63 protein-coding genes and 2 pseudogenes are annotated in these 57671 nt (G+C 33.2%); 13 read left to right on the top strand and 52 right to left on the bottom strand.

Going from position 1 to position 57671, the window contains the following annotated elements:
* Positions 1 to 291 precede the first annotated feature (291 nt).
* The 4 genes from MKY37_RS20980 to MKY37_RS20965 all read right to left on the bottom strand — a co-directional run bounded on the left by MKY37_RS20980 (position 292) and on the right by MKY37_RS20965 (position 3130).
* Positions 292 to 741 (bottom strand): GNAT family N-acetyltransferase, encoded by a 450-nt coding sequence (locus tag MKY37_RS20980; RefSeq protein ID WP_340780109.1) that lies wholly within the window; start codon positions 739 to 741, stop codon positions 292 to 294.
* Between the two features lie 304 nt (positions 742 to 1045).
* The gene (locus MKY37_RS20975) at positions 1046 to 1276 is read right to left on the bottom strand and encodes a DUF3953 domain-containing protein (protein WP_340780107.1); all 231 of its coding nucleotides are present in this window, start codon (positions 1274 to 1276) and stop codon (positions 1046 to 1048) included.
* 230 nt (positions 1277 to 1506) lie between these two features.
* Complete coding sequence (locus tag MKY37_RS20970) at positions 1507 to 2388, bottom strand: methyltransferase (protein WP_340780106.1); 882 nt, start codon at positions 2386 to 2388, stop codon at positions 1507 to 1509.
* A gap of 184 nt (positions 2389 to 2572) precedes the next feature.
* Positions 2573 to 3130 carry a GNAT family N-acetyltransferase gene (locus MKY37_RS20965; protein ID WP_340780104.1) on the bottom strand — a complete coding sequence of 186 codons (558 nt, stop codon included), beginning with the start codon at positions 3128 to 3130 and terminating at the stop codon, positions 2573 to 2575.
* A gap of 435 nt (positions 3131 to 3565) precedes the next feature.
* Between MKY37_RS20965 and MKY37_RS20960 the strand changes: the two genes are divergently transcribed.
* The gene (locus MKY37_RS20960) at positions 3566 to 4138 is read left to right on the top strand and encodes an SMI1/KNR4 family protein (protein WP_340780103.1); all 573 of its coding nucleotides are present in this window, start codon (positions 3566 to 3568) and stop codon (positions 4136 to 4138) included.
* Positions 4139 to 4333: 195 nt separating this feature from the next.
* Positions 4334 to 4693 (top strand): hypothetical protein, encoded by a 360-nt coding sequence (locus tag MKY37_RS20955; RefSeq protein ID WP_340780100.1) that lies wholly within the window; start codon positions 4334 to 4336, stop codon positions 4691 to 4693.
* A 99-nt stretch (positions 4694 to 4792) separates the two neighbouring features.
* On the opposite strand, the pseudogene MKY37_RS20950 reads toward MKY37_RS20955, so the two are convergent.
* The 3 genes and pseudogenes from MKY37_RS20950 to MKY37_RS20940 form a co-directional block, all read right to left on the bottom strand.
* Positions 4793 to 5580 (bottom strand): annotated as a pseudogene (locus tag MKY37_RS20950) (IS1595 family transposase); the annotation flags it as partial.
* A gap of 297 nt (positions 5581 to 5877) precedes the next feature.
* Positions 5878 to 6063, bottom strand: coding sequence for a DUF2197 domain-containing protein (locus MKY37_RS20945; RefSeq protein WP_340780099.1), 186 nt, complete (start codon positions 6061 to 6063; stop codon positions 5878 to 5880).
* A 1-nt stretch (position 6064) separates the two neighbouring features.
* Positions 6065 to 6694: a TetR/AcrR family transcriptional regulator gene (locus MKY37_RS20940; protein ID WP_340780097.1), complete on the bottom strand. Its 630-nt coding sequence runs from the start codon at positions 6692 to 6694 to the stop codon at positions 6065 to 6067.
* Positions 6695 to 6810: 116 nt separating this feature from the next.
* Between MKY37_RS20940 and MKY37_RS20935 the strand changes: the two genes are divergently transcribed.
* Positions 6811 to 7305: a GNAT family N-acetyltransferase gene (locus MKY37_RS20935; RefSeq protein ID WP_340780096.1), complete on the top strand. Its 495-nt coding sequence runs from the start codon at positions 6811 to 6813 to the stop codon at positions 7303 to 7305.
* Positions 7306 to 7448: 143 nt separating this feature from the next.
* Here the strand turns inward: MKY37_RS20935 and MKY37_RS20930 are convergent, their stop codons facing one another.
* From MKY37_RS20930 to MKY37_RS20915, 4 genes are all read right to left on the bottom strand, one after another.
* Positions 7449 to 7865 (bottom strand): HIT family protein, encoded by a 417-nt coding sequence (locus MKY37_RS20930; RefSeq protein ID WP_340780093.1) that lies wholly within the window; start codon positions 7863 to 7865, stop codon positions 7449 to 7451.
* A gap of 776 nt (positions 7866 to 8641) precedes the next feature.
* A complete protein-coding gene (locus tag MKY37_RS20925) occupies positions 8642 to 9187 on the bottom strand; it encodes a GNAT family N-acetyltransferase (protein WP_340780090.1) in 546 nt (181 codons plus the stop codon).
* A 543-nt stretch (positions 9188 to 9730) separates the two neighbouring features.
* A complete protein-coding gene (locus MKY37_RS20920) occupies positions 9731 to 9964 on the bottom strand; it encodes a hypothetical protein (protein WP_340780089.1) in 234 nt (77 codons plus the stop codon).
* Positions 9965 to 11090: 1126 nt separating this feature from the next.
* Positions 11091 to 11708, bottom strand: coding sequence for a DUF5643 domain-containing protein (locus MKY37_RS20915; RefSeq protein ID WP_340780088.1), 618 nt, complete (start codon positions 11706 to 11708; stop codon positions 11091 to 11093).
* 279 nt (positions 11709 to 11987) lie between these two features.
* Here MKY37_RS20915 and MKY37_RS20910 point away from each other — a divergent pair, with 279 nt between their 5' ends.
* Entirely contained in the window at positions 11988 to 12164 is a 177-nt protein-coding gene (locus MKY37_RS20910; protein WP_340780087.1) for a hypothetical protein, read from the top strand.
* Positions 12165 to 12308: 144 nt separating this feature from the next.
* Here the strand turns inward: MKY37_RS20910 and MKY37_RS20905 are convergent, their stop codons facing one another.
* From MKY37_RS20905 to MKY37_RS20885, 6 genes are all read right to left on the bottom strand, one after another.
* Complete coding sequence (locus tag MKY37_RS20905; protein WP_340780086.1) at positions 12309 to 13466, bottom strand: oxidoreductase family protein; 1158 nt, start codon at positions 13464 to 13466, stop codon at positions 12309 to 12311.
* Positions 13467 to 13758: 292 nt separating this feature from the next.
* A complete protein-coding gene (locus MKY37_RS20900; RefSeq protein WP_340780085.1) occupies positions 13759 to 14127 on the bottom strand; it encodes a hypothetical protein in 369 nt (122 codons plus the stop codon).
* 364 nt (positions 14128 to 14491) lie between these two features.
* Positions 14492 to 14875 carry a hypothetical protein gene (locus MKY37_RS20895; protein ID WP_340780084.1) on the bottom strand — a complete coding sequence of 128 codons (384 nt, stop codon included), beginning with the start codon at positions 14873 to 14875 and terminating at the stop codon, positions 14492 to 14494.
* 118 nt (positions 14876 to 14993) lie between these two features.
* Positions 14994 to 15521, bottom strand: a complete 528-nt coding sequence (locus MKY37_RS20890) for an AAA family ATPase (RefSeq protein ID WP_340780083.1) — start codon at positions 15519 to 15521, stop codon at positions 14994 to 14996.
* 164 nt (positions 15522 to 15685) lie between these two features.
* Positions 15686 to 15829 (bottom strand): YczI family protein, encoded by a 144-nt coding sequence (locus tag MKY37_RS22430; protein WP_445323077.1) that lies wholly within the window; start codon positions 15827 to 15829, stop codon positions 15686 to 15688.
* A gap of 229 nt (positions 15830 to 16058) precedes the next feature.
* Entirely contained in the window at positions 16059 to 16268 is a 210-nt protein-coding gene (locus MKY37_RS20885) for a hypothetical protein (RefSeq protein ID WP_340780082.1), read from the bottom strand.
* Positions 16269 to 16679: 411 nt separating this feature from the next.
* Here MKY37_RS20885 and MKY37_RS20880 point away from each other — a divergent pair, with 411 nt between their 5' ends.
* On the top strand, positions 16680 to 17903 hold the full coding sequence (locus tag MKY37_RS20880; RefSeq protein ID WP_277587610.1) for an IS110 family transposase: 1224 nt from the start codon (positions 16680 to 16682) through the stop codon (positions 17901 to 17903).
* Between the two features lie 125 nt (positions 17904 to 18028).
* Here MKY37_RS20880 and MKY37_RS20875 read toward each other — a convergent pair whose 3' ends face one another.
* From MKY37_RS20875 to MKY37_RS20860, 4 genes and pseudogenes are all read right to left on the bottom strand, one after another.
* Positions 18029 to 18472 (bottom strand): NUDIX hydrolase, encoded by a 444-nt coding sequence (locus MKY37_RS20875; protein ID WP_340780081.1) that lies wholly within the window; start codon positions 18470 to 18472, stop codon positions 18029 to 18031.
* A gap of 217 nt (positions 18473 to 18689) precedes the next feature.
* Positions 18690 to 19891 (bottom strand): annotated as a pseudogene (locus tag MKY37_RS20870) (IS110 family transposase).
* A gap of 265 nt (positions 19892 to 20156) precedes the next feature.
* Positions 20157 to 20444: a hypothetical protein gene (locus MKY37_RS20865; protein WP_340780080.1), complete on the bottom strand. Its 288-nt coding sequence runs from the start codon at positions 20442 to 20444 to the stop codon at positions 20157 to 20159.
* A gap of 124 nt (positions 20445 to 20568) precedes the next feature.
* Positions 20569 to 20835, bottom strand: coding sequence for a DUF4871 domain-containing protein (locus tag MKY37_RS20860; protein ID WP_340780077.1), 267 nt, complete (start codon positions 20833 to 20835; stop codon positions 20569 to 20571).
* 651 nt (positions 20836 to 21486) lie between these two features.
* On the opposite strand from MKY37_RS20860, the gene MKY37_RS20855 reads away from it, so the two are divergent.
* Both MKY37_RS20855 and MKY37_RS20850 read left to right on the top strand, forming a co-directional pair.
* On the top strand, positions 21487 to 21879 hold the full coding sequence (locus tag MKY37_RS20855; RefSeq protein WP_340780076.1) for a hypothetical protein: 393 nt from the start codon (positions 21487 to 21489) through the stop codon (positions 21877 to 21879).
* A gap of 327 nt (positions 21880 to 22206) precedes the next feature.
* On the top strand, positions 22207 to 22359 hold the full coding sequence (locus MKY37_RS20850) for a hypothetical protein (RefSeq protein ID WP_340780075.1): 153 nt from the start codon (positions 22207 to 22209) through the stop codon (positions 22357 to 22359).
* A gap of 943 nt (positions 22360 to 23302) precedes the next feature.
* Here the strand turns inward: MKY37_RS20850 and MKY37_RS20845 are convergent.
* The 3 genes from MKY37_RS20845 to MKY37_RS20835 all read right to left on the bottom strand — a co-directional run bounded on the left by MKY37_RS20845 (position 23303) and on the right by MKY37_RS20835 (position 24597).
* Positions 23303 to 23767 carry a hypothetical protein gene (locus MKY37_RS20845; RefSeq protein WP_340780074.1) on the bottom strand — a complete coding sequence of 155 codons (465 nt, stop codon included), beginning with the start codon at positions 23765 to 23767 and terminating at the stop codon, positions 23303 to 23305.
* A gap of 149 nt (positions 23768 to 23916) precedes the next feature.
* Entirely contained in the window at positions 23917 to 24063 is a 147-nt protein-coding gene (locus tag MKY37_RS20840; protein ID WP_340780073.1) for a hypothetical protein, read from the bottom strand.
* A 174-nt stretch (positions 24064 to 24237) separates the two neighbouring features.
* The gene (locus tag MKY37_RS20835; RefSeq protein WP_241600760.1) at positions 24238 to 24597 is read right to left on the bottom strand and encodes a winged helix-turn-helix transcriptional regulator; all 360 of its coding nucleotides are present in this window, start codon (positions 24595 to 24597) and stop codon (positions 24238 to 24240) included.
* Between the two features lie 231 nt (positions 24598 to 24828).
* Between MKY37_RS20835 and MKY37_RS20830 the strand changes: the two genes are divergently transcribed.
* Together MKY37_RS20830 and MKY37_RS20825 are read left to right on the top strand one after the other, a co-directional pair.
* Entirely contained in the window at positions 24829 to 25575 is a 747-nt protein-coding gene (locus MKY37_RS20830) for an NADPH-dependent F420 reductase (RefSeq protein ID WP_340780070.1), read from the top strand.
* A gap of 824 nt (positions 25576 to 26399) precedes the next feature.
* Positions 26400 to 27569, top strand: coding sequence for an MFS transporter (locus MKY37_RS20825; protein ID WP_340780069.1), 1170 nt, complete (start codon positions 26400 to 26402; stop codon positions 27567 to 27569).
* A 320-nt stretch (positions 27570 to 27889) separates the two neighbouring features.
* Here MKY37_RS20825 and MKY37_RS20820 read toward each other — a convergent pair whose 3' ends face one another.
* The gene (locus MKY37_RS20820; protein WP_340780068.1) at positions 27890 to 28408 is read right to left on the bottom strand and encodes a GNAT family N-acetyltransferase; all 519 of its coding nucleotides are present in this window, start codon (positions 28406 to 28408) and stop codon (positions 27890 to 27892) included.
* A 1075-nt stretch (positions 28409 to 29483) separates the two neighbouring features.
* On the opposite strand from MKY37_RS20820, the gene abc-f reads away from it, so the two are divergent.
* Together abc-f and MKY37_RS20810 are read left to right on the top strand one after the other, a co-directional pair.
* Positions 29484 to 30947, top strand: coding sequence for a ribosomal protection-like ABC-F family protein (gene abc-f / locus MKY37_RS20815; protein WP_445323080.1), 1464 nt, complete (start codon positions 29484 to 29486; stop codon positions 30945 to 30947).
* Between the two features lie 429 nt (positions 30948 to 31376).
* On the top strand, positions 31377 to 32225 hold the full coding sequence (locus MKY37_RS20810) for an MBL fold metallo-hydrolase (protein WP_340780067.1): 849 nt from the start codon (positions 31377 to 31379) through the stop codon (positions 32223 to 32225).
* A 339-nt stretch (positions 32226 to 32564) separates the two neighbouring features.
* On the opposite strand, the gene MKY37_RS20805 is transcribed toward MKY37_RS20810, so the two are convergent.
* Complete coding sequence (locus MKY37_RS20805) at positions 32565 to 33563, bottom strand: NADP-dependent oxidoreductase (RefSeq protein ID WP_340780065.1); 999 nt, start codon at positions 33561 to 33563, stop codon at positions 32565 to 32567.
* Positions 33564 to 33604: 41 nt separating this feature from the next.
* Positions 33605 to 33940, bottom strand: a complete 336-nt coding sequence (locus MKY37_RS20800) for an ArsR/SmtB family transcription factor (protein ID WP_340780063.1) — start codon at positions 33938 to 33940, stop codon at positions 33605 to 33607.
* A 478-nt stretch (positions 33941 to 34418) separates the two neighbouring features.
* Here MKY37_RS20800 and MKY37_RS20795 point away from each other — a divergent pair, with 478 nt between their 5' ends.
* On the top strand, positions 34419 to 35051 hold the full coding sequence (locus MKY37_RS20795; protein WP_340780061.1) for a flavodoxin family protein: 633 nt from the start codon (positions 34419 to 34421) through the stop codon (positions 35049 to 35051).
* 294 nt (positions 35052 to 35345) lie between these two features.
* On the opposite strand, the gene MKY37_RS20790 is transcribed toward MKY37_RS20795, so the two are convergent.
* From MKY37_RS20790 to MKY37_RS20725, 14 genes are all read right to left on the bottom strand, one after another.
* Positions 35346 to 35921, bottom strand: coding sequence for a hypothetical protein (locus tag MKY37_RS20790; RefSeq protein ID WP_340780059.1), 576 nt, complete (start codon positions 35919 to 35921; stop codon positions 35346 to 35348).
* Positions 35922 to 36097: 176 nt separating this feature from the next.
* The gene (locus MKY37_RS20785; RefSeq protein WP_340780057.1) at positions 36098 to 37327 is read right to left on the bottom strand and encodes a UDPGP type 1 family protein; all 1230 of its coding nucleotides are present in this window, start codon (positions 37325 to 37327) and stop codon (positions 36098 to 36100) included.
* A gap of 153 nt (positions 37328 to 37480) precedes the next feature.
* The gene (locus tag MKY37_RS20780) at positions 37481 to 37981 is read right to left on the bottom strand and encodes a phosphoribosylanthranilate isomerase (RefSeq protein WP_340780056.1); all 501 of its coding nucleotides are present in this window, start codon (positions 37979 to 37981) and stop codon (positions 37481 to 37483) included.
* 263 nt (positions 37982 to 38244) lie between these two features.
* Positions 38245 to 38781 carry a DUF3267 domain-containing protein gene (locus MKY37_RS20775; RefSeq protein ID WP_340780054.1) on the bottom strand — a complete coding sequence of 179 codons (537 nt, stop codon included), beginning with the start codon at positions 38779 to 38781 and terminating at the stop codon, positions 38245 to 38247.
* Between the two features lie 190 nt (positions 38782 to 38971).
* Positions 38972 to 39655 carry a DNA alkylation repair protein gene (locus MKY37_RS20770; protein WP_340780052.1) on the bottom strand — a complete coding sequence of 228 codons (684 nt, stop codon included), beginning with the start codon at positions 39653 to 39655 and terminating at the stop codon, positions 38972 to 38974.
* Positions 39656 to 40193: 538 nt separating this feature from the next.
* Entirely contained in the window at positions 40194 to 40631 is a 438-nt protein-coding gene (locus tag MKY37_RS20765) for an NUDIX hydrolase (protein ID WP_445323076.1), read from the bottom strand.
* A gap of 303 nt (positions 40632 to 40934) precedes the next feature.
* Positions 40935 to 41162, bottom strand: a complete 228-nt coding sequence (locus MKY37_RS20760; protein WP_340780051.1) for a hypothetical protein — start codon at positions 41160 to 41162, stop codon at positions 40935 to 40937.
* A gap of 450 nt (positions 41163 to 41612) precedes the next feature.
* A complete protein-coding gene (locus tag MKY37_RS20755) occupies positions 41613 to 42605 on the bottom strand; it encodes a S66 family peptidase (protein ID WP_340780049.1) in 993 nt (330 codons plus the stop codon).
* 349 nt (positions 42606 to 42954) lie between these two features.
* Positions 42955 to 43830, bottom strand: a complete 876-nt coding sequence (locus MKY37_RS20750) for a hypothetical protein (protein WP_340780048.1) — start codon at positions 43828 to 43830, stop codon at positions 42955 to 42957.
* Between the two features lie 441 nt (positions 43831 to 44271).
* The gene (locus MKY37_RS20745; protein WP_340780046.1) at positions 44272 to 45102 is read right to left on the bottom strand and encodes a GNAT family N-acetyltransferase; all 831 of its coding nucleotides are present in this window, start codon (positions 45100 to 45102) and stop codon (positions 44272 to 44274) included.
* Between the two features lie 128 nt (positions 45103 to 45230).
* Positions 45231 to 45764 (bottom strand): ATP-binding protein, encoded by a 534-nt coding sequence (locus MKY37_RS20740; RefSeq protein WP_340780208.1) that lies wholly within the window; start codon positions 45762 to 45764, stop codon positions 45231 to 45233.
* Between the two features lie 197 nt (positions 45765 to 45961).
* Entirely contained in the window at positions 45962 to 46528 is a 567-nt protein-coding gene (locus tag MKY37_RS20735) for a hypothetical protein (RefSeq protein WP_340780045.1), read from the bottom strand.
* Between the two features lie 145 nt (positions 46529 to 46673).
* Positions 46674 to 47657 carry a phosphotransferase gene (locus MKY37_RS20730; RefSeq protein WP_340780044.1) on the bottom strand — a complete coding sequence of 328 codons (984 nt, stop codon included), beginning with the start codon at positions 47655 to 47657 and terminating at the stop codon, positions 46674 to 46676.
* 196 nt (positions 47658 to 47853) lie between these two features.
* Complete coding sequence (locus MKY37_RS20725; protein ID WP_340780043.1) at positions 47854 to 48714, bottom strand: alpha/beta fold hydrolase; 861 nt, start codon at positions 48712 to 48714, stop codon at positions 47854 to 47856.
* 502 nt (positions 48715 to 49216) lie between these two features.
* Here MKY37_RS20725 and MKY37_RS20720 point away from each other — a divergent pair.
* Positions 49217 to 49873: a DUF1796 family putative cysteine peptidase gene (locus MKY37_RS20720; RefSeq protein WP_340780042.1), complete on the top strand. Its 657-nt coding sequence runs from the start codon at positions 49217 to 49219 to the stop codon at positions 49871 to 49873.
* A 687-nt stretch (positions 49874 to 50560) separates the two neighbouring features.
* Here the strand turns inward: MKY37_RS20720 and MKY37_RS20715 are convergent.
* From MKY37_RS20715 to MKY37_RS20665, 11 genes are all read right to left on the bottom strand, one after another.
* The gene (locus MKY37_RS20715; protein WP_340780041.1) at positions 50561 to 51094 is read right to left on the bottom strand and encodes a GNAT family N-acetyltransferase; all 534 of its coding nucleotides are present in this window, start codon (positions 51092 to 51094) and stop codon (positions 50561 to 50563) included.
* 287 nt (positions 51095 to 51381) lie between these two features.
* Positions 51382 to 51648: a CD3324 family protein gene (locus MKY37_RS20710; RefSeq protein ID WP_340780040.1), complete on the bottom strand. Its 267-nt coding sequence runs from the start codon at positions 51646 to 51648 to the stop codon at positions 51382 to 51384.
* A 445-nt stretch (positions 51649 to 52093) separates the two neighbouring features.
* A complete protein-coding gene (locus MKY37_RS20705; protein ID WP_340780038.1) occupies positions 52094 to 52528 on the bottom strand; it encodes a lipoprotein in 435 nt (144 codons plus the stop codon).
* Positions 52529 to 52637: 109 nt separating this feature from the next.
* Positions 52638 to 52931: a hypothetical protein gene (locus MKY37_RS20700; RefSeq protein ID WP_340780037.1), complete on the bottom strand. Its 294-nt coding sequence runs from the start codon at positions 52929 to 52931 to the stop codon at positions 52638 to 52640.
* Positions 52932 to 53582: 651 nt separating this feature from the next.
* Complete coding sequence (locus MKY37_RS20695; RefSeq protein ID WP_340780034.1) at positions 53583 to 53807, bottom strand: hypothetical protein; 225 nt, start codon at positions 53805 to 53807, stop codon at positions 53583 to 53585.
* 201 nt (positions 53808 to 54008) lie between these two features.
* Positions 54009 to 54446 carry a DUF4279 domain-containing protein gene (locus tag MKY37_RS20690; RefSeq protein ID WP_340780032.1) on the bottom strand — a complete coding sequence of 146 codons (438 nt, stop codon included), beginning with the start codon at positions 54444 to 54446 and terminating at the stop codon, positions 54009 to 54011.
* A gap of 510 nt (positions 54447 to 54956) precedes the next feature.
* Positions 54957 to 55088, bottom strand: coding sequence for a hypothetical protein (locus MKY37_RS20685; protein ID WP_340780031.1), 132 nt, complete (start codon positions 55086 to 55088; stop codon positions 54957 to 54959).
* A gap of 91 nt (positions 55089 to 55179) precedes the next feature.
* On the bottom strand, positions 55180 to 55683 hold the full coding sequence (locus tag MKY37_RS20680) for a ClbS/DfsB family four-helix bundle protein (protein WP_340780030.1): 504 nt from the start codon (positions 55681 to 55683) through the stop codon (positions 55180 to 55182).
* 118 nt (positions 55684 to 55801) lie between these two features.
* The gene (locus MKY37_RS20675; protein WP_340780028.1) at positions 55802 to 56158 is read right to left on the bottom strand and encodes a cupin domain-containing protein; all 357 of its coding nucleotides are present in this window, start codon (positions 56156 to 56158) and stop codon (positions 55802 to 55804) included.
* A 139-nt stretch (positions 56159 to 56297) separates the two neighbouring features.
* Positions 56298 to 56816 carry a GNAT family N-acetyltransferase gene (locus tag MKY37_RS20670; protein ID WP_340780026.1) on the bottom strand — a complete coding sequence of 173 codons (519 nt, stop codon included), beginning with the start codon at positions 56814 to 56816 and terminating at the stop codon, positions 56298 to 56300.
* A 26-nt stretch (positions 56817 to 56842) separates the two neighbouring features.
* Positions 56843 to 57295, bottom strand: a complete 453-nt coding sequence (locus tag MKY37_RS20665) for a MarR family winged helix-turn-helix transcriptional regulator (protein ID WP_340780025.1) — start codon at positions 57293 to 57295, stop codon at positions 56843 to 56845.
* Between the last annotated feature and the right edge of the window lie 376 nt (positions 57296 to 57671).

Here is a 57671-nt window from a genome sequence, read left to right as displayed (position 1 = left end):
AATTTCCAATTCTGAAAGGTGTCCTTGTTACTGAAAAAGCATTTTAATTTACACTTGAAGGTTAATCAAGTGACTGTGATACACCACTTTTTGAAATGGATTTCGAGATGCGGAATCCATTAATTTTTTGACCTTATCCAATGCCCATAGACTAGACCGTCTTGGACAAAACTCCATCACACATTCCGCTAGTTTACTTTCCCCAGCCGCTAGTACATCTTCTGAAGCAAATACTTTTAAATATAAATGAGCAACGTCATAATGACGTTGCTCATTTGACTAACGCACCTGTTAGTTCAACAACTTCATAAAATCAATTCTTGTATAGGTATTATCATAAGTCGTACCATCATCATTATAAAAAGTTGCTTTTTTAATATATGTGTCTGAAATAGCTTCATAACCGTGTTTGTTAATTAACTTTATCATTTTAGGATTTTCGACTGGGTCAATACTAACAAATATCTCAGAAAAACCTAAATCCTTTGCAATATTTTCTCTAAACCTTATTAAATCTGAACCTATACCATTACCACGGTAATCCACTTTTACATAAAGGTCGCTTAATTTGGGAAGTAAAGTCCCACTTAATTTAAGAACTCCAAAACCAAATATATGTGCATTTTGTTCAGCGATTATCAAATATACTTCCTTTCTTGCAAATTGCTTTAAATATTGCTTGAATAAATCTTTGTTATTTCTAATTTTGCATAAATCCGATAAGTCGTTTTCATTTGCCAATCTTAAAATATATTTGATTTTAACTCTCCTTTTTTAGCCGGACTTGTTCAACTAACCTGCCGCGTTAGTTCAATAAGAAAAAGCACCCTTTCAGGCAGCCACTTGTTTGCTAAAGCACTCGTTAGCTTAAAAAATAAATACAGTAATTGCAACAAGAAACAAAATTATATCATCAGGAGAAAAGACACAAATGCGTGTCTTATTTTTTCTTCACCTTCTGCTTTTTCAAACTTTCTCCTATAATCTTTCCAAGCAGAAAATACGCTAAAAAGTCATTAAACCTTCTTGGTTCAATACAACACAGTTATGTAAATAATTTAATTAAAGCAACCAAAATTAGAATTATAGAAATAGTTATGAATATATAACCATATTTTGCTTTTTTGTCTTTTTTAAATTCATCTAATCCTGACAGAAACATCGAAGTACCTAATGACAACATCATAAATGGTATAAACTCAAGCGGAGTTATTAAATCTAAAAACCCAAAAACTACAGCACATATTAATAACGGTATTCTTAATCTGTTTAGCATTATTCGCCTCTTTTTTTAACGTTATTGTTAGATTCAAAATGGTGGGATAAGAATCTATACTTTTCGTAATTTAGTATATAAATAACTCTTTACTAGTACCATTCTTCATTATTTCCTTCTTAAAATTACCTGCTACGTTTGATCAATAAGAAAAAAGGATGACTAAGCAACTCGTAATCTTTAACTAGTGCACCCATTAGTTGAAGAAGAACAAAAGGTGTTGTGATTAATTAACACTTTTTTATATCTCCAAAAGTAATCTTCATGCTGGGTGCGTATATTAAAGAGGAATCCATGTTAAATACTTGTGAAAACAGTAGTTCAGCCTCAAATTGTTCCTGCGCTTCCTTAAATGTAACACCTCGTTTCGTCAAACTTTCAATAAACTGATCCTTATTTATAGGTTCTCCACCTACTCCATCTTCTTTAAGCGAATAAAACAATGTTTTCTTATCTTGTTGATTATCATCTGGGTAGAGGAAGTTAACTTTATCACTTACTCTGCACTCAATGTTCTTCACTCCCAATTCAGATAGATATTTAGGTACTTTTGCTCCAATATTCCCATCATTTCCAGTTTTATTTTTGCTCTCTTCGAATAATTTCTGCAGAATACCAAGTGGAACAATATGTGATTGTTCATATCCTCCAAGTTCATATGATGACATACCTGAAATCCAATGTGGTTCAAAACAAATTATTTTTCCATTGTTAACAATAGAATTTACCATTCTTTGAAGCATTTTTTGGGGTTCGGACATGTGTAATAAAAACGCATGGCAAACAGCAATGTCGTACTTACTCTCTAATACAATCTCATTGGTATCTGCTACAAAGAATTCGGATTCATACGGAAGACCACGAAAATATTCTATCGCCTTATTAATAAGTTGTTGGCCTTTATCTATCCCTGTATATTTAGAGCCTTTCGGTAATAGAGGTAATAATTTAAGTCCTAAATACCCATATCCACAACCAAAATCAATAATATGTACTGGTTTGGAAAACTTCCAAACACTATTCACTAAAAACTCTAAATAGTCATCGTTATAATATAAATCTCTCGTTCTTTTGAGGTATTCCAGTTGGGTATCCCAATAATACTCCTCCATTTAAGTCCCCCCTATCTTTCTTATAAAAAAATACTCTATACAAATCCTACAATTTCTTCCTCGACTATATTGCCGCGTTAGTTCAATAAGAAAAGCTCCCCTTACCGGTAGCAACTTGTTTAACTAAAGCATCTGTTAATTGAAAAAGAAATTTTGTCTTTAAGTTCAAATTTCATTGAAATAATTAAAACTCTTCTTTTAAGATAGAGTACATTTTTAAATCTCGATGTTTCCCTTTCACCAATATACCTTTTCTAATTATCCCTTCAAAAGCCATTCCGGCTTTTTCCATTACTCTTGCTGAACCAGTATTTTCTACATCACACCTTGCTTGAATACGAACTAAATCCATTTCTTCAAAACCGAATTTTATGATTTCCTTTGCTACTTCAGTAGTTAAACCTTTTCCCCAGTAGTCTTTAGAAAGAACATATCCGATTTCAGCGGTTCTATGATTTGGATCCCACCAAACAAAATCGATAGTTCCGATAAATTTTCCATTTTCCTTGCATTCAATTCCCCAAGGTGAAACCTGCTTGTTTTTATATTTGCTCAATACAAATTCAACAAAATCTTTTGTATCAGATATCGTTTCATGGGTATTCCAAGTTACATACTTAGATACTTCTTCATCTGAACCGTATAGATGCATATCTTCAATATCTTCTAAAGTGACTTTTCTAAGAATAAGGCGTTCTGTTTCTAAGATAGGTAGATCACCATATATTTTTTCAACCTTCATTTAAACCCCTCCACTAATTACTTGCTGAGAAATACTACTTCTATAAAGAGGTTGTCTATTCCTCCTTCTTCTTGTTGAATTAAACTGCTAAGTTGGTTCAACAAGAAAAGGCTATGTTAAAGGTAAGGGTTGATTTATAGTGAAATGGTATGGTGACACATACATCTGTTTAAAGTAAATTCACTTTAACTGGATATATATGTTAAAATGTGAACAAGTTTGCGAAGGTTTACACTTAAACTAACGCGGCAGTTTAGTTGAAGAAGGACTTTGTTTGATTAAATAATTATAAACAAAGAATTATTGAGTGGTTGAGGCGTTTTTTAAAAAAAGACCATTAGCTTCTGAAAAATAGAAAACAATTTTAGGATTTATGACCGACTTTATCGCAATGGTCAATATGCACCACGAAATAAATGCGGAAAGAGTGGGAAAATGAAAATAAATGAATTTATTCAGCAATTTTATGAAAGACGTCCTAATGATGATAGGTATGATGTTGCTACAGATGAAATGATTGCAACATATGAACAAACAATTGGATTTCGTCTGCCAGTCTCATTTGTGGAATTTCTAAAGAAATTCTCAAACGGTGTATTTTTATTGGATTGTGAACCCATTGGAGGTGTTAATAAAGACTCGCCTAATTATATTCGTAAAGTCAATAGAATTATCCCTGACATTCCGGATGAAGTTCTAATTGTAGAAACTAATGAGTTGATAGAATCTAATCGCCTTATATCCTTCACTATGTTTGATGCTGGAGATCATTCGAACAATCACTGGGTATTCATATGCGAAGATAACGGTCCTAATCATGAATATAGGGTTGGGTTTGTTAGTCAGATAGAACCGAGGATTGTAAAGGTTTTAGACAATTTCGAAGAATGGTTAACTATATTTTGGAAACATAATGGTGAAGAGGTTGATAGGACATATCCTGTGTTCTACATACTCATCCCATCGTATGATGAGCGAATGGAGACACTATATGACTGGTTTGATTGAACGCCATTTCATTTATCGAAATACTAGTAGTTTGGGCGATTTATTTTAATATCGCTTATTCACTAACAGGTGCTTTACTTCAAGAAGGAGTAAAGCCTTTTTTTCTTATTGAACTAAAGCAGCAGTTTAGTTTAAAAACCATAAGTGAAAATTTAATTAGAAATTAACGATTTACTATGAAAAGGGGGAATTCCTGTGAGATTAAAATACTTTTTCTGTTCTTTAATAGCTATTGCTTTTTTATCGGGTTGCTCCAACGATTCATCAGCTAATATTAACAATTCATCCGCAGAATGGGCTTTTAAGTTTGTTGTTTGGGATGGTTATATTTATCGATTAAGTGACGAATATGTAGATGATATAGTTGAAGAAATCGGTGAAGTAACAAACCATTCAGTTATAGAGGACACGTACTCTGGAAACTTCTCGAATGTGTATGAAAAAGGTACAAAATATTACGCTATGCAAGGAATAAGCACAGAAGAAGCAATTGCTATTGAAGAAGAAGGTAAGTATAGAAAAGCGATTAGGGATGGAAAGTATGGAGAAAAATAACTTTTATTTTTTACTAACGGGTGCTTTAGTAAAAAGTGGACCTTAAACAATGGGCTTGGAGATACATTTTCCTTGCTCATTTTTATGTGCACTTTTTATTTAGAATGCATAGTCTCTCTGCCTTAACTTGTCTGCGGTTTCCCATGTTCCATGAACACTTGCCAAGATAAGCATTTGCTTTTTATTTACTCAAATCGCTTTCCATTTTTCTATTGTCTAGGAATTGAAACCACACTAAATAAAAGGTAAATACTTCGTAGAAACACCATTAAAACGACTTTTCCATTTCTTTAAACAGGAGTGGTAATTATTAATATTATTGAGGTGGTAGATGCCTTTCTTTACATATTCTTTCTTACCTCCGTTTATGATGATGTGCCCCACATCGTTAGTAGATGTGTAAGATTTGTGAGCATCGGAAATAAGCACCCTATCATTCTTAAAATGCGATGTAAGGCAATTTGTTCCATTAGAATCCTACCTGAACCTACCAATTTTGAAAAGGGTGTTTTGTTTCGGTCTCTAGCTACTAATACACAGACTTGTTCATTGGAAATACCTCTTTTGGAAGCAGAACCGCCACGTTTTCTTGGTTTGCGATTCAGAATAACTCTTCGTCCTTTATGGCTTTCTAAGAAGTATGTTTCATCTACTTCTACGAGTCCTTCAAATATACCGATGCTTTCTTTAGTGAGAACAGACAGCACTTTATGCCTCCAGTAAAAAGCGGTTACTTGAGTAATGCCAATTTGCGAAGCTGTTTCACGAAGCGATAGACCATTCAACATACACTCTATAAACGGAATCCATTTATCTGCCTTTTTCAAACGATACATAGGGGAAATGGTCAAATCACTGCTTAATTTATGACAATTTTTGCACTTATAAGTGGTAAATCAAAACAACCAATTGTAATTAAACTCACTCTTCGTAGAACCATATATAATCCTCCTCTTCGTTAGTTCAAGAAAAAAGTGCCACCCCAAAACTTCTAGAAAAGCACACCTTCTGTACAACAATTTGCATATATTAACTTATTTGACACAATCACAAAAAAAACTTCTTCTTCAATTAAACTATCCCTTTAGTTCAATAAAAAAAAAAGGCTTTACTCTTTCTTGAAGTAAAGCACACGTTAGTTTAAATACATTATTTCACAATCTATTAGGCTACTCTCCAAAAAACTATCTAAAGAAATTTTTAATTGCATCAATTCTTATCTTATGACTACAATCGTCGCAGCAAAAAATCTTACTCTTTCTTTCCTTAAATTGTTTATATTTTAGTGAACCTTCGTATTCTTTGAATGTTCTTTTACAACTATAACAAAGTATCTCATAGTAAATCACTGTTATCCTCCTTAACAACATATTACTTTTTAGTTGATTTATCGAAGAGTGTAACCAGTTCTCTAGTGTATTCCTGAACATCTAAATGAGACTTTTTCATTAATTCAAGGGTGAATCCGTCAATGGCATTTCTTATTGTTAACGCCATCACTCTTGATGATGATCTTGTAAATTTTCGGAAAATTCCTTCTTGCATCCCTAGAGTAAGAATATTTTCAATTGGAAGTAAAATAGTTTCATCATGGTCTGAAGCAAATCGAAATTTACCATCAGAAGTTCTCTTATTAGAAACCACTTCTATAACAGCGATAACATGTTTCCGATTTTCTTCTATGAAAGTTAGATTGGATTCAATATAAACCCGAAGCATTTCTTTAGGAGATTTTTGAGCTTCTATTAGTGGAGCAATATAAGATTGCCAAGCCATATAGTATTCGATAGCTATTTGATCCAATAAATCCTCTTTATTTGCAAAGTGATAAGAAATAACTCCCTTACTGATATTTGCACGTTTTGAAATTTGTCCTAAAGATGCTTGAGCGTAACCTATTTCAGCAATAGTTTCAATTGCACATTCCACAATTTGAGTTCTACGGGCTTTTTCAATGAAAGACATTTCTTTTTGGTTAGTTGGTTTATTTTTTTTACTCATGTTTTTCTTTTAGAACAGTCGTACAACTGCACACAAGAATATACGTTCTATTTTCCTTGTTCACTATCGATTAATAGACTATACTTAAATCATTACATATAATGGGGGTAAATATAATGCTTTCTAACAACTTAAAATCTTCAGTTGTACTGGTTGAGTACACCGATACTTACGATGAACACCTATCCAACTATCATTTACCTGAAGATCAACTACAATTTACCAGTATGCCTTTGGATAGAATTAATATTCCTAATGCTTCCAACAGTGCTAAACATGTATTAATTCTTGAAAACAGTGTTCCCGTAGGTTATTTTGCTTTAGAAGATGGCGAAAAGCTTTTAAAGTACAGCGATAACACTGATGCACGTTTGCTGACAGCTTTCTCAGTTGATTCGAGAAATCAAGGAAAGGGATTAGCAAAGAACGGGCTCCAGCTATTACCTGAGTTTGTTAAGAATAATTTTCCCGGAACTAACGAAATTGTCCTCGGTGTCAATAAGAGAAATACGCCTGCTTATAATCTTTATTTAAAAACAGGATTTGTAGACGAGAACGAATTTTATGAAGGCCCAAATGGTCCTCAACACATTTTGCATTTGACGGTCTAAAAGGAGAGCTATAAGGCTCTTCTTTTGTTTCTAAGACGAATTATTGGTCAGATGCTCTTATTCAACTAACCCTGTCGCTTTAGTTCAATAAGAAAAAAGGATTTACCCCATCTTGAAGTAAAGCACCCGTTAGCACAATAAGATTATGTTTGTATCTTTAACTTTACCCTTTTATTATCAGGCTGCTTTAACCAATAACGAACACCCTTACCTGCTAATGGCTCATCATTGTATCTTGGTATAACGTGAAAATGACTATGGAATATCTCTTGGTTTGAGACCTTTCCAACATTCCAACCAAGTGTATATCCATCAGGAGAGTATTTACTATCCAGTATTTCTTTTGCTTTTTGTAGTAAATCGTATGTATCGTTCCATTCTTCTTTTGTTAATTCAAAGGCATTTGCCTGATGTTTTTTAGGAACTATTAATCCGCAACCTTCTAGAACATCTTGCTGTTTATTGTGTTGTAAGAAATAGCAAGTTTCATTTTCAAGAACTATGTTTTGGTCTTCATCCCTGTTAGGATTACAAAAAGTACAACTTGAATCGTAATTCATACATACCTCCAAATATTAGAATAATTAAATTTTAACATAGAAGTTTACTTGTTTCTTGTTCTACAAAACTGCCGCTTCAGTTCAATAAAAAAAGAGTTACCTTAGCAACCCATGATCTTTACTAAAGCACCCGTTAGCCACCCATGCAGCAAAAAAAAAAACGCTGCACCACAGAAGATGAAAATTGTTACAGAACGGGTATAGTTCAGTATGGCTGGCGAAGAAGGTCGATGAACTATGGTGCCTTAGAGCCCTTCCGTTAGTCTGACTCCAACGACCACGGTGCATCACAGACTGTCGCACTCTATACGAGTAGCACTCATGGGAGATTAATCCTACTCTGGTTATTGCACCAGCCTGCCTTTATTCTAAGATGAATGGAGTTGGTATCTGATTTACTATTTAACTCCATATAAACGTTCTGAAGGCTCAGCCTTTTTTTAAAAAAAACTTATTCTGAGTCTCTTTTGTTATGCAATTTTATAGATTTTGAGCATTTTTTAATTTTCATGGGAGACTAGTTGATATGATGATGTGAAGTTGTAATTGTTAGTTTTTGTGTAAACATAATAACACTCCTTATTTATAAGAATAATAATAAAAATATTCAAACCATTTGTCAAGTTATTTAGAGAGTAGGTTATAAATTCTCTTTTGAGGGGACTATTTCAAGAACCCTTTTTAAAAGTCATCCTTGTTCAACTAAACTGCTGCGTTAGTTCAACAAGTAAGAAGAGCTGCCTAAGCAGCCACATGATCCTTCACTAAAGCACCCGTTACTTGAATAACTTATACCAATACAAAGTGGTTTCAATATTTGGATTATATGACATCTTTAATGTGTCAACCCCACCTAGTATGAAACCTTGTTTCACATAAAATCTGCACGCTCCAAGATTATCATCTTGAGCTTCCAGGGACATTCCTATAAGTTTTCTTTGCTTTGCCCACTCTTCCGCTTTATTTAAGAGTAACTTTCCAATTCCGTTTCCTCGATATTCTTTTTTAGTAGCAATGTTTTCAATATAACAGAAGCGATTCCAATCCTTTATTATTCTAATTTGTCCTATGCAAGTATTATTCATATAAGCTAAAAACAAAGATTTATCCTCACGGTTTATATATTGGCTCCAATCAAGTTTGTCATCTGGAAAACGTATTTCTCTAGTTTCATCAATAAGAACTACTTTATAAGACCATTTTCCTGATTGTAAACTGGGGACAACCCTACCATACACTTTAAAATAATCATTTGACTGAATGATATCCTCAATTAACTCATTTTTTAATGAAGAAATAATGATTTTACTTTCTTTATCCATTTTACAACCTCCCTTCCTATTTCTATTTTTTAGAAAAATTTAGTTAGCACAAACTATAGTTAAACCCTATCCTATTAAACTAACCCTACTTCTTTAGTTCAATAAGAAAAAAGGCTTTACTCCTTCTTAAAGTAAAGCACCCGTTAGCCATCCATGAAGCGCAAAATCAGCGCTTCACCACAGAGAATGAAAATGTGAAAAACGGGTATAGGATACTACGGCTGGCGAAGAAGGTCGATCAACTATGGTGCCATTGAGCCCATCCGTTAGTCTGACTCCGACGACCACGGTGCATCACAGACTGTCGCACTCTATACGAGTAGCACTCATGGGAGATTAATCCTACTCTGGTTATTGCACCAGCCTGCCTTTATTCTTACTAGAATGGAGTTGATTCTTGATTTACCTTTCAACTTAATATAACCACTCTAAAGGCTCAGCCTTTTTTTAAAAAAGCTATTTCTGAGTCTCTTTTGTTATGCAATTTTGTTGATTTTGAGCATTTTTTAATTTTCATGGGAGTTGAAGAGGTAAGGAGCTTATTCAACAATCGTCCCGACTGTTGATTAAATCACTATCTTTTCTAAGCATCTTGTAAAAACCTTCAATAATCGGCAAACCCGTTAATAATGGAAAAAGAATATTAAACCATAAAGGTGGTTTGAAAGTTATAGTACTATAAATAACTATAAGAGCTATAATCCTAAAAGTAATGTCAGCAATTAAATTGTGTTTTTCAGATTTAAACATTGGAACCTCTTCTGTAAATTCTATCACTCACAGTATCACCCTTTCCATCTCCCGAAACATTGTTCAACAAAATGTCCCACTTGTTGAACACAAGTTAAACAACACTCTTCAACTAACCTGTTGCGTTAATTCAAGAAAAAAGTGCCATCCCCAGACTTGAAGTAAAGCATGCGTTAGCTTAATAAGAACTTTAATATCGAGTCATTTGGAATTTGTTCATAATTGTGTAGCTTGCAAAATACAATGCGGAAGTTCTTCGCCTTTTTTGAAAAATTGTTAGTCTAATGACTTATAGCCTTTATCAAAGAGCCAATGTGCGAAAGTTGCATAATAATTATTACAGTAGAGAAGGCGATTACAATTAAACAAATCGCTTTTATTAAATTATAAATTTTATCACTCAACTTATATCCCAACCTTTCTTTTTTACTATTCCTATATGATGATAGACGGAATTAAATATTAGTTGTTCCTTATTTATCCACCATCTTATTGAGCTAACCTGTGGTGTTACGTCAATAGGCAAAAGGCTTTAATACTTCTTAAAATAAAGCACAAGTTCTCTATTCATGGAACACACCTTACCTTTAAGTATTGTTTTCACCTCAAATTCACGACCACCGATAGAATACCTAAATTTCATAGTGTTCTAAGTCATTTTTAGACAACTTGGCTTTTAAGTATGTTTCAACTTCGGGTATATCATTTTTATCATATACATCTATCGATATAACAGGGTCAGTAATCCCGATTTGTCTACTTTGTACTTCATACTTATCAAACAAAGTATTTACAACCAGCTCTGTACTATATGGCTCCTGTTACGAGTACCAAAATACTCCAGACATTACAATAATACTCGTTAAAATTAGTGTTCCAAGTTTTCTTTTAACACCCATTTTTTTCTCCTCCGTAATTTGTTTATTTGCAAATTCACTATAATATAAAAAACTTCAATACAGATAAATAGTTTATAAATCAATCATACGATCTTACGCTTGAAATGCTATCGTAATATTCAAAGAATATTGATTGTTTCGGAAATCGAATCTTCAACTAAACGGCGGCTTTAGTTCAATTCGAAAAAAAGCTTTACTCCTTCGTGAAGTAAAACACCTTTTAGTTTAAGAAAGAGCAAAAATTCCTCTTGAGTTTATTCACTTTCTTTAAGGGGAATCTCCATTCTTAATTCGTCAATATTTTCACTTGTACTACTAATGTACGGCTCAATAATTAAGTAATCTGGAATATGCTTTAATGGTTCATACTGGACACTCGTATCCAGTGTTATTTTTCCATCTATATTTTCACAATCACTACAACCACCGCCACCAGCACTTATTTCTTTTAACATATTCCCTTTATCATCATATAAGTGAAAACGTATAATTTGGTTTAGTTCTTCAGCATTAATTGGTTCGGTTAAATCAAAGTTTATTTCTGTTGTTGCTGATGTAAAAGTTACTTTTTTCATTCTAATTTTATAATCTTTAGAAGTAGCTTCGTCCATAACAAGAAACGATTCTCCCTCAATTTTAGTGATCGGAATGTTCAAATTCCAGTTACCTTTATTTCCATTAAACTCATCGAAAGATATAGAAAAATTAAAAGAATCCCTTTTCAATTGATTAGGAACAATAAAACTCTCCTTGACTGCCTGCCCCACCATAAAAATCCATTTCATCAATTTTAAATGATGCGTTATTACTTCCTCATATTCTTGGAAAATCTTTATAAATGCTTTATCATTCCCTTTCTTAGCTTTTTTCACCAATTGTATTATCTCAATTCACCCTCTCATTTTTTGTCTTACACCTATTAGACAATACAAAGTTCAATTTAGCTTAAACTTTTATAATAAAAATAAAAAATCGCCTAAAAGACGATTTTTAGAAAGTTAAATTATCTATTTCGGTATGCTCTTATTAAACTAAACTGCCGCGTTAGTTCAATAAGAACCTTCTCTTTTATTACTCATTATAAATTGTGATTTACCAAAAACAATCTTGACCAATTATGTTATACTCATCTTAAAAAAGGGGGTTATTAAATGGTTAAAATTATCGCTATTTTGCCTTTACTGAAGTTCTTTTTTTATGTGGTTGTCATTGTTTTTATTATTTGGTTCGTTGTTTGGATTTTTCAATCTCAAAAAGAACGCAATATCTTACTTAAAGAAATTTCAAATAAACTGGACTATCTAGAGAATATTAAAAAGGGAGATTGATTATCTTACTCTATGAAGCGAAATAAGAAGAGAACAATCCTCTCTAATTGTTTCGCCTTTTTGGTCAACGCTCTTATTAAACTAACCTGCCCCTTTAGTTCAATAAGAAAAAAGACTTTTCTCCTTCTTGAAGTAAAGCACCCGTTAGTCAAATAAAGAATATCCCATTGTTCTCAATATTTGCTGTGCTTCTTCAGCAAGTTTCATTTGAATTCTTACGATTTGTAATAGCTTGTGTGTATCTTTGTTCATGGGGGTTGAACTATCTACATTGGTGTTTGCTATAAGTTGGATTAGCTTTGGAACTTCCCAAGAGCTACGGAATGCAACTGAAATGCAAAAACCATACCGTGGCAATGATTCTTCACCATTCCACCCAGCCTTTGTTAAGCCTTCCATATAGCTTTTAAAAATCAGACTTTGATAGTACCAACCATGTTCCGTAGGTATATCTTCTTGACTCAAAGCTACACCGAATAGTTTTCCTAGGTCTTCCCCTATTCCTGAAATGCTTAGGAATTGCCAATCTATTAAAATTAGATTTTTATGCCCTTCTTTATCGGTACTTATGTACATGTTCTGTTTACTTAAATCCTGATGTGACAAAGCCTTAGGGATTCCATTTAAAGCTTTAAAATGAATTTCCCGATTTTGATTCAAATTCAAAAAAGTATCCCAAATTTGATCGATTTCTTGAAGTTCACCTTGAATTTTGGGATAGTCAAGGTATGGATTTCTTGCATATTTCTCGCATCCAGCAATCCAAGATTGTAACCAATGACGGCAAATCCACTCCTCATCAGGAAGTGGCTGTTCCCCTGTGGCATAGGCACCATGGAATAAACCCAATTGTTGTGCAATAAATTTAAACTTGTTCTCTGACCACTTATTCTGATTATCTTCTTTTATCTCCTCCATCCAAAGCCAGATTTCACTCTCAGATTTTTGTTCAACTTTATAACATTCTGGAGTTTGAAAAACATTTGGCAAGTGCGTTAATATCCCTAACTCATTAACAAGAGCTTCACGTTTCCAATAATTATGATGTTGAAAGTGGTTTTTATCTTCTTGTTCAGATCGGATAACTTTTAATATAATTGTCCAAGGTAAATGGCTTTGTCCAGTTCCAGCAATACCATGGACTCTGTATATTCCACCTGTTGTAAAGTTAGTCGATTTGCAATAAATAGGATCAATAATCCAATTTATTATTTGAATATCCGTTGTCTTTAAAGCCTTGGATATACATTCACTAAGAATTCCAATGTCTACACCCATATGTTGAGATTGTGATAGTTTCAATAATTTGTACACCTCATCCACAAATAATTTATAAACTTCATATTAATTGTCGCTACTATTATACTTATTTATTTCTTCGTTCAAATAATAATTTCCTTCATCCTAAACTGCTGCTATAATTGCCTTTTAACGAAAGTGCATAAAACAATGTATAGATAATGTTCACATAAAAAGCAACGAAACGTTGATTTAACAATATTTGTGGCTTTTTTGTGTATTTCCAAACTTTTATTTGGGAACGTTCTTTCAACTGCATATGTATATTTATTCTTCAATTTTTTCAAAGAATAAGCTACTCACCTGTGTGTGAATCGATAAGCTTTCTTGTCTTTAAATCGTAAATTTTATAAGCCATTGTCCACATACGATCTTTGGTCACCGTAACCTCACAGTAATAAGGAATTGATTTGCCATAAGCATCGAGTTCAGGAATCTCATTGAAATTAAATCGTTCGTCTGTTTGAAGCATATTGAAAGTCGAATCAGAAGAACGACCAGATGAAGATATTTCTATCGTGCATTTACCATTAACAACATCAAAGTCTTTCATTATTACATATTTTAAACTTGGAACAGTCATCCATAAAATTAGGAGTCCTATTAAAAAACCGCTCAGCATTTTAATAGTCGACCAAAACTTAATTTCTCTCTTTCTATACATAAGAATTAAAAAAATCGCACTACCTATAACTATTAACACACCTAAACTAAATAAAAAATAATAATAAAAAACAATAACCCCCTCCCTACAATAAGTCATTACTATAATTACGTTAATTCAATTATAAAAGTTTCAAAAGTCATCTTTATAACATTCCCAAAGCCTTTGGTAACATTTCTTAACTTAGCGTTGTAAATCTGACGATAGTCCTTGTTGCACTAAACTGCTTCTTTAGTTCAATAAGAAAAAGGCTTTACCCCTTCTTGAAGTAAAGCACCCGTTAGTTTAAGTGAAACGTTTCACAAATTTGTTTCGTTAATTGTAGATGTGAGTATTTTGTTTACGTATTGTTGTTGAGTAAAGCTTAATCTTTATTTATAACAATTTCTTCACTATTTCCATTCCAATCTACAGAAATAATATAGGTATCTTCATTAGTGGTTGTGGGGCTATTAGAGCTCATGTCATCATTTGTATAAATACCGCTTTTATTTAAGCTAACGTTATTTCCTCCAAAATTAGTTCCTCGATCAGTATTTTCCACATAATAATTAAATGATTCAATTGAACCTAAATCATTCCCCTTGTATGTAAGCTCTAAATCGTTATTTTCAGACCCATTAATAACAGTAATAGTTAGTTGAGCTGACCAGTTTTCACTTATACCATTAAAAACTAAATCATTTTCATCGGCTTGACATGCAGCTAGAAACAATAGTAATAAAGGGAAGACAAGTAACTTTTTCATAATTTACACCACCTATTTATAAAAAATCTATATAAATAACAACTTCTAACTAAAGCACCTCGTTAGTTGAAGTAGAAAAAGTATTTTTGCTTACTTGAAAAGGTTATTGCTTGAAAGACTAATTTTCAATTATAATTTCTCCCTCACCTATTGGTGCTTCGAAACCATTAAGGTAGGAGGTTAAAATTTCTTCTGTAATAGGAAAAGCATTAGCATCAAAACGTTTGTTTCGTATTTTAAGCCGTTCACGCAAATCATCAGGATGAACTTTTAAATAAATAAGTCGCCATTTACCGCCAGACTTTTCAATAAGTTGCTTATATCGGTTCCTTCTCACACGATCCCAAAAACTGAAGTCAATTACCACCTGTTGTTTATCGTGAATTAACTTTATTAAATGATTACACAATTTTCTTTCTGCATCTTTCTTGTATTCTTCAATCTTTTCAATTGGAAAATCAATCCCATACCGACCATTAGTAGCCCATATTTCTTCATCAATAGAAAGACGCACAAAACCTTCTTTTTCTAATTGTTGTGAGAATGTAGTTTTCCCAGAACCAGCTACACCGCACATCATTACCACTAGAGGGGTGAAATTATCTCGTTCACGATAAATTAAGTCAAAATTAAACTTTTCAAACATTTGAATACTCCTCCTCAAACATAATTGTTTTTAAATGCTTCTTCAACTAACCTGCTTCTTTAGTTTAAGTGTAACATTTCACAATGCATATCTAAGATCAATTTAATATTTTGGACATAAAAATAGACCATCAAAATGATGGCCATATTTTGCTAAAGCACTCGTTAGTTAAAAGTATTAAATGTATAGAAGCAAACAAAAAGAGCGAATGCAGATACAAGGAAAGATATTATTGCACTTGTTCTTCGTTCTACCTTGAATTCAGAAATCCCAGTAACTAACCCCATTAGACCTAAGAAAAACAACATATACGGAATTACCTAGTATTTATTAGTTATCAATGCGTACATTGCAAAACAAAAAGCAATCGCTCCAAATATAACCCTCAGAGTCATTAACAAATAATCCACCCTCCAACCTTAAATAAATTAATATTTTTTAAACCATCACCTTATTGAACTAAACTGCCCCGTTACTTCAATAAGAAAAAAGCATTACTCCTTCTTGAAGTAATGCACCTTGTTAGTTTAATAACTTCTAGTCTCTACTGGAAATAACATTTAAAATAATCAAAAATACTTTTTCATTATTAAATTCACCAACATTTACTAATTGGTGAAGTTCGACCGATTCCCCTTCACTTAATCTTGCGTGCTTTATGGCATTATCTAGTGCCTTTGAAAAAGAAAAATCCTCGTAAACTCTCGCAATGGTCCATTCAATAACTAATTGATTACCTATCCTCAATTAAATTCACCTCATTTAATATATTTTGTATAAGTAAGCGAAACATCATTAGGTAACTTATTCTACGATTCCCACTTAAACCCCTTCTTCAAGTAACCTGCTTACTTTAGTTCAATAATAAAAGGCTTTACTCCTTCTTGAAGTAAAGCACCCGTTAGCCACCCATGTAGCGCAAAAACAGCGCTACACCACAGAGAATGAAAATGTGAAAACCCGGGTATAGGATACTACGGCTGGGAGAGGAAGGTCGATGAACTATGGTGCCATAGAGCCCATCCGTTAGTCTGACTCCAACGACCACGGTGCATCACAGACTGTCGCTCCCTTACGGGAAGCACTCATGGGAGATTAATCCTACTCTGGTTATTGCACCAGCCTCCAATACTATTTGCCGTAGAAAGGATGATTACCATGGAAGTAATCATTGAACGTGCTTGTGGGATGGATGTCCATAAGGATTCCATTACTGCTTGTATTATTACGCCAAAAGGAAAGGAGATTCAAACGTTCTCCACTAAAACTGTATTTCTATTACAGTTAATTGACTGGATTAAGGAGCATGGTTGTACTCACGTAGCAATGGAAAGCACAGGTGTATTTTGGAAGCCTATTGTTAACTTGCTTGAAGCCGAGAGCATTGAGTTTTTAGTAGTGAACGCTCAACATATGAAAGCAGTACCAGGTCGCAAGACCGATGTAAAGGATGCAGAATGGATTGCCAAACTTCTTCGTCATGGTCTACTTAAAGCAAGTTTTATTCCAGACCGAAATCAGCGGGAATTGCGAGAGTTAGTTCGTTACCGTCGAAGTATTATTGAAGAGCGTGCGAGACAACATAATCGGATTCAAAAGGTTTTAGAAGGAGCGAATATCAAACTCGGTTCCGTTGTCTCCGACATCATGGGTGTTTCGTCGCTTGATATGCTTCGTGCTATCGCCGATGGCGAAAATGATCCTGAGAAATTAGCCAGCTTTGCCCGCCGATCAATGAAGAAGAAAAAGAGTGAACTAGAACTAGCTCTTCGAGGGTATATCAATCCACATCAACGTCTCATGTTAAAAACCATTCTGGTTCATATAGAATTTCTAACTGAGCAGATTGAGCTATTAAACGAAGAGGTCGCTACAAGGTTATCCTCCCATCAAGAAGATATAGAACGATTGGATTCCATTCCTGGCATCGCCACTCGAATGGCCGAACAAATCTTAGCCGAAGTCGGTACAGATGTGGAGAAGCAATTTCCCAGTTCGGCGCACTTATGTTCCTGGGCAGGATTAGTACCTGGACATAATGAAAGTGCGGGCAAGAGGAAATCAACCAACATGAAAAAAGGAAACAAGTACTTGAAATCGGCATTAATTGAAGCGGCTCATTCTGTTAGAGGATCCAAAACCTACTTGGGAGCCTTGTATAGGCGCACTGCATCAAGAAAGGGTAAAAAGCGTGCCGGGATATCAGTGGCTCATGCCATTTTAAGAATCAGCTATTATCTCCTAACTCGCAAAGAAATGTACGTAGACTTAGGGGAAGATTACTTTGACAAACAAAAAGAACAATCAATTGTACGATATTCTGTCCGAAGACTTGAAAACTTAGGTTACAACGTTACAATCACTGAACCAAATGCCTCCTAATCCACTCACAATTTAATTCTGCTATAGGCGCTGCACTTTTTTAAAAAATTATTGAGCTGCGTCAGATTTCGTATTGCCTTTTTCCCTAAATCGAAGATTTTAATTTTCATGGGAGTGCAGTAAGGTTAGTTAAGAACAAGATTTAAATAATCTCCATGACCTCTTATAAGTTCAACATCATCTATTGATGAAATCCAGAAGTAATGAAATGTTAGACCGTCTTCTTCTCCTCCACCAGTTGGGTGATAGTCCCATTCATCTTCAATGCTTGAAACGGTTATCTTATAAAAAAATCTGTTATGTATTGCACCGTCATCATTCTCCCAAATATCTTCTGCAATTAAATTCTCAACTTTAAAATTTCTAAGTCCAGTTTCTTCCTCAATCTCTCTAATTACTGCATTATAAGTATCTTCTTTTGGCTTTACTGTACCTTTGGGTATCTGAATACCCGCTTCAGCATTTGAATGGCGAAACACTAATACCTGTGTTTTTCCCTCTCTAGTTCTTGTTACATAACCATAAGCTTTTTTTATAGGATTCATGTAAGTATCCTTCCCCCCACTCATGTATATCCTCCAACCTTCTTCAACTAACCTGCGGCGTTAGTTCAATTAGAAAAAGCTAACCTTACAGGCAGCCACTTGTTTAACTAAACCAGCTAATAGGATGTCAATATTTTTCTCTAAAATTCTAATTAACCTTATGTTATACTATTTTGTGCATGACAAATAGCCCTCCAAAAACCTTTTGGAAGGTTTTCTCTTAAAAACTTTTAACCAGTAATTACGCTATATCTTGGAAAGTTTCTTTGCTATTTAATAAAGCATAAATCCAATGAAGTAGTTTGTTAATGCAAGCTACTATCGCCACTTTTGCAGGCTTTCCTTCGGATTTCTTCTTATCATAGAATTCTTTCAGCTTGTTGTTTCTTGAACTTCTGATGCCGCACAATACGGCAAGATACAAAGCATGGCGTAATCTACTTGAACCTCGCTTGGTAATACGATTGGTTGTGGCTGTAAACTTTCCAGATGAGTGAACGCTGGGATCTACTCCTGCAAAGGCAACCAGTTTTTTTGGATGACTAAACCGATCGATTTCACCAATCTCAGAGATGATCGTTGCAGCGATTTTTTCTCCGATTCCTGGAATCGATTGGACAATCTTGTAATCTTCTAATTCATTTACCAAGGTCACTATACGAATTTCCAACTCTGAAAGGTGTCCTTGGTACTGAAAAAGCATTTCAATATACATTTGAAGATTAATCAAATGACTGTGATACACCACTTTTTGAAATGGATTTCGAGCTGCGGAGTCTATTAATTTTTTGGCCTTATCCAACGCCCATGAACTAGATCGTCTTGGGCAAAACTCCATCACACACTCCGCTAGCTTACTTTCTCCAGCCGCTATTACATCTTCTGAAGTCGGGTATTTCTTTAACATCAATAAAGAGACCTTCGAATAAAGATCACCAAAAACCTTGCGGTATTCAGGAAACACTTGGTCTAGAATAGTGTGAAACTGCAGCTTAGCCTCCACATACATATTCGTCACAATCTCCTGTTGTCTCGATAGATTTCTAAGATTTAATAATTGAATTCCTCTGTTTTTATGGGGTTCAAAATCTTCTTTGTAATAAAGTACACACAACTGATACGCATCAATTGCGTCTGTTTTTACTTTTCGTAAACTAGATCTCTTCGCCTGATAAGAAATGATCGGATTAAGCAAAATATATAAAACTTCATGATCCTCCAAGTATTGAATAACAGGAGAATGATAATGACCTGTAGATTCTAAAATGACCAAGGCATTTGCCCAGTCATCCCTTCCATCTCCTTTAAAAAGCCTATAAAACGGTCTAACTCCTCTTTTATATGCTTCATAGAATAACTCTTTCCAAACGGCTTTGATTTATCTAAAAACGCCTGAACTTGGCTCTCTCCTTTAGCCACATCCAGACCAATTACTGGGTTCATTTAGCTTCCTCCTCTGACTTCACTCACCAGTACCCCTATTCCTCCATGTAGTATCATAGCTTCGCTTGTTATACGAGATCTATGTCCCAACCAGCCTCAAACCGTTTCTACAAGTAGGGGGTGGACAGTTTAGTTCACGGGATCCTTGTCCCACGCACCCGTACGTCCTACCCTGGCTACTGATATATTAAATCCTATAAAAATAAGGTCAACCAGTAAAAACTGGTTAACCTTATAATACGAAGCACCCGTTAGTTGAAGAAGATTATCGATTTAGTTTGAAGAGGAATACTTTCAAAGTTTCTCCTTTTACGCCTTCCTCCATTTGCTCGTCATCATCACTAACCTCTTCAAATGGAAAGCCATCGTGATATGGAAATCTTAGAAACTCCTCAATAATAGGCTCAAGTTTATTTGTAATTTCTATTTCACATCCGAATGGTAGGGTAGTGTCATAATCTGATATTAAATTAAACTTTATTTGTGCCGTTTGCCAATCGAACCAAATATAGAAGAGCATTCCATTTCGATTATTTGAACTTCTTATTTCCAATAAACAAAGGGTCAACAACTATTTCTTCAAGGGATTGAAAAAATTCGTTTTTATCCATGATTTCTCCTTCTACAAATAGCATTTTACTCCTTCTGGAAGTAAACACCCGTTAGTTGAAGATGATTTAACTATCTTTGACGTTTATAACTATTTCATCAAATAATTTATCATTAAAATAAATTTCTAATTTACATAATCCACTTGTAGGGAACAACATATTCGATGGGATATGGGAATCGGCACCGTTATGAGGGCTAATGGAAGTATTGGAATATTGCCATACTGTATCATTGCCAGATACCAACACGGGATGTTCTTTCCCTTCATTGTCAGTTCCAACTACTATAAAATCACCACTGATACTATCTTTGTCTCCCCAAAAATGCCACATATACTATTTGCTTTATTAGCAATAATTTTTTCTTCTACTGCCTCACCTTTTTTACCCGATCCAACCAAGAAACCAACTTTCCCTTCTTCACCAATCAACAATTGATAAACCACACACACCTAAAGACGTATGAATACCCTCCCGAATGATAAATAGGCTTCCACTAAAGTGCTGCGTTAGTTCAATAAGAAAAAGTGCTGACTTTGGCAACCCATTGTTCTTTAACTAAAGCACTCCGTTACTTTAAATGGAATCCTTCACAAAGATTGGGTAGCCTTTATTTTTAAACCAGATTTGACCGATTTTTCTTTATCCTCAAGCCTCACGGTTTAAATATGGGAATCACGAATATCAATGCTAGAGAAATGAACTGAATAATAATTCCAATCAAAAACTGAATACTGTTTATAAGAAACACAGGATCATGCAGTGCACTCATCCCTTTTTCCGTTGTTAGGTGACCGCTTTTAATGTCCAAAAATACATTCCAATTAGACACCATTCTAACTCACAACTTTAGGAGGAGCCCTACCATGATGTTAACTTTGCCTAACTCTTACAAGTTTAGTGAGACTAACAGCAAGCTATTTAGCATTTTCTAATTGGTGTATAATAGTGTAAAGAAATTTTATACTAACGGAGGGTAATGAAATGAATATATTGTTTGATGAAACATACACTTCAAATGACGGAAAGTATACAAGCAGGAATATTTGGTATGGATATGCTGATATATCTGTTGATGGTCAGCATGGAAAAACCATTAAGCTTAATGAAGATTTTATGGTTCAAATATGCGAATTAATAAAAAATGACTTATCTAAGAATGCAGCAAATGTGCCTACTCAAACTAACTGGTATTTCTATGGAAGTGCTGTAACTAAGGACGCTATTGGAGACAATATCCGCCCGACAATTATGGTTCGTGAGAAGTCTGACGAGTTTACAACTAATTTTAATATCAGTGACCACGATTTTGCTGTAAATATTGATGCTATTCTGTTGTTTAAGGCGGATTTTGAAAAACGTTTAGCAAGTCATTGATGAATGATATCAGTATAAGCATATTCAAACTATTTGAGGGGATGATTTCATAATGAATTCATTCTCCTTTTCCTGTGGTGGGAGTCTTTTTGTGTGGAGGAAAAGGACATTAATAATACAGATTGTGAATAATAGCACTTAAATTCACCTATTAATTTATGTGTTTATTATGAGCAAAATTAGTCATAAGTATGTAGAACTGCTTTAACTAAACTGTGCGTTAGTTTAAGGAAATATTTCACAATAGAAACTTAAATACCTTTTTACTTTTTCTTTTATGGATGTTCATACTACTAACTAAGACCTAGCTAGAAGGAGAATAAGCCTATGGAACTCTTAACAAAGGAGCTCAACCAATTGGTATTTGACTATGAGAAGTGTCCTAATGAATCAATAAAAAAACAAATTCTTCAAGATATAAATCTCCTTCGTGAAGCACTGGCTCTTTTAACGGATGAGAAGGAAACTAAAAATCTTTAAATACAGGTATCCTATAAGGATAATGACTTTAAAGCAATGAACCATCCTTAATTAAAATTCGCTATAAATAGCAACCGCATAGTTTTCAGGTATTAATTAAATTTCTTCATTCATCAATCCATTAGAGTCATCTTCAATTGGTTTAACTTTTTTGTCAAATGCAAAATTTCATCTCCGCGTCTCTTATTAAACTAACCTGCTACTTTAGTTTAATTGTAACATTTCACAATGGATATCTGAGATCAACTTAAATTTTTTGGACATAAAAATAGACCATCGAAATGATGGCCATATTTTGCGAAAGCACCCGTTAGCCACCCATGCAGCAAAAAAAAAACGCTGCACCACAGAGGATGAAAATTGTTACAGAACGGGTATAGTTCAGTATGGCTGGCGAAGAAGGTCGATGAACTATGGTGCCTTAGAGCCCTTCCGTTAGTCTGACTCCAACGACCACGGTGCATCACAGACTGTCGCACTCTATACGAGTAGCAATCATGAGAGATTAATCCTACTCTGGTTATTGCACCAGCCTGCCTTTATTCTAAGATGAATGGAGTTGGTATCTGATTTACTATTTAACTCCATATAAACGTTCTGAAGGCTCAGCTTTTTTTTAAAAAAAGCTTATTCTGAGTCTCTTTTGTTATGCAATTTTATAGATTATGAGCGTGTTTTAATTTTCATGGGAGTTTAAGTACAATATTTCACAAACGAGTAGCACTCATGGGAGATTAATCCTACTCTGGTTATTGCACCAGCCTGCCTTTATTCTAACAAGAATGGGGTTGATTCTTGATCTACCTTTCAACTTAATATAAACAATCTGAAGGCTCAGCCTTTTTTTAAAAAAGCTATTTCTGAGTCTCTTTTGTTATGCAATTTTGTTGATTTTAAGCATTTTTTAAATATCATGGGAGTTGAAGATGAATTACATGCCATTTTACCCTAACAAGATATTTGTCTCATTTTTAATCCTTGATATTACTCCGTCTATATTAAACTCTGTGGGTGTATCACCATATCGTAATTCATCAATCATTTCACTTATTTCATACCACTCCATCAAATCATCTGGATAATGCAAATCCGAAACAATCCGAAAAATCATATAAGCTAAATCAAATATCATTAAATGGTTATTTGCTTGTATTATTTTATTAGCTAAATGACCTATATAAGCTCTAGAACACACCTCAAAGGTTGGTTTATGTATTTCCAACTCATTTAAAGCTCTATTAAAATAAACTTCCACTTCGAAAATACTGTCTCCAAATGAAAATGAAGAAATTATACTTACGGATGTTGATGACACATCATTTTCTAATAAGTTATGCGACCAATTTACATAGTCCTCAATCGAAACAGTTCCTTCTTGTATCTTATAAAATAATGCATTAGTTTGCACATTATCAACCACCTTATAGGTTCTTTTCCTACAACAAGTCTTAAATCCTTATTAAACTAACCTGCCCCTTTAGTTCAATAAGGAAAAAGGCTTTACTCCTTCTGAAGTAAAGCACCCGTTAGTACAATAAAATTTTTATTATTTTGGTATTATTCTTCTTCTTTTTCTTTAAAAAGCAAATATATTAGCAATCCTGATAAAATCCAATAAGATAAAATTGCAATAAAACTCCCAGTAATAATACTAAGTATTATAGCAACAAGAATGATTAATGCACTCAATAAAAAATTTCCCATTTCATACTTCGCCCCCCATTATTTCAGAAAAACCCTTTACGTTCCTTATTAAACTAAACTGCTTCGTTAGTTCAATAAGAAAAAATGCTTTACCCTTATTGAAGTAAAGCACCCGTTAATTTAAGTACAACACTTCACAATGTCGGCTCAATTAATAAAAAATATCATTCTATTTCACTCAGGTTTCTCACCGAATTTTTTGCCGAAATTCTCCATCATATCAAGTATTGGGATAAATTCACGACCTTTAGTTGTTAATGAATATTCAACACGTGGAGGTACTTCAGGAAAAACCTCTCGTTTAATTAATCCATCTGTTTCTAATTCTCTCAACTGTTTTGTAAGAGAACCTTGTGAAATATCCCATAAAAAAGCTTTAATTTCACTATAACGATGTTCTCTTGTTTTTAAAAACCAAAGAATAAGAGACTTCCAACGTCCTGAAAGCATATTTTGGGTATACGCAATACCATAAACGTCTCTTTGCTCCTTAATAAACTTTTTTTCAAATCCATCCTTGCATATTCTAGCCATACTTACATCCCTTTTCTTTTATAAAGTACAAAAAAGTGTACTATGTCATTTTTTGTTGCCTACTTCAAAAATAAGAGTAATGAGTTTATTATATTATTAAGAAACAAAACACTCAATTATCTAATGATTACAAAAAAAGGGATGTAGACAATTTCGTGTTGGGGAAATTGGAAAATTCCATAACTGATATTAAATCATAATCGAGCAAAGTTATATTTAGGAGGAACAATAATGAGATTTGGAATTATAGGTGCAGGAGCAATAGGATCAATTATTTCTAAAAAATTAGTAAAGAATGGACATGATGTCAAAATTGCAGATGCCCGAGGAATTGAACATTTAGAAGGAAAAGAGCTTGCTGGAACACCTATACGTGTAGAGGATGCGATTACAAATATTGAAGTTCTTATAATCTCTCTCCCTTTAATAGCAATGCCAAGCATTCGGAACATTATCGATCAAATTGGAGAGGAAGTAATCGTTGTAGATACTTCAAATTACTATCCTTTTAGAGATGATAAAATTGAAGAAATTGAGAACGGGATAATTGAAAGCGTTTGGGTTTCGAATCAATTAGGAAGACCTATCATCAAAGCTTTCAACAATTTATTAGCTTATACTTTAGAAAATGAAGGAACTTCCGAAGGTACTAGTGGACGAATTGCTATGGCAATTGCTGGTGATGATCTGTCACAAAAACAAGTAATCATGGACGTAGTAAACGAGCTAGGCTTCGACACGGTAGATAGTGGTTCTTTAAGTGATTCTTGGAGACAACAACCAGGAACTCCTGCTTACTGCACAGAGCTAACAAAAGATGAACTAACGAAAGCATTAAAAAAGGCAAATAAAGAAAAAGCACCCTTACTACGAGATATGGTGATGGAAAGGTTTGCAGAGCTCTTTGCAGAAAAAAAGGAAGTTGAATTTTCACATAAAGATATTGTGAATATGAACAGAGAAATATACAATTCTTAAAACAAGTGGTGCACTCAGTTAGAGTGCACCTTTTTGGTATATCCATATATCGCCATAAAGTTGCGAAGAAATATGTTTTCCTCTTTCCTCTTTCCTTTTTGCCGCCAAACACTCCTGAATATTATTGGTAATTCTGAGTGCTTATAAAAAGTCTTTCCAGGACGATCTCATTTTTTCAAAAACAGAAGCTAAGTAGTATTGTGTTTAAAATCCCTCTTTTACTAAACTGCTGCTTTAGTTCAATAAGAAAAAAGGCTTTACTCCTTCTTGAAGTGAAGCACCCGTTAGTACAGTTTCTTATTTTCTATTTCCATGTCTTTTTGCGAATGTGGAAGGCTTAAATGAAACTTTATATTTTCCTTCAAGTTCCTTCTTTACTTTTTCTGTTAGCTTTAATCCTTGTTTATTATGTACCTCTTCAAGTTCAATCCCATTAGGAACTATTCCATCATTAGCCCAATCAATCCACTCACCATATTTCGATATCCATTCTGCTAATTCTGATTTTTACTTACTTGAAATCGGAACATATGTAATTTCAAAGTTACAAAGACATTTATTGCACCATATAGCATCAGCACCGATGTCTGCTTCTACCCGAATTTAGTCGTTTACCTTATATAGAATAAGGTCCGTTTCAGTTATTCAATTAAAGGGCGCATTTCTTGAATAAGATAAAGAATTATTAGAAAGTGTATCGAAACTCTCAGTTATTCAATAAACGGCAGTAACAAAATAATAAAAAACCTTTAAAACTTACATAAATTCTTTTTTTGCCCCCTAGAGAATATACATGTAGAAATATTTTTTCTATGGAGGAATATATGAAGTTGGAAGGAAAGGTAAGTTTAAGCGTTGGTTGGATAACTTTGTTTCTAATGGGGACTGACTTATTTGTGGTATCACCGTTATTACCGTTCATTTCGGAAGCATTTAAGGTTAGTCCAGCGACGGCTGGATGGATGGTAACTGTTTTTGCGGTTACATATGCTTTTTCGGCTCCTTTATTTGGATGGCTTTCAGATAAAAAGGGACGCAGAACATTTATTACGTTTGGTTTAATACTGTTCGTATTCTCTAACGCACTTACTGCTTATGCTTCTTCATTTTTATTGCTAATTGTTAGTCGTATTTTAGCTGGTTTGTCCGTTGCTTCAATCACTCCTTTGATATACGCAATCATTGGAGATATTGCGCCACCAAATCGAAGAGGAACATGGCTTTCGATTGTCGTCTCAGGACACTTAACGGCTCTTTGGGCAGGTGCTCCAATCGGCACGGCATTAGAGCATTTTCTTGGTTGGCGTTCGGTATTTGTAGTAATGGCAATCATAGGAGCCGTATTGGCGGTAGTGAATTTCAAAACATGGGAGTCTATTCCTAAAAGTGATTTAACAAGAAATCTATTAAAAGGAAATCTTCTAAGAATAATTGGTTCCGTAAGTGTTACTACCATTTGGGCGATTTCAATGTATACCCTTTATGTTTATTTAGGTGCAGCTCTATACTCCGAAAATAGATTCTCGACTTCAGAAATCGCATTAGCTGTTACTTTTTATGGTGTCGGAGCTGTTTTAGGAAGCCTTTCAAGTGGAAAATTAACAGATAAATTCGGAGAAAGGAAAATATCAAAGGCTACGCTAATTTTCTTGACTGTAGTACTCACTTGTTTAGGGATATTCTTCTCATCAGGAGATTGGATCTATTTCTTTCTGTTTATTTGGGCTTTGGTTGGGTATGCAGGATTTACATCATACCAAGCACGATTAACGGTGGAATATCCAAAAGAACGAGGAATTGTTATGGCATGGAATAATACGGCTCTGTATATTGGTATTACCATTGGTTCAATAACTGGAGGTTTTGTCATATCTAATTGGGGATATTCTTTACTTCCATATGTTTGTAGCGTTGCAGCAATCGTAAGTTTTGTGCTTAGTACCCAAAAGGGAAAAGAAGCCAAAAAAGAATCAGCTTTTTCAACAGATACATGACCACAGAACAAGGTCTATTTGGGGTTCAGCCTAGATACAGGTAAATCGGGAAAATTACACGATTTCAAAAATAGTATTAAGAAACGTGGATTTTATACACAAAGCGCAACTTCAAAATAAAAAAGTCAAATTCTCTGTACGTTTTCAAAGGGAACTGACTTTTTTTATGTAATAATAAAGCCGCGATGAGGCTTCAATACTTAGAAAACCCATGCACTTGCACAATAAACTCCATAATAATCCCCCTCTTCTTAAAGTACTCTACGGCTTTAGTTTAATAAAAAAAAGCTTTACTCCCTCTTGAAAAGCACCTCGTTAGTTCAAGAAGACGAAATATTCAAAGCATAATAAACGAAACTTAACCTCTGACCATTCATTTCGAATTCTTCACTACTAGTACCTATTCTCTCAAATCCATTTTTCTCTAAAACTCTTTGGGATGCCATGTTATTAGTTGTTGTTTTAGCTTTAATCATTATTACGTCTTCGTCAGATACTGTTTCTACTAATAATTTCAATGCTTTATTAGCAATTCCTTTACCAGTATGTGCTTGCCCCACCCTGTAACCGAGATAACCAATTTTATCATATTCATCAATATCCACTAAATTTATTCTTCCTAGAATCGAGCTATCTTTATCTTTAATTAAATAGAAACATGAACCTCCAATAACTTGTTCTTCAAGTAAAGCTTCATGTCTTTTTTTAAAAGTCTCAGGGTTATAGTATTCATTTCCACGCGTCGGAACCATTTCCTCGAAAAAAGTTCTGTTTTCCACTTCAAAATTTAACAAATCTTCTGCGTCTGTTATATGTAATTTTTCAATAAATATATCCATTTTACAATTCTCCATTCAATTTTAATAGATTTCTTATTAAACTAACCTGCGCCGTTAGTTTAAGTGTAATATTTCACGAACGATACTAAAAGAACCCTTACCTTTAACATAACCTCTATTAATAGATACATTTTCATAAATGTTCTAGTAAACACACTCTAGTTAATATCTTGATAATATGAACAACAGAATCGTTATCATGAGATACATGAGAAATCGTTCCCCTTTTTTGCCTTTTCGTTCGATTAATACACCAAGACAAAATACAATTACTAAACATATAAAAAGAGGATAGAATATATCGATCAAGACGTGAACCTCCCTACTAGTATTTATTGATCTTTGATTAGTCTCAACAAGCAACTAAAAAAATAAGAAGAAAATCAAAATTATTTTTCTATAAATTATCCGCTTTACAATTTTTCCCTATTAAATTCGCATTAACATACTTCTTGCCATAATGAATTCTACTGTTTTACTCCTAATACGTTATAAATTAACAGAAGTTCCAATTTAAATAAATTTTCCATTTGAAATAATAAAATATTCATTTTGCTTATCAAACTCACTTGCCGCTTTAGTTCAATAAAAAAAAGCTTTATCCCTTCTTGAAGTAAAGCACCCCTTTCGTGAAATAAGTTGCGATTATTTTCTCTTGTTCTGAAGCCTTACAGTTAAATCATTTAACGTTTTACAAATTAAAATATACTATATTCAATATTGCACAAAGTTAACGCACGAAACTAATGATTGAAAATTCTTACAATAAATATTATAATTACTGTAATATATTTGAAAGGATGATGAATGGTCGATGAACAAATAATTCTATTTTACACGTAAAATGTATACTCATTTTCACTTAAAATAGGATTAGTCTGCCCATTTATTATACCTAACTAAGCCTTTTGAAGGCTTAGTTGATAGTAAACTCTAATCCTTCTGAATTTTTTCAGGAGGTTTTTATTTGTCTATGCGTATGCATTCAAGCCAAACGATTGGAATGATAGCATGCAAAATAAGCTTAAAATCATCTCCAATACCTTTGGCAATAAATAAAATTGGAGGCGATCTTATAATGCCAATAGAAATTAAAAATTTGAGTTTCGGATTTGATGCACTTGATCAACCGATATTTCAAAAGGTCAATTTAAATATTGATACAAAGTGGCGACTTGGTTTAATCGGACGAAATGGTCGTGGTAAAACAACACTATTAAACTTACTTATGAAAAATTATGCCTTTGTTGGTGAAATCATTTGTGATGTAGATTTTGTTTATTTTCCCCAACACATACCGAGCAAGGAAAACTTAACGTACTATGCGATTGACGAAATTGTGCCAGTAGAATTGTGGAAACTTGAGCGAGAGTGTCAATTACTTTCGTTAGATAAAGATATTTTATGGCAACCATTTGAACAATTATCTGGTGGTGAACAAACGAAGGTATTATTAGCTGCACTATTTTGTGAAGAATCCCGGTATCCCCTTTTAGACGAACCAACGAATCATTTGGACATCGAAGCGCGAAAAATTGTATCTGAATATTTGAAAAAGAAGAAGGGCTATATTGTTGTAAGCCATGATAGAAATTTTGTCGATGAAGTTGTAGACCACGTTTTAGTTATTGAAAAAAGCCAATTAACAATCTTTAAAGGACATTTTTCTATTTATGAGCAACAAAAAGAATTGCGAGATAAATATGAAGTCGCACAAAACAAATCTATCAAAGAAGAGATCGACAGGTTGAAAAAAACTTCAAGGGAAAAAGCTGATTGGGCAATTCATAAAGAAAACACATCTGGAAATGATGCGTTTGCAAATGCACAAGCTGCTCGTATGATGAAAAGGTCCAAAGCTATTGAAAAACGAACGATAACCAAAATTGAAGAAAAGACAAAGCTCTTAAAAAATATTGAAACGATTAGTAATTTAACATTGAACTGTATATTCAGCCATCGAAATCCCGTTCTTCGTGTTCAAAACTTTACTTTAAGTTATGGTGAAAAGCAGCTATTTCATCCCATTACATTTGATATATATCAAGGAGAACAAGTAGGTCTTGTTGGACCAAATGGCAGTGGTAAAACATCCATTTTAAATTATTTAATCCAGCAACAGTCTGTTGGCATAATTAGTGGAGAAATGATAATACCTCAAGGACTCTCCAAAAGCATTATTCGTCAAAATCATGACGACAATACCGGCTTGTTAAAGGATTTCGCTCATGAAAATAATATTGACTACACACTATTTCTCAATAACCTTAGAATCTTAGGAGTTGAACGTGATCTATTTAATGTTCCGGTTGAATATATGAGTAACGGTCAAAAGAAAAAGGTGGAGTTTGCGAAATCTTTAGGATTATCAGCTGAGTTTTATATTTGGGATGAGCCATTAAATTATTTGGATGTCTTTAACCAAACGCAAATTGAAACAATGATATTGGAGAATAAACCTACTCTATTGTTTGTAGAACACGATCAAACGTTTCTCTCGAACATTGCTTCAAAAACCGTGGAAGTCATTCCGTTTTGAATTTTATGGTTTATTATTATTTATAGAAGGTTTAAATAACTTTACTTTTGTAGCCCATTGTCAGTACATGTGATAGTGGACTCACTTAGTAATATTCAATTAGAAATATGCAACATATAAAAGCTTTAAAAAGATGAGAATTACTAACAGAAAATCATTGAATGAATTCATGCTTTTCTATCTCAATCTTTAATACACCACTGTACCATTCGAACTGCGAACTATAAAAAACTGAAATAAACACAATTAATATTCCAAATTTTCTTAATGAACAGATAGGATTATGTTATACTTTTCTAAATGAAACAAGGAGGTACAAGTCCAATGGTAAAAAAATAATAAGAGAAAATCTTAAATTATTTTAATAACTTTAGAATAAACATGTAGATTTTCTCTTTCATAGAATGAATAGAAAAGAGGAAAAATAACATGTTAAATAAATTAAGTGATACTATTTATTATTTATCTAATCAAGATGATAGAGAACGACCAACAATAGGACTGGTATGTGGTGACCGATATAGTCTAATAATAGATTCTGGTAATTCTCCTCAGCATGCTAAGGACTTTTTACTAGAAATCGAGAAGCTTAATGTACCACCAGTTAAATATGTTGTTATTACCCATGCCCATTGGGATCATTTCCTAGGAATGAATGAATTTGATGCGATTGTTATAGTTAATAGTCAAACAAACGAAATGTTAAAAGAATGGGAAAGTTTTTCCTTTGACGATAGTTCACTACAAAAGTATGTGACTTCTAATCAAATGAGTGCTATGTGTATGAAGATCATACAAACTGATATGCCAAACAGAGACATTTTTAAGTTGAAATCTACTGATGTAATCTTTGAAAAGACATTAACTATTGATTTAGGTAATAAAGTTTGCATTCTCGAAAGTATCAAAAGTACGCACACAGATGACTCTACAATCATTTATATTCCTGATGAAAAAGTTGCTTTTTTAGGCGATTGTGCATATGGTACAACCACAAATTCTTTATTTCATTACAAGCAATCATTGTTATTGCCTATGATTGCAGACATCCAAAAATATGATACGGAAATGTTCCTACTTGGTCATGAATCTATCTGTGATTCAAATGAAATGAATTTATATTGGGAAGAGTTAACAACAGCAAGTCAAGTAGTAAAGTCCACCTCACTAGAAAATGCAATAGAGTCCTTTAAGGCAGAATATAAAAGGGACCCTAATGATAATGAATTATTTTTCATAAAAGCATTTGTTAATGACCATATTATTCAATCACAATAATTCTATATAATACATCAATCAATTATAAAAAGTAGCCATCTCATTAAAAATTGAAATGAGGTGGCTTTTAAGTAGTCGATAATGTATGAACGTTTCTAAGTACAAATAATTCTTTTTATCGTTCAAATGCGATATAAATACTCACCTGCTCTACAGCGTTAGTTAAACAAATACATGTTAAAATCGGTTCGTAGACAATTAATTACGATCGCTTAAAACAAGTGTAGCGAATGCAAAATTATGAGTTTGCTGGAAACCACTTTTCGATGGATTTTCTTGTTCTGCTAAATAATTTTTCAAGGAGCATTATTCAGTACATTTTTTGGCTCGGTTTGATAACTATTTGATTTTTAATATTATTTTCCCTTTAGCCCTACCAGACTCTGCATATTCCATTGCTTTTTGAGCATTTTCAAAAGGAAAAACTCTATCAATTATAGGTTTGATATTACCAGTTTCAATAAAATTTGCGATTATACGTAATTGCTCTCCACTTGGCTTCATAAACAAAAACGTATACTGAACATTATGCTTTTTTTCAAGCGCAGTAAGTTTAAGACTTGCTGCTGAAAACAACAACGTTTTAAAAAATCCGGAACCATATTCTTTGCCAAAACGAGCATTCGGTAATCCCGAAACGGAAACAATTTTCCCTCCGCTTTTTATCACTTCGAATGATTTTTCTAGTATCTCGCCACCAAGTGTATCAAATACGGCATCATAATTTTTCAGTATCTCTTCAAATTTTTCTGTCTTGTAGTTTATAATTTCATCTGCACCAAGAGATTTTACTAAATTCGCACCAGCATCACTGGCAGTCGTTGCAACAGTAGCCCCCATTAATTTGGCCAGTTGAATAGCAAAGGTACCGACACCACCAGCCCCAGCTTGAATTAAAATCTTTTCTCCCTTTTGTAATTGCATAATGTCTGTTAGGGCTTGATAGGAGGTTAACCCAACTAATGGAATCGATGCTGCTTCTTCAAAGCTCAAATTTTTAGGCTTTAAGGCGATGTCATCTTCATGAACAGCGATATATTCAGCAAAAGTACCGATTTTACTCTTACGTGGACGTGCATATATTTCGTCACCAACTTTAAAACGAGTCACCTTTGCGCCAATCTTTGCAACGATACCTGAAAAGTCATTCCCTAAGATAAGAGGCATTTTATATTTTACTAACAATTTCACTTTCCCATCGCGTATCTTAAAATCAACAGGATTAATACTAGCTGCATGAATTTCTGCAAGTATCTCATACTCGCTAATTTCAGGTGTGGGCATTTCTGCCAAACGCATTGGAATTTTCCCATACCTATCAATAACCATTGCTCTCATTGCCTATTCCTCCAAATAATATCTATTTAAATTCCATCATTTCAATAAAAGTTCTGCATGAACTTATCGATATCGAACACAAGCGTTCTTAATAAACCTAATTCTGTACGTACATTAATATAATAATAGTTTTTTGTCCCTTCTTTTCGCATTAAAATAACACCAGCATCCCGTAAAACCTTAAGATGATGAGACACAGCAGGTCGTGAAAGATGTGTTTGTTCAGTGATTTCACCCACACGTAAACCCGTTTGACAATCCGTCCCCATTAGAACTAACAAGATCGATTGACGTGTTTCATCACCAATTGCCAATAGAACTTTTTGACAATTAATAAAATCCTCTTTGATTATTTTTAGTTGGTCCTGTTTATTCATTCAGTAAAATACCTCCAATAATCGGTTTAATCGTTTAAGTTGATGAACCATTAACTGTATACAACAATATACGATTGTTATGTTAGGTGCAATATTGAGAAAGCAAATCGAGACGATTACATAGAGGAGAAGCATCATTAGCTCTTAAGCTGCAGCAACTTTATTATTCCACACTTGCTCGGTTAATTAGAATAAGCACAAGATAAGTAATCTAGAGGTCTTCTAAAAAGTAAAAAGCCCTGAATTGAATAGTAAATTTATTATGATTCAAGTGTTTTTCTTTTCCTGTCTACTTTATTCACAGTCAAGCTCATTATTTGGCCCTATTGTTGAACACAAGTTAAACAACACTTTTCTACTAAACTGTTTCCTTAGATTAATAAGAAAAAAGAGTTACCTAAACGAACCAGATTTCTAGTTTTATATAAAATTCTTAGGGTAAAGAAATATTATTACTATGACCTAAGGAGATGTAGCAATGAGCATTAGAGCGCTAGTTTTAAATTGCAGTTTGAAAGACAGCACGCAGCAATCCAATACCCGTGCGCTGATTAACGAGATTGTAAAGGTTTTTGATGAAAACAGAGCGGAGACAGAAGTGCTCAGGATGGCTGATTATAATATCGGCTTTGGAATTACCCATGAAGCAGTGAACGATAAGGATCAATGGCCAGAGATTTTTGAAAAAGTAAAACAGGCGGATATCCTTTTGCTTGGCTCGCCGATTTGGCTTGGCGAACAGAGCAGCCTGGCCACTTTGGTTGTAGAAAGATTGTATGGTGGAAGCAGCCTAACGAACGAAAAAGGCCAGTACATCTACTATAACAAAGTAGGCGGAGTGGTTGTTACCGGGAATGAAGACGGTGCGAAAAACGTCTCAAGCTACCTGATTTACGCATTGTCGCATATTGGGTTTACGATTCCTCCAAATGTGGATACCTATTGGGTGGGGGAAGCGGGCCCTGGTCCATCCTTTATTGAGGCAAACGGGATAGAGAACGATTTTACGATGCAACACGCTAAAATAACTGCATACAATTTACTTCATTTTGCCCGCTTGCTGAAAGAATATCCGATTCCGGCAGAAGGAAATGTGAATGAAAGTCGATAGTAAGGTGGTTAGAAAAGTTTAAATTAAAAATTCAAATAACATGCTAAACTAGCAGTCCGATTGAAATAGTGTTGGATTGCTTCTTTTTTGAAAAAATCCGACCCTATTATTAGTTTCATAAAGTTATTAATAGTTATTTCCAAAAAAAAAATATAATAAAACATTCTTAATCTAACTGTCCCTTTGGCTTAAAAAGAAAAAAGGCTTTACTCCTTCTTGAAGTAAAGCACCTTAGTTGAATAAGATATATTTCACGTTACCACTTCACTGAAGTCCAGAACGCTTTAATAATCATTAATTATCGATTTTATACCACTTTAAATCTTCGGGAATATTAACTTGATTTACGTTTTTGGGAAGGCCGTAATAATAAAGTGCTTTTCCCTCTTTATCCAATGCGGTAGGATTTAGAAAGTCTATTTGTTCACTAAACAGAAATAAGAATGATATACGTTCACCCTTATGTATTTCTTTTCTTTCTCTATTAGGCTCTACACCAGCCTCTATATAAGCAACTTTTTCATCATTTGATACTACACTTAATAGAGTTGCTGCATCTTTTTCAGTTGTAAAGCTGAACCCACCAACCGTTTGAAGTTCATCTGAACTATAAGGAATATTTGTTGATGAACTACTTCTAAAGAACAACCCAGACTTTTCGGATAATACGGATTGGTATAACTTTTCTTCATCACTCTTAAATAAAAAAATAACAGATGAGCCTGTATTATATTCCTCAATCATAACTGCATCTTTTAGAAGAAATGCATTAGCTTTGGCAGCACTGATTGATGTAAACCTGTATCCACTAACAAAAAATATTAATATGATTCCAATTAATATTGATATAGTTATCTTCCATTTTTTCACAACTAATCCCCACTTTAAGCTTTCGCCCCTTTAATTTGTTATGCAATTTTATAGATTTTAAACGTTTTTTAATTTTTATGGGAGTTGAATAAGATTTTTATATTGTCATTATTATCGTAAGTCAACTGATTCTCTTGGAATGTGGTCTTTAGCGAATCTATCTTGTAAATAGAATCTTAGAATATGTCTCTTTTATCATTTTCCAAAATCATCTTTCTTGCACTCTCCAGACTATCTAGTCCAATTCTGTTTTTTACTGGTGCAAATTCGTTCTCCCTTATTACTTGTAATACTGACATATTCTCAGCATATCGAAATATATCGAAATAAAACTTTTCGAGTTTATATCCATTTGGGTTAGTATTTTTGAATGTGTGACCAATTTCATTAACTGAAGGGATAACTTTATGAGCAAAGTGATAAGGGAGTTTGACATCCATAGTTTTCTCAAGGAATGAAAGTTGAAAAAGATGAATACCTATGTTTGCATTTGTATATTTTTCCCCCAGACTCTCTTCTTTACTCATTTCAGAGTATTCAATAACTGAAGGCTTACCTTCAGATAAGCAAAAAACCCCTACTTTCTCACCTGGTTCTCTCTTTTTTACAGATTTACTGGATACTTCTGCACCTTTTATATCAGCAAAACCAATAAACAATGGGTCTGCAACTTGAACAAGAACATTATCAATATTATTAAAAAATACCCACTTAATACCCTTCCTTTTTAGGTCCTCAAGTATCCCACTTGACTTCATTGAAGCAAATACACCCCCATTTCCATTAGGAGACATAGAGATTTTTGACTTACTCTCAAGAATGATTTTCCCATTTGGAGTTAACGTTGGAATAAGGTCCTGCTTAAAGAAAAAAATTTGTTTCCGATTACAATTGAAATAATCGTTGTCTTTGAAAAACTTCTTCGTTTCCAATTCATTGATAGGGCTGGTCATAATATACCAGGGAATAATAGATTTTGTTTTTTCTTCAATCTTTTGCAGTCTCTTAGCCTGTAAACCGAAAAGCGATTGATTGGAACCAACGCCAATGCTAACGGTTCCTTTAGGTCCATCATGTCCGAGTCGAGTTCCCTGACCTCCTGCGATAAGTACCACCGCTACTTTCTTTTCTTTTAGAAGATTAAGTCCGTGTTCTTCATACATCTTTCTTTTTGAGTCACTGAGGCTTAAGACAGATTCATATTCGATAGGAAGAATTTCTCGTTTACTATTGTTTGGTGGAATAGAAAGTTGATTGGATGCAACTTCAATATCTTCAAAATCAATTTCATTTATTTGATTTATTAAAGCTTCTTTCTCTTTTGTCTTTAATACATTATAAAAGGAAAGAAGATGCCCTTGTCCAAAACGATTTATTTTTTCTTTTATATATTCAAATCTTTCCATGTCACTGCTCCTTAGATTATTTTTCATATAAATGCCTTATCTGTATATTCGTAACACATATGCTGAAATCCTTCTTGTTCTAACTTGCCAGTACAAAAAAAGGCTTTACTCCTTATTGAAGTAAAGCACACGTTAACACAATAATATGTTTAGTCATTGTAATATCATGCTTTTTAAGAAATCAATTTTTTTAAGATCTTTATCATTATTTTTATCTGCTCGGTAACTATCCTTAGACGAAGACTCGTAAACTGATAGATATTGCTCTGGATTTAGTAAATAATATTTTACTTCCCCCTTTTGATGTAATTCTAATTCCTCTAATTTTACTCCTGCGAAATCTGGTAACGTATCAATAATGCCAAATTCAACGGATAACCCTTTTTTAGAAAACTCATGCTCATGCAAATCAATTAGGGTATACTCCATTGAAATCATGATTTTCATAATATCATCCCAATTAAATATAGATATTTCAGGCGGTACTTCCCATCCTCTTTTATCGCCAGGTACATGAATATCTAAGTCTTGGGTATTCCACCCTTGTCCCGTAACGATTTCTAAACCAACTGAACCCATTAACAAAGGAATAATTTCAATTTTATTTAGTTTTTTTGTAATTTTAATAAACTCATTAAACTTGTTATTCTCCATTTGTTCCTCCCCCTTTTCTAATTGCACCTTTACCATGTTCAACAAGCCTGCAGCTTTAGTTGAACAAGAGAAGAAAACTTTATTATCAACTCTACATTTCACTAAAGCACCATAATGTATGCCACTGCATGGGGTATGATTTCTTCAGCCAAACTGTTACGGTAAATTCACATGCCTATTAACCGAGCTTAAAACAAGTCGTTAGTTCAATAAGAAAAAGGCTTTACTCCTACTTGAAGTAAAGCTTAGTGCAATAGAAGTTATCACGATTCTACTCGGTAGTAGCCTCTGTAAAATACAGATTTATTTGGTTTAAGTAGGATTAATAATGAATTAACAATATCGGAAGAAGAGATTATTAAATTGAAACAACTGATAAATAAAATGAGGGCTTTGCTATCACCAGATACAAAGAACGAAGTAATAGCTGGGATTACCGATAATACGATAAAAGGTAAACTCATAAAGACCAAAAATCTTTTCTTAGAAAGAATTGCATTTGTATTAAGCCAAAAATATATTCCTCTGAAAGTTAAGCTAATATCACCTTTATTGTTTATTACAAGAATATGAAGGGCCTCGTGTATTAAAAAAACCAAAACAATGATTAAGATAAGGGGAAATTTTGTTATATGATTGAAGTTTTCCCCGAAGAACCAATAAGGTACAAGAAAAAAAGTAACCATTAATAGATAAACGAACTTCATATAATGCTTTCGAAACCAAATATTTTTAATGAAAGGTTTCCATTCTGACAAATCCAGACTTATCTTCGGCAAATTTTGAAACCACAATATCATAACTGTTCCTGCCTTTTCTATAATCTAGTTCCGAACGATTAATAACATATAATGCTTAGAAACTTTTTCCATCCATACCATCTTATCCTTCTGAAACTCTTCTTCCGCATTAGTTCAATAAGAAAAAGCTACCCTTACAGGCAGTCACTTGTTTAACTAAAGCACCAGTTAGCTAGTGGCAAGACTACTTTTAATCTAACGGTGTTTTTGAATTACGCCGTTTGTTAACTTCAATCGTAATGAACTCCGGCAAATAGCTAGGAGTACATCCTTTTGCTACTATTTCATCTTTGTAAAGACCCGTTTTCTCACCAAGTTTAATACAACGTGCACGATTCTTTTCATCATAAACGCCTATCCAGCCTGCTGTGAAATTCATAGCCCATTGAACTTCCGGTTCTTCCTGCGTAATATTAGCTTCTAATGCAGATAGCAAGTCTGTAGTGTTATCAGGCGGTGTTTGTCCAGTCCATCTCAATCGTCCTTGATAATACCAGAAAGCTCTCCTTTGAAGAGCTGAAGGACTATTTTCCCATGACTCCATCAATGCAATTTTCTTTTTGTCTTTGGTGAGTTGATTAGCCATTAACCAATCCATTAAGTTATTTCGCTCATCAAAAGTGTGAGTCTGCATGTCCTTATCAAGCTTATTTAGCACATCTTGTGAAAGAAGTTTTTTGTCCATAATTAAGATTGCTAATAGTCTGGGCAAAAACTCTTCTGTTGACCAAAGTTCCATAGCTAGTTCGTGATCTTTTTTAATGTCCTTCGCGATTTTTCGTAAGTCGCCTAGCTTAGTTTTACTATTGATCTGAGGTAGAATGTTTTCTGCTTTTGAAGATCGTTTTATTTCTGTATCTGTTTTTTCATCCATTTTATACAACTCCTTTATTAATGCACTGTTTCATATTATGTTCTTGACGGGATTTATCAAGAACTTAATTTCTTTATATGTCTTTTTGCATCCCATTTATAGTATTCATCAAAAACCAATTCTTTACAGAACCGAGATTTAAGTGAAGAAAAAAGAATATATCAATAAAACAACAATACCTATTATTCCTGCAACAATAAATGGTATTCCAGAAACTGGTCTTCTTTTAATTCGTATGTAATATCATATAAAAAAGGCATGACTACTCCCAGGACAAACAATGGAGATGGTTCTTGATTGACCTCTTAACTCAATTTAACATTCTGAAGGCTCAACCTTTTATAAAAAAAGTTTTTTCTGAGTCTCTTTTGTTATGTAGTTTTATATATTTTGAGGGTTTTACATTTTCAAGAGAGTTTAATAAGAACAGAGACGTTTAATAAACAATCGGTCCCGGTTGTGGATAGTAATCTCATATTCAACTAACCCCCCTCGGTGGATTGAATAACAATACTAATATTACTAATTTCCAGAGCACTTAAAATTCCACACAAAATGGTTGTTTGCTGCTATCAAGACAGTACTCTATTCTTTGTCTAAAATTATCTATAGTTATCATTTTCAAAGCCTGCTCAATAGGGAAAAAACCCACTTCTAAACTTTCTGGAGAAGTTGTTAATTTGCCACCAATTGGCTTAGCTAAAAAGAGAGTATTAAAAATTGACTTGTTCACATTTTGAAATACCCCGCAGAATTTAAGAACTTCAATATCAATACCTGACTCCTCTTTAGTTTCCCTTATTGCAGCATCTTTCAGAGACTCACCTTCCTCTACAATTCCACCTGGCATTTCCCAACCTCTCATAGGACCTTTTATAAGCAGAATTTCTTTTTGGTCATTGAGTACAATAGTTGCAGCTGAAACAAAGTGTTTAGAAGGTGTGTAAATTTGTGATGTGCTTTGTCCCAAGGTCATTTCCCCCCCCTTTTTGGTGTAAAGCTAAATTACTTTATTAATGGTGCGATTGTTGAACAAAAGTTTAAAAAAACACACTTGTTGCATTAGTTTGAGAAAAGAGTGTACCTCCAGACTTGAAGTAAAACCCTCCCTTTTTGCTTAATAATTTACATATACTAACTTATTCTACACAATCGCAAAAAAACCTTCTTCTTCAACTTACGGAGACTTTGGTTGAAGAAGAAAGTGTTTGGAAATACAACTCAATGAACTTTCATTAAAGCACTACGGAAACCAATTATTCTCCAAAATCAAATTCTACTATTTGTTTCGGACTTTAACTATACGTTTCACAATAAAACCAACTACTAACCCGATAGCAATTGGAAGTAGAGCAACTTTTGCATCTAAAATTGAACCATCCTTTTGTGGCTCATTTTGAAAAATTCCAAATTCAAATATAGATAAATCAAATATAAAGCCAATCAAATAAAGTAAAGCCATTGTCCCGAAAGATGATAATACTGGAAACCATAAAGATTTTCTCATAAAATACCTCTTTAATTTATATTTTTAAACAGTAAAATAATCTTTCCTTAAAAACAATAATCTTTACGAAAGTAGCGTTTCTTTTAAATGGATTATATCGGTACCTTTCATTTCATCAAGTTCTTCAAATGAAGTATATTCACGGCTGCTTTCACAGGGGCATACACCCGTTAGTTTAAGTTCAACATATCACAATAGATTACCGAAATCAGCTAGTTGTTTTGAAGGTGAAAATAGAATAGTGAAATGCTGACCATATTGAATTAAAACAGCTGTTATCTTAAGAAGAATTACGATTGGATAGTATCCATTTGACAGCAACAAGTAGATTATCTGGACACCTTTAGCCAGCCATATACCCCAAAATCAATTGTTAGACTATGGGAAATGAAGAGATATTAGGTTATTCAGGGGTACAAAGTATGGACTATTACTTTATAAGCGTACTGCCTATATCCAGTTTTCTATACATATTACCTTTTTAGCATGCGCATCTAGTTTCACTTTTTTGCCGATTGCTAATGGATGCATCGGATGGGTGTGACATGTATCAAACTCAGCTAGAATTGGAATGTCCAGTCCATCTAATTGTTCAATCAATAAATCTAATGGTCGTTTTCCTGTTTCCAAATCATCATAAAGTTCATGCTTTCCTAAAATTATGCCGGCGACTTTTTCAAAAACACCATGTAACTTAAGCATAGCGAAGTTTTTCTCCACAATTGAAGCATTTTTCATACAGTCCTCAATTAGTAATATGTCCCCCTGTTCAATTGTTGGAAAATATGGCGAACCAATAAAGCCGTACATTGCATTAACATTACCACCTATTAATCGACCCTCTGCTGCTCCACTTTGCCCCGTGATCCACTCATTACGATAGAGAATTTTTTCAGTTGTTTTTTCAAGCCAATTCACTGGCTCATCAGACCAAAATGGTGGCATCGGCACTTCGTATGGAAGCTTGTTTTCTTCCATGAAATATTGTTCAAAATAACGATATGTATTATTTACAAGAGGCTCAAATTCACCAAAAGAGGGAATAAGAGAAGGACCATAATATGTTGTAATTCCCGTTTTTGCATAAAGAGAAAGTAAAACAGCGGTGGCATCAGAATATCCAACGACTAACTTTGGATTTTCCTTAAATGCTTCATAATCAATATATGGCAACAAACTATTTGAATTTGTGCCACCAATTGTAGACATAATCATCTTAATATCTGGATTTCTTAATAATTTGTTTAGTTCTTCTGCACGTGATTTAGGTGATCCAGAACGATACACATCTGATTGCCCTGTCAATTCTCCTTCTACTATCACTAAACCTTTTTCTTCTATAAAAGCTTTAGCACGTTGAAAACGTTGATAAGCTGTAACTGTTGCAGGAGAAGACGGGGTGAATATTCCGACTTTATCTCCTTTTTTTAATCTTTGAACCATATTATGAACCTACTTTCTAATAATTTATAGATTACAATACATACACTTACTACGATTTTAACAAATATAAGGACTTAAACTAACATTCCTGTTAGTTCAAAAAGGAAAAGTGCTATCTTGGGGGCCATTTTCATCTAAAAAAAGGATATAACCAAGAAACAGTATATACTTTGAATATCAAGATGAATCTTGATATAGAAAACTTAGGAAATTATAATTCTAAAGAAGTACATACATGAAATTTTTAGTAGAAGAAAAGAAAATATATAAATAATTGCCTACTATTAGCGGGTTTTTTAAATTCCCTTGTTTGCTAATCCACACCAATGGTACAACATGAAATCATTACCTAATTACTTTGTCGGTACTTCACAAGTGACAGATGTTCCCACTCCCTATAAAGTTGCTCTTTCGAAAGTATCTTCCAAGGATTAAACATCGTTTGCCCATGTTTATTAAAATATAATTCTTCTCCAATATAATAAGCTGCATGTTGAATAGTAGCATTTTCATCTTTCCATATTACAATGTCTCCTTGGTGTAGTCCTTCATCTAAAAACTCCTCATAGTGATACTGTTTCAATTTTTCAAGAAATGTTTTTTGATGTATCCATTCGTAAATAAACCAATCTTGTTTCCCTTTTGAAATAGCAAATAAAACTGCCGCTAAGCAATTTGCACCTTGAAGATGACCAAAAGTATTGGCAAATGGTTTTAGAAAACTAGGTAAAGACTTTGGTGATTCCTCACACTCTCCTTTATCCCACCATTCATAAACCATTGTTGTAAGTAACTGTTCTTTAAGTGACTCGTCAAGCTTTTCCCACATGGAGCGCTGAATGACAACGTAACCATTCACCACATAACTTGAAGGTATTTTTTCTATCTCCTGTATAAATGTAACGGGGAGTACAAGCCCTCTCTCACTTTGCACTTGTGAATTTATTATTAACTGTTTTTCCTCTTCAGATATGCTTTCAATCCATTCTTTTTCAGCTATGATTACATATTGAGCGTTCTTTATATTCCAGTACTCATAACCATTTACATAATTTAATTGCCCATATGTGCTGTGATCATAAAACTCATCTATTGGCATTAATAATACATCTGTAAAGTCAATTTCATTATTAAGATCTTCTTTCGATAAGAAAAATAAATCTTTTTCTGGTACATAACTATCCATCCATGAAAGTAAGACTTTTTTTGTCGGTTTTATTTTCACTATGTATTCCTCCATGTTAATTTAACTGCTCATTGTTTGAAAAACTCAACTCATTAAAACTTATTAATCTGCTAGTCTAATTAACAGCTACTTTTGATAACCGTTTTTCATCCTCACCAACAAAAATCAGGATACCCAAAAATATAGTTGCTAAAGTTAACTTTTGGATTGAAAGCACCGGTTAGTTAATGTACACCGAGGAAGTATGATAGCACTGTTCCCAATTTTTAATTCCATTTAGTATCGCCCTCCATTTTTATAGTGTATCATCATTTATGGTAAAATTCAGAATACTATTTTTTGAAGTTGTAAATTCCCCAAAAACATCATTTAAAGATATTCCTTACTCAACTAACCTGTACCTTTAGTTGAATAAGAAAAAAGAGCTGTTTAATCAGCTCAATGGTCCTCAAGTAAAGCATACGTTAGATGAAGTTAAAATTACATAAACTGAAACTCATATCCTATATAGGTAAATACATTTTTGAATCCTATTTTTTCTGCAACTGCAATTGACGGTTTGTTTGATTCCATACAATCCCAATACGGAACAATATTATTATCCAAACAATCTTTTACAAAAGATTGAGCTACTTTTTGGGCTAACTTTTTTCCTTGATGCCCATCTAAAGTTTCAATATCTATACCATGTACATTTCCAACGACAAAACCTGAAAAACAAACACTTACTACCTCATTTTTGTAAACCATACAATACCCAATACCATCACTAAAAAATCTCTCAGGTGAAGGCCAAAACTCTAAAATTTTGGAGTGTAGGAATTCAATGTTTCTTATAGTATAATCATTGCTTTCAAAGAGAGTTTCACAAATTTTTACAACCTTATATTCTTGTTCAATTGCAAGTTCATAGTCAAATTTATAATCATCTTTTTGTAGCGTATATACCCTCTGATTCCAGCTTCCTAATTTACGGCTTTTAAGCACTTTTTTTATAGTTGTATTCCATTTTTCGTTATTACCAATACCTTCAAACCAATTTAATCCTACTTTTATAGCTTCTGGTATTATTATTTTATCAATGTAATTGTTTAGTTCATTATTGAACCGCTCATTTTTTTCATCCCCAAAAAAGATAAAGCCATCATTATTACCTAACCAAATAAGTCCTGAAGTAGGGAAATCAATATCATCTACAAATACGCGACCCGTATTTACTCCTTCAATTACTGCTTTTGCTTCTAATTGACCTTGCTCATACAATAAATCTTTACACTTATAGAATTCAAAATTTTTTAGCTCTGAAATCATACGCTCGCCCCCTTATCTAACACTAATACTTAGCATTCCAACAATGGATTACTTCTCCAACTAAACTGCCATTTCAGTTCAATAAGAAAAAAGCTGATTACCCATACATTATTCTTCAACACTTACTTTTACTTGGAACCTAAATAATTGAGGACTAAATCCACTCGCTCTTTTACCGTATAGTCCCCTTCTATTCTCAATATTGGGCATATTAAGTCCGACATCCATTGTTCGTGTAACATTTTACTCCTAACTTCCATTCCTGCTTCATCATATAAAGAAGCCCATTCCAAAAAAGCCTTTGATTGGCCGTGTTTACTACCACCAGCTAATATTTCATTACCGTACCTTTGAAATTCCCTTTGTTGCAATCTTTTGAGTCTTACATTTTGAGGAATCCATAAAAAAATAACTAAGTCAAAACAGGATTTAAATTCGTCACCCCAACCACATAGTGCCCCCGAAAGAACAAAGTTTTCATATATCGATAAGTCATGTTTTAGCATTTCTCTTCGTTCAGGTAATGGTCTTTGTTCTGTAAACTTAGTTATCCAAAAATATTCGTCTGTATCCATAGGAGTATAAGAAAGCTCCTCTGACAATGCTGTTCCGAGTGTCGAAGTTCCTGAACCAGCCGCACCAAATATATGTATATTTTTAATTGGAATCTCCCCCCTATAGTATCCATTTATAGACTTCAATTATATAGATAATGCTCATTTTTAGTAGAATTACCTTCTTCCATTGACCCGCCACATTAGTTGGAGTGTACCATTTCACAATGGATCGTCATATGGACGTGAAAATAGCCCATTAAAAGATGTACTTGCTTAACCTAATACCCCCGTCTGTTTGATAACTATTCGTACCCTCCTTTTGACTCTGGTAGTGATTTATATTCCCCCTTGCCTTTAATTTTATTAAAGACATAATCTCTCAACTCAATTAGTTGTTTTGCATCAGTTGTTGGTTCACAGTATTCCTCTGATAATAATTGTGTTATCGTTTCACCGTTTATAATAATTTCCCACGCATCCTCTCCGAACGGTTCTTGCAAACAAACCGATCCGTTTATAGGTTCAGGTGTAAATTTCTTTGTTTCGTCTATATTAATTTCTTTCATTTTCTCATAAATATCTTCCATTTCTTCTTTTGTTAAATTCAGCTCTGTGGTTACAGTACCATCTGCTATTAAATCCTTTGTTACAGTTCCTTTGAAAGTATTAATCTCATTCTTTTTTTGAACACCGAACTGAATAGAAAAATCAAAATCACTAGGCATATCCTTTGGCATTTTTGAAGTAGGAGAGTTGGTTACTTTTTTAGAAGTCTCGCTTTTGAATTCCTCCTCTTTACCACCTTGTTGACAGCCCCACAACCCTATTGATAAAAGTATTAAAGACAATATAAGCTTTAGTTCCTTCAATATCATCACTCCTTTAAAAATTAGACAAAATTTCGTAGTTTTCGTCGCAATGGACCTTGTGATAGATATAGTAGACCTTCCAAAAAGATGGTCTTGTTTCACTAAAGCACCAGTTTATTTAGGTGAAAATATATACAAGCCAAATTCATATTAATTTGGAAAATATACTTTCTAAATCATCCCAATTTTCACCAATCCATATGTTTTCTTCATTAAATCTTTTTAATGGCGAAGAGTTTTGTACCTTAATAGCTCGAACCCATTCTGCCTCTTTCCACCAAGTTAATTTTATTGAGCGTACTAATTTTTGAAGTGTAAGTTTATGATATTCTCGATAACCTTGGACAAATGTATAAACTTTATCTATATGTATTTGTCCATTGTCCACACAACACGATAAAATAGGTCTTGATATGTCAAATTCAGGATAAATAAAGTTCATCCTATCAAAATCAAGAATGGCTGTGACACTATTAGTATTAAATAAAATGTTATCTACAAATAAGTCCCAGTGACCCCAACCTTTTTCACAATCTGAGAAAATATCCAAATCATTACCTTCCAAAATTTTTCTTTGTATTTCTAAATTAGAAAGTATATTGGTACATTCAAGTCTAGCAGCTTCATCCCATCTCTTATGCCAATTTTTCAACATATTTTCCTTAGATCGAACATCCCAGTGTAATGATAACTGAACTGTATTATTGGAATTTAAAATTTTATGCATTTCTCCAATTTTTTTACCTAAACTATACATTTGTTCCTCGTTTGCTGTTCCCGCCTGAATATTCTTTCCTTCACATAATTCCATCAGAACAAAACGCTCACCATTTAAAGAGTGTATTACATACTTTTCTTTATGTGAGTAAAGTTTTGGACAAGGTGTACCTTTCTTATGTAGCTTACTTTGAAGAATTAGTGAAGTTTCTAATCCATGTAACATTTGTTCAGGATAACGAGTTTTGTTATATTGTTTTACAAATAAATCGCCTATGTCGGTTTTGATTTTCCATTTTAAATTCATATAACCTAATTCAATTGGAGAAAAATCTAGAATATTAAACCCGAATATAGTAGTTATTGCTTCAAAAATATCGCCCCTAATATCCTCAGTAGTAAAACAGGTCATTATTAGTTCCCCCCTTACCTCTTCGCAAAATATATTCCAAATCTTTATCTACAAAATTGCCTTTGGATGAAATCAGGCTTTTTATCCATATCTATTTATTCTAGAAGTCGAGAAAGTACTCCTTTTTTAACTAAACTGTTACTTTAGTTCAATAATTAAAAGCTTTACTCCTTCTTGAAGTAAATCACAAGTGAGTTCAAGAAGAAAATGTCTTTTCTGTTAGTTCTTTAAAATCAATAACCATATCTAAAAATAGATTTTTCTCTTCTAAATACGGTAAATGATTGCTACTTTCAAAAATATATAGCTTTGAGTTTTTTAAACCCGCATTGATTTCTTCAGAAAAAACCAAAGGACATTGGGCATCATACTTTCCGCAAAAAACAATTGTGGGTATATATACATTTTGGAGTTCACATTGAATATTATAGTTAGGTAGCTCCTTAAATGAATAATAATCTAATCTACTTTGTACAACTTTTCCGCTACTCGGTTTTTTAAAGTATTCGTCTCTTTTTTCAAGGTTGTATAAAGACATATCTGTCCACTCCCTGTTAGCATTCCGTCTCTCTTGCAATGTAGAATTAGGATCCTTCAAAACAGAAAATATTTCTAACAACCTTTTGTTCAGAGGACTATTGGGACTATACATACTACCCTCATCTCTCATATATTCTTTATTTGAAGTTGCTCCACCTACTAATAATTTTGTCAGAGAATCAGGATACATAGTTGCGTAAACTAAACCAAGCATTCCTCCAGTTGAATGACCTGCAAAGCACCATTTATAATAATTCAGAGCTTCTCTAATAGCCTCCAAATCTTTAGAGGCTTCTCTCATACTTAGTTCCTCTTCATTTTCAGCTTTACAAGAGTTTCCTGCGTCTTTTAAATTTATTAATAAAACTTTAAATTGAGTTATAAAAGTGTCTGCAAAATAATATCCCAATTCATTAAACTCGCTATATAAATGAGTTATGCATAATTGTTCGCCTGTGCCTTGCGTAAAAATTTCAAATTCCCCTCTTCTTGTATTAATTAATTGTTTCTCCCACATAAAATCTCTCCTAATAAATTATTTAATATATCTAAACTTCAATAAATTTTAGAAAATCCCTTCTTTTACTTTTTCTTATTGAAATAACCTAAACCATTAGCTTAAAAAGAAAAAAGAGCTGCCTAAGCAACTCAATATCTTTTACTAAAGTACTCGCTTATTCTTCTTGTCTTTAATAATCGTTAAAATGTAGTTTCTGCTTTGCTTAAGGCATCAGCACTCTCAATTTACTAATATTATGTAGTTAACACCATCAACCACGTGGTTTTCGACCTGCTACCTAACTTCCTCCAAAGTACAAAAAGGACAACACTCCTGTTACAACTTCAATATTTTCAATAACAAAACAATTAAGATAGTCTCATCACCATCATGTCTGCGTCTTTTTATTTTTATTTTGTAGGTGTAAAGCCTTTATTTCCATTAATATAATGCATTAACTATAATACAAGGGCAATTTTTAGAAACTATCTTGTAAGAAAAATTGACAGGAGGTGACAAAATGGAGTTAACACAACTTAAAGGAAATTACGATGCCATATTTAGTTTAGGGGACCTTTGTTTAACATCTATTCAACTAAAAAAGCATAATTTAAGACCCTATTCAGGTGTATTCGATTGGATAGCAAGTCCAGATTTAGCTAAAGTAAATGAACTTTTTGAAAATCAATTTTTGGATTTTTTTGCATCTAAAAACTTAAGAGTAATTGGATATGCCGATGACAACATTTGTGTATCCGATGATGGCTATAACCTAGTGTCTAATCATGATTTTGGTATTGAAGAAAACACATTGGAACACTTAGGTTCTTATTCGGATGTCATGAAAAAATATGATAGAAGGATAAAAAGATTACTTAAAGAAATGAAATCCGCAAAAAGAATATTGTTTGTTAGGACGGAAGGGACTCTGCAAGATGCAGCGGTTCTACAAGAAGTCTTATCAAAAATTGTGAAACGTGATTTCAGTATATTGTTAATAAATCATACGCATGTATCTGGGTTAGTAGAAAGATCATGGCCACTTGAAAAAGTATGCTCTTTAGAGTTTCCTAATAAAGATATATGGGAGGGCAATCATGATCTTTGGGAAGCCGTACTTAGTGGAATTCACTATAAGCCAAGATTTATGTCACGTTTTTTGAAAATATTACAATAGAGGATGAAAACCACGTTACCAAATTCAAGGATACTAGTGAAGGGGGAGCAGGTTCATACAGTTATCTTTCTCCCCCAAAAGAATTACAATTTTTTCGAGGAATGAAAATAGTCGAGTTCTTATGCAAAGAAACTTTGAAGATGATAGGTCGCATTTCTTTATAGGCGATATACGAGACAGATGCTGTTAATCCAGCCTGCTCTATGATTGACTATGTTTTTCATTTTGCTGTATTGCAAGAAAAGGTGAGATAATTCACGAAGATGATATACCAATTCCAACTATCCTCTTGGATACGAAACAAAATTTAACTACTAAAAAAGAAATATCCGCGTTCTAAACTACTGGCCGATTCTTCAAGTAAAAACTTTAAACTGTTCCCTAGTGTAAGTACGGTGTATCTAGGATGCAATCACAACTGATCAAGTCCAAAATCATTTTTAAGTTTTAAACTTATCCCCCCTCTAACCGATGTGGTCCTCGAGATAAATGGAAGAAGATAAAAAATAAATAGCCCAGTTCAAAAAATTGAGCTATTTATTTTCATATCTTATTTTACTAAACCACCCGTTAGCTGAATAAGAATAGTGACGCTTATTAAACAATCGCACCTGATTGCGGAATATCATAAGAACATGTCTATTCAAAAAGCATTATTAATATAAGCTATTTGGAAATCAATTGTTTTCAAGAATTATCAAATCGAAAAATAGTCTTTTGCCCATCAAACGTTTCCCCTCTTATCTCAGTGTAGACTCCATTAGTGTAATTTGATATTGACCTCCTCCAAAATTTTTGTCCAGCAATGTTTTTCTCTAAAGGGTTAGTAAACAACTCCCAAGCCCCTTTAAATTGGTCAAATACTATATTTGCTGCTCTTTCAGCGATACCTTTCCCTCTTAATGATTGAATTAAAAAGAACTCATTTACAAAATAGTCAACTCCTTTACTACAATGTGGTGGGGTCGCTATTAGGATAAACCCTGCTGGTATCCCATCTACTAAAATTACGTAAGGGAATAAAACTTCTGGCTTTTCCCACCAAATATTTTGAACCTCATACTGATCATTTAATGTTCGAAAATCGTTACTATCCTCATATATCCCGTGAACATTCGGAATTCCTCCATAATGTCCTGATAGGTCATATAGGTATAAAGGATATAAGTTTTTTATAATATATGCTTCATCTTTATCTGTTAAATGAACATCAATTTTCATAGGCTTCTCCTTTTAATATAGACATAAAAACATATGTATAAGTTTTCATTTAAACAATTAATCCCATTTTAATTTTCTTCATATTTTTTTCTGCATTATTCAGTCCTAATATTTTCATCAAAAATTATGCATATCCTGACCTCCTAAACTGTCTTAATCATCATCCTGCGTACTTATATATGTAATTATAATAAAAGTAAACCAATGAAAATATATAATGAACTATTATAAAATATACTTTACACAAAAAAGTCACATCAGATTTAGTCCAATGTGACAAATACAAACTATTTCTTTGAGTAAACAATTTTCTTAATACTATCACGAGAAAGAAAGAATCGATCCGAAAGTTGATCTATCTTTATACCGTCTAAAAATAATTGACGGATCTCATGGTTTCTATCGTTCAAATAAATTTTACTTCCAGAATTTTCTCCCCATTTCTTCCGTGATTCCTTAGTAATAGGGACGTAAACCATTTCTCCATTTACATACTTCTGTATTTCATTCAGTAATTCTACTGGAAAAATGCTTTCTGCATTTACATACTTCATGTTAGATTCGCTCCTTAAAATAGATGAAATTTTTAAGGTAGCAAAGCCATTACTACAAACAATAATCACACTTCAGGTGGAAACCAATTTCTAGCTCTATACAAACAACCACCTTGTTCATAGTATAAACTTTGCATAGAGCTGATCTTTAAACTTCTCATAATCCTTGTCATACCGAACTTCCCCCCTTTACGTAATTCTACCGCAGTACATTCTTATTAATAAATTCGATAAGGACTGCACGATATCCTTTGAAATGATAGACTAAATCCACGTCAATAAACTACACCTAATTATATTTCCTAAGTAAGTTACTCAACAATCAGGTCCGATTAGTTGAACATGAATATCTCATAATGTATAAAAAAGAGCTGAAGTTGTACACCACAGCTCTAAGGTCTTCCGCTCGTTTATGATCCTTTGAAACTCCGAGGTCGGTATATTTTCATTTGACATTAATATCAAAAGTAAAAGTTTCTTTTCCTTGAGCCCATGTTGTATTAAGTTCATAAATATAGTAGCCCTCTTTTGATGGTAAAGTAATTTTATTATCTTCTATTTCAACACTGTCAATTGTTCCATCTTCATTTAGTTTCTTTACCGTAATGGAAGTAGGATTTTGATCAATTTCAAATTTTAATATATCTCCTTTGCCGACTTCAATTGTTTCGAAAAGTTCAGCTAATTCATTTATATCGTGAATACTTTTTGTACTAATTTCTATATCGTCCTCTTTCCACTCGTAATTACTTGGCATCATTGTATATTGTTCGTCACCTATGATCACTTTTCCTTCTGGCTGACTAATAGTACCGTTTGGAAATCCATTACAGCCTGTAATAATTACAGTAATTAAAATGATTAAAATTATTTTCTTCATTTCAATACTCCTCTTTCATAGATTTTCACTTACGCCACAGCTTTCAATGCTCCTTTTAGCTCAATTAGAAAATTGATAAAGGTGATGTTTAGAAAGATTCCGGTAAAAACTACTTTTTAGGAAGAGCCATATTATTAATTGATTTATTGTTTATTAATAAAATAATTCCTAAAATAAAAGGAAATAAATATATTAATAACATCGTTTTATCTAAGAATTTAAGCATTTCATAATCTTGAAAATTAAAATTTCTTCTTATATGCACTATAAAATTTAGAAAAAATAAAAACCCGTAAATAACTGTTGTTGTTAGTAATTGTTTTTTTGTAGACAATGTCAAGGTTAATATAAGAAAAAAAGTTGTTAGTGCTGCTAAAAAAACGAATGATTTTAACTCTTCCATGCTATATGTGACTGGTATATAAGTAGTTAATAATAATTTCCTCAAAAAACAAAAAATGAGTAAAACTAGTGAGACGAATACGCTTATTGTAAAAGTTATAATTTGTCTAAGCTTCATAAATACTCAACTCCTCAATATTTTCATCAACTATATTTTGCTTTAACTCAATAAGAAAAAAGGCTTTACTTATCTTGAAGTAAAGCACCTGTTAGTTAAATATGAAACTCAGAACCTGTGGGAATAATAACACAGTAATTGAACAGAAAATAAGTATTTGAGAAACTATTTTCGGGTGTTTTTATGTTAACTAACTTTAATAAGAATTTTTTACTTCTTCTGTTTCTTACGGTAGAAAAAACGCCATATATAAAAGATCACCCATGCTATCACTAACACTAAAAAACGAATATATTGATACTTTTGATCACCGTAAAATATAATGAGGCTTCCTATAATAAACGCTGGTATCACCAAATAAAACCACATTCTTACTTCCTTATTTTTAAAACTTAGTTCAAATCGTTCACTCATATACTTCACCTACTATCCACCAAACCATGGCTCTTTCTCGAAGGGATTCTTAGCCGCATAAGCAACAGTTCATTTAAGTGTAATTTCTTCAAGAAGTTCATTTACTTTATCTCACTTTTTTTATTTTGCACTAAAAATACTAATACCAGATACTACACACAACAATAATAGTAATAATAATCTTAACCAATCCATTGTGAGCCAGAAGTCTCCGCCATCAACAATATCGGGGCTTAAACCATACTCATCAACAAAAATACCTAAATTCCAAAATAATTTTAGCGAAATAATTAATGAAAAAAGACTTAATGAGAATACTATAATTGATAATCTCCGTTTTCCCAATGTAATCCCCCTTTTGAAGTATTCTGCTCAGCTAGTGAAAAAGCGCTTCTACTAGAAACGGTCCCTTTAATATAAGTATAATTTTTCCCATACTTATCACCGAAATCTTCTTAATATTACGGAGGTGATCTTTGGCTATTGTATATGATATTTTAGTAATTTTTATTGTGCATAGATTTGTAGTAGTTCATAATAGCCCAATTATTCATCTGGATCATTAAAAGAAAACACATACATATCAACGTCTAAAATTGCATTTATTTTTGCAGCGAACTTACTAAATTCAGGATAAATCACTAATGCTGGAGTATATCCATCGTAAATTTGAATTACTAATTCTAGACGTATATCTAAAATAAGTTCTTCTTTTAATTGATTAATCGTTTCAGTCTTTGATTGGAATACTTCTAAAAGCGGACGCAATACGTCTTCTGTATATAATGTTTCTTTAGTTTCTATTTCATAATGCCAAGCAGTATATGACCGTAATAACTGATTTATAGGATGGTTAGGCTTTACTCGTTCTCCTACCCTCCAAGTTTTCGTAGGTTGCACGCCTAGTCTTTCTGTAACAACATCTAAAGGAAAATCATCATTTCCGCTAAATTGAATATATGTATATAGCGATGTTTTGTCCATGAGAACCTCCTGCGCTAAGTTTAACTATCGAAATACTATCGTTTCCTCTTCAACTAACCTGGCGCTATTCTTTAGAACGTTCCAAACAAAAAGAAGTTCCAATTTTAAGTGAATATTCCATTTGTATTAATAAATTTCCTTTTTTACTATTTAAAATATAATTATATCGATATTCCTGCCAATTATGTGTGGGGAGTTGTTATGAGAAAAGTCACGACATATAACCTTGTTTATAATGCTGCCATATTGGTTGAGGAAGGTATCGGTTATTAAAGAAAAACAGCAAGCTTATTTCCCTTTCGACTGTATCTTTTCAATGCTGGAAGGGACCATTTTGATTTAAATCAATTACGCCTCAGCGTAAATGCGTCCAGATTTTGAATTGCGCTTGTGGCCAACAGGAAGTTGGTCATGTAACTGTTGCCACAGGGCGCGGCGAGACATCCGCAGGAGCAGGGAGTCTGAACCCCTTGCTGACTTGAAATGATTCTGGCAATCAACCCGCCACTTTTAGAAGGGGGTGTCTTCTACTGAATAAAGTTTAACTTGTTGACTAGTAGGACGAACAATCATATCGCTAATGGACATACGCTCAGGTGTATCAATTGCAAACTTTACTGCGGATGCAATGTCTTCACTCATCATGTCGTCCTTCTATGATGGGAGCTGTCGGCATGATACCTGCATCGTTATACAATACATTTATCAGAGTGGTTTTCCCCCTGTTCTTCCTCTATATAGACTTTGCGATAACTTCACATCTTTTTATAGCCCAAATGTAATGATTGGAAGTATTTGCTGCGAAATAACTGTATAAATTACTTGTTTTTGTCCACTTATAGTATTTCTTTGTCATGATTTCTTCATTGGTATGGGATTTAATGAGACTCATTACTCTTCCATGGCTTAACTTCAATTTTTTTATAGCATGAGTTAATGGTACATCTTGATAGTTTTCCCAAATTCGAATATTTAGTAGCTGGATAGTACTCCATTTATAACCTGGAGCTGGCATAAAAGGAATATCTCCGTCCATACCTTCTCTATACCATCTCTCAAGCATCCCATGCCATTCGTACAGATGCATTAACACATCGCGAAAATTCTTATCTCTTTCCTGCGTTTCAATGGAAATGGTCCTTTTTCTGCCAGGTACAGATTCAATTATTTCAAGCAATGATTTAAAGTAATTGTCGCTATTCATTAATAGAATTTCTTTTTCAATTTCTGCTATCATGATAATTTTCTCCTTTAATTTAAGCCAATTTCATATTTTGTAATTAATCCACTTTGTTAGATTAGTTACCATTTCACAATGGAATTCGATATCTACTTGATATTTTGTCCGTAAAAATCTATTTCTTTACTGGCATATATAAGGATGGATTTAACTCAACACTTTCAATTACAATAGCAGTTATTCCTTTATCTGTTTTCGTTTCATGCCATTCATCTTTTTCCCAAAATACAGCATCTCCTGGCTGAACTTTAATATAATTTTCTATATCATTTCGAACATATCCTTCACCATTTATTACTACCAATAGTTGTGGTACTACTGCTTGATGGTATCCTACAATACCATTTTCTTCTAAGTGCATACATCCTATATTTACTGCTTTATCTGTTTGAATAACACGAGACATTATAAAATTTGAATTAAATTTTGAAATCCTCTTACCAGAATCTTTACTAAATTTATAAAACTCCATTATGTACCTCCAAAGAATTTTTATATAATACTTATTCACCCAAGTAGAACGAAAATCCTTCAATTAGTAGTAAACTCAAATTAACAAGAAAAAAGAGCTGAATGATCAGCTCTCCATTTTACTATAGCACTCTAGAAGTTTATGTAAGTATTTTGGTCATTATAAGGTCTACTTGTTCTTCATCACCCATATAAAAAGAGTGGGCTCCAGTTTGAACAAACCCCATTTTCTTATAAAAGGCAATAGCATTTTCATTTTTATCCCATACTCCTAACCAGATTTTCTCTTTATTAAGTTCCAAAGCAATTTCCATTGCTTTATTTAATAGATATTTACCGAGGCCGTGTTTTTGAAATTTGTTCTTTATATATATTCTCTCGATTTCAAGTGATTCATCACCCATTTTTTCAGATTGAGCATCATTGATATTGAGCTTTAAGTATCCAGCGACTTCATTATTAATATAAGCCAAAAAGAATTGCGAGGAACTATTGAATAATTCTTTTTCTATTTGTTTTAAGTTGAATGCACTCTCCAAATAGGCTTTCATACTTTCAGGTGAATTCTGTTGCTTAAATGTCTCATTAAATGTTTCATATCCAACTTCTTGAATTATACGTGAGTCATCTAGGGTACATTTTTTTACATACATAGTCATTTGAATAGGTCGCTCCTTAATATAAATTAATAAATTCTTTTGTTCCCTTTTTTTACATATTCCCAGTCTTTTTCGATATTTTTTCTTACTCTATACAGAAAATTGAAAATGGTTTCTGCTTCACTCTCGGAAAATCCCTCTAATGCAACGATATTAGAATAATCATTTTCTCTTTTTATGAGTGGGTAAACGTTTTTCCCTTTCTCTGTTGGAAATAGATTTTTGTTTTTTTTGTTATGCTCATCCTCTTTCTTTTCAATAAAACCATTAATTTCAAGTTTTTTAATAGCGCGAGCTGCTGTTGTTCGATCTACTTTTATCATCTCTGCTAACTTTTCTTGAATGATTCCTGGGTATTCACATATTCGCACAAGGTACAAATATTGGCCTTTTGTAAGGTCGTATTCTTTAAATTCAATATTACTTACAGAATCTAATGCCCTTGCTATCATTCCAATTTCACGTAGTATTTCCTTCATAATAAACTCCTTAGTTTATTTTTTGTTGCAAATGCAACAAAATTGATATGTATTAAATTTAACTTATATATGTTGCATTTGCAACAAAAAAATAAGGGTATCCAGGTTTACTTTAGTTATTGCTACATCCTACCAGTAGGTCAGGAGCTGTTTCATTCTGCTCAACTTTTGTTGTACCATTTTATATATTTTGAAATAGCAGAAAAGAGTTTGGGACAGAAGTAGAATTTTTATTGGATAAGGAGAAAACTTTACTAAATAATGGATATTTAATAAAATTGATTGAAATGGAGGGGCGACTCCTACGGGAATAGCGTGATGCCTGAGACTACAGGCTCAGGCCACGCCCGTGGAAAGCGTCCCTGGAATGGAAATC

It is taken from the genome of Psychrobacillus sp. FSL K6-2836, from assembly GCF_038003085.1.
In the GTDB taxonomy this organism is placed as follows: domain Bacteria; phylum Bacillota; class Bacilli; order Bacillales_A; family Planococcaceae; genus Psychrobacillus.
This window is presented reverse-complemented; position numbering and strand designations above follow the sequence as displayed.

Excerpts from the sequence above, each read along its gene's own strand:
- MKY37_RS20825 (WP_340780069.1), top strand. The coding sequence starts at position 26,400 with ATGAAGTTGGAAGGAAAGGTAAGTTTAAGCGTTGGTTGGATAACTTTG.
- MKY37_RS20810 (WP_340780067.1), top strand. The coding sequence starts at position 31,377 with ATGTTAAATAAATTAAGTGATACTATTTATTATTTATCTAATCAAGAT.
- MKY37_RS20670 (WP_340780026.1), bottom strand. The coding sequence starts at position 56,816 with ATGACTATGTATGTAAAAAAATGTACCCTAGATGACTCACGTATAATT.
- MKY37_RS20895 (WP_340780084.1), bottom strand. The coding sequence starts at position 14,875 with ATGAAAAAGTTACTTGTCTTCCCTTTATTACTATTGTTTCTAGCTGCA.
- MKY37_RS20715 (WP_340780041.1), bottom strand. The coding sequence starts at position 51,094 with ATGAAAATTGATGTTCATTTAACAGATAAAGATGAAGCATATATTATA.
- MKY37_RS20700 (WP_340780037.1), bottom strand. The coding sequence starts at position 52,931 with ATGGAAGAGTTAAAATCATTCGTTTTTTTAGCAGCACTAACAACTTTT.
- MKY37_RS20760 (WP_340780051.1), bottom strand. The coding sequence starts at position 41,162 with ATGAGAAAATCTTTATGGTTTCCAGTATTATCATCTTTCGGGACAATG.
- MKY37_RS20680 (WP_340780030.1), bottom strand. The coding sequence starts at position 55,683 with ATGATAGCAGAAATTGAAAAAGAAATTCTATTAATGAATAGCGACAAT.
- MKY37_RS20860 (WP_340780077.1), bottom strand. The coding sequence starts at position 20,835 with ATGTGGCATTTTTGGGGAGACAAAGATAGTATCAGTGGTGATTTTATA.
- MKY37_RS20940 (WP_340780097.1), bottom strand. The coding sequence starts at position 6,694 with ATGAGTAAAAAAAATAAACCAACTAACCAAAAAGAAATGTCTTTCATT.
- MKY37_RS20835 (WP_241600760.1), bottom strand. The coding sequence starts at position 24,597 with ATGGCTAGAATATGCAAGGATGGATTTGAAAAAAAGTTTATTAAGGAG.
- MKY37_RS20780 (WP_340780056.1), bottom strand. The coding sequence starts at position 37,981 with ATGGAGAATAACAAGTTTAATGAGTTTATTAAAATTACAAAAAAACTA.
- MKY37_RS20855 (WP_340780076.1), top strand. The coding sequence starts at position 21,487 with ATGAATATATTGTTTGATGAAACATACACTTCAAATGACGGAAAGTAT.
- MKY37_RS20690 (WP_340780032.1), bottom strand. The coding sequence starts at position 54,446 with ATGGACAAAACATCGCTATATACATATATTCAATTTAGCGGAAATGAT.
- MKY37_RS20730 (WP_340780044.1), bottom strand. The coding sequence starts at position 47,657 with ATGACCTGTTTTACTACTGAGGATATTAGGGGCGATATTTTTGAAGCA.
- MKY37_RS20710 (WP_340780040.1), bottom strand. The coding sequence starts at position 51,648 with ATGAAGTATGTAAATGCAGAAAGCATTTTTCCAGTAGAATTACTGAAT.
- MKY37_RS20675 (WP_340780028.1), bottom strand. The coding sequence starts at position 56,158 with ATGGAGTTTTATAAATTTAGTAAAGATTCTGGTAAGAGGATTTCAAAA.
- MKY37_RS20925 (WP_340780090.1), bottom strand. The coding sequence starts at position 9,187 with ATGGATAAAGAAAGTAAAATCATTATTTCTTCATTAAAAAATGAGTTA.
- MKY37_RS20900 (WP_340780085.1), bottom strand. The coding sequence starts at position 14,127 with ATGTATAGAAAGAGAGAAATTAAGTTTTGGTCGACTATTAAAATGCTG.
- MKY37_RS20820 (WP_340780068.1), bottom strand. The coding sequence starts at position 28,408 with ATGGATATATTTATTGAAAAATTACATATAACAGACGCAGAAGATTTG.
- MKY37_RS20945 (WP_340780099.1), bottom strand. The coding sequence starts at position 6,063 with ATGTTGTTAAGGAGGATAACAGTGATTTACTATGAGATACTTTGTTAT.
- MKY37_RS20965 (WP_340780104.1), bottom strand. The coding sequence starts at position 3,130 with ATGAAGGTTGAAAAAATATATGGTGATCTACCTATCTTAGAAACAGAA.
- MKY37_RS20685 (WP_340780031.1), bottom strand. The coding sequence starts at position 55,088 with ATGAGTGAAGACATTGCATCCGCAGTAAAGTTTGCAATTGATACACCT.
- MKY37_RS20800 (WP_340780063.1), bottom strand. The coding sequence starts at position 33,940 with ATGAATAAACAGGACCAACTAAAAATAATCAAAGAGGATTTTATTAAT.
- MKY37_RS20840 (WP_340780073.1), bottom strand. The coding sequence starts at position 24,063 with ATGGGAAATTTTTTATTGAGTGCATTAATCATTCTTGTTGCTATAATA.
- MKY37_RS20890 (WP_340780083.1), bottom strand. The coding sequence starts at position 15,521 with ATGTTTGAAAAGTTTAATTTTGACTTAATTTATCGTGAACGAGATAAT.
- MKY37_RS20745 (WP_340780046.1), bottom strand. The coding sequence starts at position 45,102 with ATGATTTCAGAGCTAAAAAATTTTGAATTCTATAAGTGTAAAGATTTA.
- MKY37_RS20775 (WP_340780054.1), bottom strand. The coding sequence starts at position 38,781 with ATGATATTGTGGTTTCAAAATTTGCCGAAGATAAGTCTGGATTTGTCA.
- MKY37_RS22430 (WP_445323077.1), bottom strand. The coding sequence starts at position 15,829 with ATGTTGTTTTTCTTAGGTCTAATGGGGTTAGTTACTGGGATTTCTGAA.
- MKY37_RS20795 (WP_340780061.1), top strand. The coding sequence starts at position 34,419 with ATGAGCATTAGAGCGCTAGTTTTAAATTGCAGTTTGAAAGACAGCACG.
- MKY37_RS20830 (WP_340780070.1), top strand. The coding sequence starts at position 24,829 with ATGAGATTTGGAATTATAGGTGCAGGAGCAATAGGATCAATTATTTCT.
- MKY37_RS20770 (WP_340780052.1), bottom strand. The coding sequence starts at position 39,655 with ATGGATGAAAAAACAGATACAGAAATAAAACGATCTTCAAAAGCAGAA.
- MKY37_RS20850 (WP_340780075.1), top strand. The coding sequence starts at position 22,207 with ATGGAACTCTTAACAAAGGAGCTCAACCAATTGGTATTTGACTATGAG.
- MKY37_RS20975 (WP_340780107.1), bottom strand. The coding sequence starts at position 1,276 with ATGCTAAACAGATTAAGAATACCGTTATTAATATGTGCTGTAGTTTTT.
- MKY37_RS20755 (WP_340780049.1), bottom strand. The coding sequence starts at position 42,605 with ATGGTTCAAAGATTAAAAAAAGGAGATAAAGTCGGAATATTCACCCCG.
- MKY37_RS20665 (WP_340780025.1), bottom strand. The coding sequence starts at position 57,295 with ATGAAGGAAATACTACGTGAAATTGGAATGATAGCAAGGGCATTAGAT.
- MKY37_RS20805 (WP_340780065.1), bottom strand. The coding sequence starts at position 33,563 with ATGAGAGCAATGGTTATTGATAGGTATGGGAAAATTCCAATGCGTTTG.
- MKY37_RS20765 (WP_445323076.1), bottom strand. The coding sequence starts at position 40,631 with ATGACCTTGGGACAAAGCACATCACAAATTTACACACCTTCTAAACAC.
- MKY37_RS20970 (WP_340780106.1), bottom strand. The coding sequence starts at position 2,388 with ATGGAGGAGTATTATTGGGATACCCAACTGGAATACCTCAAAAGAACG.
- MKY37_RS20875 (WP_340780081.1), bottom strand. The coding sequence starts at position 18,472 with ATGAGTGGGGGGAAGGATACTTACATGAATCCTATAAAAAAAGCTTAT.
- MKY37_RS20960 (WP_340780103.1), top strand. The coding sequence starts at position 3,566 with ATGAAAATAAATGAATTTATTCAGCAATTTTATGAAAGACGTCCTAAT.
- MKY37_RS20720 (WP_340780042.1), top strand. The coding sequence starts at position 49,217 with ATGGAGTTAACACAACTTAAAGGAAATTACGATGCCATATTTAGTTTA.
- MKY37_RS20910 (WP_340780087.1), top strand. The coding sequence starts at position 11,988 with ATGGTTAAAATTATCGCTATTTTGCCTTTACTGAAGTTCTTTTTTTAT.
- MKY37_RS20880 (WP_277587610.1), top strand. The coding sequence starts at position 16,680 with ATGGAAGTAATCATTGAACGTGCTTGTGGGATGGATGTCCATAAGGAT.
- MKY37_RS20935 (WP_340780096.1), top strand. The coding sequence starts at position 6,811 with ATGCTTTCTAACAACTTAAAATCTTCAGTTGTACTGGTTGAGTACACC.
- MKY37_RS20725 (WP_340780043.1), bottom strand. The coding sequence starts at position 48,714 with ATGTGGGAGAAACAATTAATTAATACAAGAAGAGGGGAATTTGAAATT.
- MKY37_RS20930 (WP_340780093.1), bottom strand. The coding sequence starts at position 7,865 with ATGAATTACGATTCAAGTTGTACTTTTTGTAATCCTAACAGGGATGAA.
- MKY37_RS20705 (WP_340780038.1), bottom strand. The coding sequence starts at position 52,528 with ATGAAGAAAATAATTTTAATCATTTTAATTACTGTAATTATTACAGGC.
- MKY37_RS20785 (WP_340780057.1), bottom strand. The coding sequence starts at position 37,327 with ATGGAAAGATTTGAATATATAAAAGAAAAAATAAATCGTTTTGGACAA.